The sequence below is a fragment of the Pseudomonas brassicacearum genome (assembly GCF_000585995.1).
GTDB lineage: Bacteria > Pseudomonadota > Gammaproteobacteria > Pseudomonadales > Pseudomonadaceae > Aquipseudomonas > Aquipseudomonas brassicacearum_A.
Map to the genome: position 1 here is coordinate 227,201 of NZ_CP007410.1, position 57,295 is coordinate 284,495.

The 57,295-nt window shown below is 60.8% G+C and carries 46 protein-coding genes and 5 pseudogenes (2 of these 51 cut by a window edge); 23 read left to right on the forward strand and 28 right to left on the reverse strand.

The genetic code is table 11. The annotated features are described in order from the left end of the window. The 3 genes in view from CD58_RS00960 to CD58_RS00970 are tightly spaced (at most 12 nt apart) and all read left to right on the forward strand, a layout consistent with a single transcriptional unit that may run on beyond the window. Positions 1–1,209, forward strand: the 3' portion of a protein-coding gene (locus tag CD58_RS00960; protein ID WP_025211232.1) for a TolC family protein. It extends 303 nt beyond the left edge of the window; 1,209 of the gene's 1,512 nt are visible here — the last part of the coding sequence; its start codon lies off the left edge, out of view; it ends in the stop codon at positions 1,207–1,209. Between the two features lie 12 nt (positions 1,210–1,221). Then, positions 1,222–2,007 carry an aspartyl/asparaginyl beta-hydroxylase domain-containing protein gene (locus tag CD58_RS00965; RefSeq protein ID WP_025211233.1) on the forward strand — a complete coding sequence of 262 codons (786 nt, stop codon included), beginning with the start codon at positions 1,222–1,224 and terminating at the stop codon, positions 2,005–2,007. Continuing rightward, on the forward strand, positions 1,995–2,984 hold the full coding sequence (locus CD58_RS00970) for an aspartyl beta-hydroxylase (protein ID WP_025211234.1): 990 nt from the start codon (positions 1,995–1,997) through the stop codon (positions 2,982–2,984). Before CD58_RS00965 ends, CD58_RS00970 begins: the two co-directional genes overlap by 13 nt. A gap of 118 nt (positions 2,985–3,102) precedes the next feature. On the opposite strand, the pseudogene CD58_RS29760 reads toward CD58_RS00970, so the two are convergent. Next, positions 3,103–3,216: pseudogene (locus CD58_RS29760) on the reverse strand (slipin family protein); the annotation flags it as partial. Between the two features lie 112 nt (positions 3,217–3,328). Here CD58_RS29760 and CD58_RS00975 point away from each other — a divergent pair. From CD58_RS00975 to CD58_RS01010, 8 genes and pseudogenes are all read left to right on the forward strand, one after another. Next, on the forward strand, positions 3,329–3,574 hold the full coding sequence (locus CD58_RS00975; RefSeq protein ID WP_025211235.1) for a DUF2789 domain-containing protein: 246 nt from the start codon (positions 3,329–3,331) through the stop codon (positions 3,572–3,574). A gap of 59 nt (positions 3,575–3,633) precedes the next feature. Then, complete coding sequence (locus CD58_RS00980) at positions 3,634–3,879, forward strand: type II toxin-antitoxin system Phd/YefM family antitoxin (RefSeq protein WP_025211236.1); 246 nt, start codon at positions 3,634–3,636, stop codon at positions 3,877–3,879. Next, positions 3,869–4,145 (forward strand): annotated as a pseudogene (locus CD58_RS00985) (type II toxin-antitoxin system RelE family toxin). The gene CD58_RS00980 and the pseudogene CD58_RS00985 overlap by 11 nt, the downstream one beginning before the upstream one ends. 119 nt (positions 4,146–4,264) lie before the next feature. Next, the gene (locus tag CD58_RS00990; RefSeq protein WP_025211237.1) at positions 4,265–4,846 is read left to right on the forward strand and encodes an alpha/beta hydrolase; all 582 of its coding nucleotides are present in this window, start codon (positions 4,265–4,267) and stop codon (positions 4,844–4,846) included. Between the two features lie 47 nt (positions 4,847–4,893). Further along, a pseudogene (locus CD58_RS00995) lies at positions 4,894–5,709 on the forward strand (sigma 54-interacting transcriptional regulator); the annotation flags it as partial. Positions 5,710–6,069: 360 nt separating this feature from the next. Beyond that, complete coding sequence (locus tag CD58_RS01000; RefSeq protein WP_025211238.1) at positions 6,070–7,026, forward strand: hypothetical protein; 957 nt, start codon at positions 6,070–6,072, stop codon at positions 7,024–7,026. A 25-nt stretch (positions 7,027–7,051) separates the two neighbouring features. Continuing rightward, complete coding sequence (locus CD58_RS01005; protein ID WP_025211239.1) at positions 7,052–11,788, forward strand: RHS repeat domain-containing protein; 4,737 nt, start codon at positions 7,052–7,054, stop codon at positions 11,786–11,788. 179 nt (positions 11,789–11,967) lie between these two features. After that, positions 11,968–12,750 (forward strand): MetQ/NlpA family ABC transporter substrate-binding protein, encoded by a 783-nt coding sequence (locus tag CD58_RS01010; protein WP_025211240.1) that lies wholly within the window; start codon positions 11,968–11,970, stop codon positions 12,748–12,750. 330 nt (positions 12,751–13,080) lie between these two features. On the opposite strand, the pseudogene CD58_RS31325 reads toward CD58_RS01010, so the two are convergent. Beyond that, positions 13,081–13,203, reverse strand: a pseudogene (locus CD58_RS31325) (AAA family ATPase); the annotation flags it as partial. An 80-nt stretch (positions 13,204–13,283) separates the two neighbouring features. Here CD58_RS31325 and CD58_RS01015 point away from each other — a divergent pair. The 3 genes from CD58_RS01015 to CD58_RS01025 are packed head-to-tail and all read left to right on the forward strand — an operon-like array spanning position 13,284 to position 18,492. Continuing rightward, a complete protein-coding gene (locus CD58_RS01015; protein ID WP_025211241.1) occupies positions 13,284–14,387 on the forward strand; it encodes an efflux RND transporter periplasmic adaptor subunit in 1,104 nt (367 codons plus the stop codon). Then, entirely contained in the window at positions 14,384–15,448 is a 1,065-nt protein-coding gene (locus CD58_RS01020; protein ID WP_025211242.1) for an efflux RND transporter periplasmic adaptor subunit, read from the forward strand. The genes CD58_RS01015 and CD58_RS01020 overlap by 4 nt, the downstream gene beginning before the upstream one ends. Continuing rightward, entirely contained in the window at positions 15,445–18,492 is a 3,048-nt protein-coding gene (locus CD58_RS01025) for an efflux RND transporter permease subunit (protein ID WP_025211243.1), read from the forward strand. Before CD58_RS01020 ends, CD58_RS01025 begins: the two co-directional genes overlap by 4 nt. A gap of 211 nt (positions 18,493–18,703) precedes the next feature. On the opposite strand, the gene CD58_RS01030 is transcribed toward CD58_RS01025, so the two are convergent. Next, positions 18,704–20,923, reverse strand: coding sequence for a heavy metal translocating P-type ATPase (locus CD58_RS01030; protein ID WP_025211244.1), 2,220 nt, complete (start codon positions 20,921–20,923; stop codon positions 18,704–18,706). Positions 20,924–21,009: 86 nt separating this feature from the next. On the opposite strand from CD58_RS01030, the gene cadR reads away from it, so the two are divergent. Next, complete coding sequence (gene cadR, locus CD58_RS01035) at positions 21,010–21,456, forward strand: Cd(II)/Pb(II)-responsive transcriptional regulator (protein ID WP_025211245.1); 447 nt, start codon at positions 21,010–21,012, stop codon at positions 21,454–21,456. Positions 21,457–21,602: 146 nt separating this feature from the next. Here cadR and CD58_RS01040 read toward each other — a convergent pair whose 3' ends face one another. From CD58_RS01040 to CD58_RS01050, 3 genes and pseudogenes are all read right to left on the reverse strand, one after another. Then, positions 21,603–22,574, reverse strand: a complete 972-nt coding sequence (locus CD58_RS01040; RefSeq protein ID WP_025211246.1) for a thymidylate synthase — start codon at positions 22,572–22,574, stop codon at positions 21,603–21,605. Between the two features lie 50 nt (positions 22,575–22,624). Then, complete coding sequence (gene lgt, locus CD58_RS01045; RefSeq protein WP_025211247.1) at positions 22,625–23,434, reverse strand: prolipoprotein diacylglyceryl transferase; 810 nt, start codon at positions 23,432–23,434, stop codon at positions 22,625–22,627. Positions 23,435–23,502: 68 nt separating this feature from the next. Beyond that, positions 23,503–24,284, reverse strand: a pseudogene (locus CD58_RS01050) (sulfite exporter TauE/SafE family protein). A 333-nt stretch (positions 24,285–24,617) separates the two neighbouring features. On the opposite strand from CD58_RS01050, the gene CD58_RS01055 reads away from it, so the two are divergent. Next, positions 24,618–25,364: an NRDE family protein gene (locus tag CD58_RS01055; protein ID WP_025211248.1), complete on the forward strand. Its 747-nt coding sequence runs from the start codon at positions 24,618–24,620 to the stop codon at positions 25,362–25,364. Between the two features lie 155 nt (positions 25,365–25,519). Here the strand turns inward: CD58_RS01055 and ptsP are convergent, their stop codons facing one another. Beyond that, positions 25,520–27,799 carry a phosphoenolpyruvate--protein phosphotransferase gene (gene ptsP, locus CD58_RS01060; RefSeq protein ID WP_025211249.1) on the reverse strand — a complete coding sequence of 760 codons (2,280 nt, stop codon included), beginning with the start codon at positions 27,797–27,799 and terminating at the stop codon, positions 25,520–25,522. A 22-nt stretch (positions 27,800–27,821) separates the two neighbouring features. Beyond that, entirely contained in the window at positions 27,822–28,301 is a 480-nt protein-coding gene (locus CD58_RS01065; RefSeq protein ID WP_003186867.1) for an RNA pyrophosphohydrolase, read from the reverse strand. Between the two features lie 155 nt (positions 28,302–28,456). Between CD58_RS01065 and CD58_RS01070 the strand changes: the two genes are divergently transcribed. Next, on the forward strand, positions 28,457–29,113 hold the full coding sequence (locus CD58_RS01070; protein WP_025211250.1) for an HAD family hydrolase: 657 nt from the start codon (positions 28,457–28,459) through the stop codon (positions 29,111–29,113). Positions 29,114–29,217: 104 nt separating this feature from the next. On the opposite strand, the gene CD58_RS01075 is transcribed toward CD58_RS01070, so the two are convergent. Together CD58_RS01075 and ilvA are read right to left on the reverse strand one after the other, a co-directional pair. Next, complete coding sequence (locus CD58_RS01075; protein ID WP_025211251.1) at positions 29,218–29,646, reverse strand: DUF2269 family protein; 429 nt, start codon at positions 29,644–29,646, stop codon at positions 29,218–29,220. A 52-nt stretch (positions 29,647–29,698) separates the two neighbouring features. Then, positions 29,699–31,213, reverse strand: a complete 1,515-nt coding sequence (gene ilvA, locus CD58_RS01080; RefSeq protein WP_025211252.1) for a threonine ammonia-lyase, biosynthetic — start codon at positions 31,211–31,213, stop codon at positions 29,699–29,701. 252 nt (positions 31,214–31,465) lie between these two features. Between ilvA and rpiA the strand changes: the two genes are divergently transcribed. Further along, complete coding sequence (gene rpiA / locus CD58_RS01085) at positions 31,466–32,140, forward strand: ribose-5-phosphate isomerase RpiA (RefSeq protein WP_025211253.1); 675 nt, start codon at positions 31,466–31,468, stop codon at positions 32,138–32,140. Between the two features lie 137 nt (positions 32,141–32,277). On the opposite strand, the gene CD58_RS01090 is transcribed toward rpiA, so the two are convergent. The 4 genes from CD58_RS01090 to CD58_RS01105 all read right to left on the reverse strand — a co-directional run bounded on the left by CD58_RS01090 (position 32,278) and on the right by CD58_RS01105 (position 36,572). Further along, on the reverse strand, positions 32,278–33,192 hold the full coding sequence (locus CD58_RS01090) for an SdiA-regulated domain-containing protein (protein WP_025211254.1): 915 nt from the start codon (positions 33,190–33,192) through the stop codon (positions 32,278–32,280). Between the two features lie 119 nt (positions 33,193–33,311). Then, positions 33,312–34,262, reverse strand: a complete 951-nt coding sequence (locus tag CD58_RS01095) for an SdiA-regulated domain-containing protein (protein WP_049866936.1) — start codon at positions 34,260–34,262, stop codon at positions 33,312–33,314. A 206-nt stretch (positions 34,263–34,468) separates the two neighbouring features. Further along, positions 34,469–35,134, reverse strand: coding sequence for a fumarylacetoacetate hydrolase family protein (locus tag CD58_RS01100; RefSeq protein ID WP_025211256.1), 666 nt, complete (start codon positions 35,132–35,134; stop codon positions 34,469–34,471). A gap of 43 nt (positions 35,135–35,177) precedes the next feature. Next, positions 35,178–36,572, reverse strand: a complete 1,395-nt coding sequence (locus CD58_RS01105) for an FAD-binding oxidoreductase (RefSeq protein WP_025211257.1) — start codon at positions 36,570–36,572, stop codon at positions 35,178–35,180. A gap of 206 nt (positions 36,573–36,778) precedes the next feature. Between CD58_RS01105 and serA the strand changes: the two genes are divergently transcribed. Beyond that, entirely contained in the window at positions 36,779–38,008 is a 1,230-nt protein-coding gene (gene serA / locus CD58_RS01110) for a phosphoglycerate dehydrogenase (protein ID WP_025211258.1), read from the forward strand. Between the two features lie 209 nt (positions 38,009–38,217). On the opposite strand, the gene CD58_RS01115 is transcribed toward serA, so the two are convergent. Further along, positions 38,218–38,643 carry a DUF4399 domain-containing protein gene (locus tag CD58_RS01115; RefSeq protein ID WP_025211259.1) on the reverse strand — a complete coding sequence of 142 codons (426 nt, stop codon included), beginning with the start codon at positions 38,641–38,643 and terminating at the stop codon, positions 38,218–38,220. Between the two features lie 133 nt (positions 38,644–38,776). Here CD58_RS01115 and CD58_RS01120 point away from each other — a divergent pair, with 133 nt between their 5' ends. Continuing rightward, complete coding sequence (locus CD58_RS01120) at positions 38,777–39,343, forward strand: transporter substrate-binding domain-containing protein (protein WP_025211260.1); 567 nt, start codon at positions 38,777–38,779, stop codon at positions 39,341–39,343. A gap of 174 nt (positions 39,344–39,517) precedes the next feature. Here CD58_RS01120 and CD58_RS01125 read toward each other — a convergent pair whose 3' ends face one another. From CD58_RS01125 to CD58_RS01180, 12 genes are all read right to left on the reverse strand, one after another. Next, entirely contained in the window at positions 39,518–40,144 is a 627-nt protein-coding gene (locus CD58_RS01125) for a class I SAM-dependent methyltransferase (protein ID WP_025211261.1), read from the reverse strand. A gap of 81 nt (positions 40,145–40,225) precedes the next feature. Further along, positions 40,226–40,870 (reverse strand): methionine ABC transporter permease, encoded by a 645-nt coding sequence (locus CD58_RS01130; RefSeq protein WP_025211262.1) that lies wholly within the window; start codon positions 40,868–40,870, stop codon positions 40,226–40,228. Then, the gene (locus tag CD58_RS01135; protein WP_025211263.1) at positions 40,860–41,984 is read right to left on the reverse strand and encodes a methionine ABC transporter ATP-binding protein; all 1,125 of its coding nucleotides are present in this window, start codon (positions 41,982–41,984) and stop codon (positions 40,860–40,862) included. Before CD58_RS01135 ends, CD58_RS01130 begins: the two co-directional genes overlap by 11 nt. A gap of 2 nt (positions 41,985–41,986) precedes the next feature. Next, positions 41,987–42,796: a MetQ/NlpA family ABC transporter substrate-binding protein gene (locus CD58_RS01140; RefSeq protein ID WP_025211264.1), complete on the reverse strand. Its 810-nt coding sequence runs from the start codon at positions 42,794–42,796 to the stop codon at positions 41,987–41,989. 173 nt (positions 42,797–42,969) lie between these two features. Next, on the reverse strand, positions 42,970–44,328 hold the full coding sequence (locus tag CD58_RS01145) for an LLM class flavin-dependent oxidoreductase (protein WP_025211265.1): 1,359 nt from the start codon (positions 44,326–44,328) through the stop codon (positions 42,970–42,972). Continuing rightward, positions 44,328–45,521: an SfnB family sulfur acquisition oxidoreductase gene (locus CD58_RS01150; RefSeq protein ID WP_025211266.1), complete on the reverse strand. Its 1,194-nt coding sequence runs from the start codon at positions 45,519–45,521 to the stop codon at positions 44,328–44,330. Before CD58_RS01150 ends, CD58_RS01145 begins: the two co-directional genes overlap by 1 nt. A 23-nt stretch (positions 45,522–45,544) precedes the next feature. Then, positions 45,545–46,792, reverse strand: coding sequence for an SfnB family sulfur acquisition oxidoreductase (locus tag CD58_RS01155; protein WP_025211267.1), 1,248 nt, complete (start codon positions 46,790–46,792; stop codon positions 45,545–45,547). Between the two features lie 327 nt (positions 46,793–47,119). Next, a complete protein-coding gene (locus tag CD58_RS01160; protein ID WP_025211268.1) occupies positions 47,120–47,896 on the reverse strand; it encodes a hypothetical protein in 777 nt (258 codons plus the stop codon). Positions 47,897–48,401: 505 nt separating this feature from the next. Then, positions 48,402–49,163, reverse strand: coding sequence for an L-cystine ABC transporter ATP-binding protein TcyN (tcyN, locus tag CD58_RS01165; protein ID WP_025211269.1), 762 nt, complete (start codon positions 49,161–49,163; stop codon positions 48,402–48,404). Between the two features lie 3 nt (positions 49,164–49,166). Beyond that, positions 49,167–49,832, reverse strand: a complete 666-nt coding sequence (tcyL, locus tag CD58_RS01170) for a cystine ABC transporter permease (RefSeq protein ID WP_025211270.1) — start codon at positions 49,830–49,832, stop codon at positions 49,167–49,169. Beyond that, a complete protein-coding gene (tcyJ, locus tag CD58_RS01175) occupies positions 49,832–50,632 on the reverse strand; it encodes a cystine ABC transporter substrate-binding protein (RefSeq protein WP_025211271.1) in 801 nt (266 codons plus the stop codon). Before tcyJ ends, tcyL begins: the two co-directional genes overlap by 1 nt. 308 nt (positions 50,633–50,940) lie before the next feature. Beyond that, positions 50,941–51,933 carry a D-cysteine desulfhydrase gene (locus tag CD58_RS01180; protein WP_025211272.1) on the reverse strand — a complete coding sequence of 331 codons (993 nt, stop codon included), beginning with the start codon at positions 51,931–51,933 and terminating at the stop codon, positions 50,941–50,943. A 507-nt stretch (positions 51,934–52,440) separates the two neighbouring features. Between CD58_RS01180 and betT the strand changes: the two genes are divergently transcribed. After that, complete coding sequence (betT, locus tag CD58_RS01185) at positions 52,441–54,402, forward strand: choline transporter BetT (protein WP_200868915.1); 1,962 nt, start codon at positions 52,441–52,443, stop codon at positions 54,400–54,402. Positions 54,403–54,414: 12 nt separating this feature from the next. Here betT and CD58_RS01190 read toward each other — a convergent pair whose 3' ends face one another. Further along, positions 54,415–55,155, reverse strand: a complete 741-nt coding sequence (locus CD58_RS01190) for an SDR family oxidoreductase (protein ID WP_025211274.1) — start codon at positions 55,153–55,155, stop codon at positions 54,415–54,417. Positions 55,156–55,287: 132 nt separating this feature from the next. On the opposite strand from CD58_RS01190, the gene CD58_RS01195 reads away from it, so the two are divergent. Both CD58_RS01195 and mgrA read left to right on the forward strand, forming a co-directional pair. Then, entirely contained in the window at positions 55,288–56,178 is an 891-nt protein-coding gene (locus CD58_RS01195) for a LysR family transcriptional regulator (RefSeq protein WP_025211275.1), read from the forward strand. 199 nt (positions 56,179–56,377) lie between these two features. After that, positions 56,378–57,295, forward strand: the 5' portion of a protein-coding gene (mgrA, locus tag CD58_RS01200; RefSeq protein WP_025211276.1) for an L-glyceraldehyde 3-phosphate reductase. The gene runs 120 nt beyond the window's last position; 918 of the gene's 1,038 nt are visible here — the first part of the coding sequence; the start codon lies at positions 56,378–56,380; its stop codon lies beyond the right edge, outside the window.

A 57,295-nucleotide genomic window follows, 5' to 3' on the forward strand; every position in this document is an offset into this window, starting at 1 on the left:
GTGGGCCGCAACAACGTCAACGCCTCCAGCAGCCAGAGTGTCGAAACCGGCACGCAATCCCTGGAGCCATCGACCTCCCAGGATCGCGACCGTGAAGTGGCCGACCTGACCATGGTCTGGAACGTGCTCGACTTCGGTGTCAGCTACATCAGCGCCAAGCAGGCCGGGGACCAGCGACTGATCGTGCAGGAGCGTCGGCGCAAGGTGATCAACACCATTGTCCAGGACGTGCGTTCGGCGTACTGGCGCGCCATGGCCGCCGAGCGCCTGCTCAAGCAGATCGACAACCTGATGGCCCGGGTCGAGGCGGCACGTGGCAACAGCCAGAGCATGAGCGAACAACGAATCGGTGACCCGGTGCAGGCCCTGGGTTACCAGCGCTCGTTGATCCAGGCGACCCGCCAGCTCGAAGAGCAGCGCCGGGCGTTGTCCCTGGCCAAGACCGAGTTGGCGACCCTGATCAACCTGCCCCTTGGCACCGAATTGACCCTGGCCACCCAGGATGAGTACGACATTCCCGAACTCAAGGTCGACCTGGCCCGCCTCGAACAGGAAGCCCTGACCAGCCGTCCGGAATTGCGCGAGCAGGATTACCAGACCCGCATCACCGCCGCCGAAACCCGCAAGGCCATGCTGCGTCTGTTGCCGGGCCTGGAGTTTTCCGCTGGCGGGCACTACGACAGTAACTCGTTCCTGGTGGAGCAGGGCTGGGCGGACTATGGCGTGAAAGTCACGTGGAACCTGTTCAACGTGATCTCTGCCCCGGCGGCCATCGACGTGGCCAAGGCCGGTGAAGAAGTGGCGGCCGCGCGGCGTCAGGCGATGTCGATTGCCGTGCTGGCGCAGTTGTACGTGGCCAATGCCAACTATCGCGAGGCGCTGCGTCAGTTCAAGACCAACCAGCAACTGTCGGACATCGATGGGCAAATCGTCGGTCAACTGCGCAGCCGTCACCAGGCCGCCGGCATTGGCGAGCTGGATCTGATCCAGGGCGAGTTGAACACTCTGCAGGCCGATTTGCGTCGGGACCTGTCCTATGCGGACCTGCGCAACGCCTACGGCCAGATCTTCGCCAGCGCCGGCCTCGACCCGCTGCCCGATGAAGTGCAATCGACCGCAGTGCAGTCGATCGCCACGGCATTGGCCAACCGCGAAGCCGCCTGGGCCCAAGGCGATATCGCTGTGCCAACGGCTGCGGTGACCCAATAACAGGCCGCCAGCATGAGGCGCCCGGCGTTTTCCCGGCTACCGGTGACGGTGAACCTGCCTTTGCTGTTGCAGGCACTGGCAGCTGTTGAAGACGAGCGTTGGCAGGGGCATTTCAACAGCGCCTATTACAGCGGCGACTGGAGCGGCGTGGCGCTGATTTCGGCGGTCGATGCCTTGACCGAGTTATCTCCCGGGCGCGGTCAGCCCGTGCCGCGTGCGCCTTGGTCAACGGAGGGGCGTTGGCGCGAAGCGTTGCGGGATTGGCCCCTGGACATCGTCTCGGCCCGGCTGCTTCGGCTCGGGCCTGGCGGGCGCATCCATGAGCATCGCGACTATGACCTTGATGGGGCAGACGCCGACCTGCGCCTGCACATTCCGCTGCTCAGCCCGCCGCGAGTGGATTTCTGGCTGGAGGGCGAGCGCATTCCGATGGCCGCGGGTGAGTGCTGGTTTCTCGACTTGTCGCGGCCCCATCGTGTCGATAACCGCAGTGCCGAGTCGAGAGTTCATCTGGTGCTCGATTGCCGCCCAGGGCCATGGTTGGAGCAGCAGATTGCCGATGGGCTGCTCACCACACCGGCAGTTGGCGGCGGACAAAGCGACTTCAGCCGTTTTCAGCAGTGTGTAGAAACTGATCCGAAACTCGCCCGAACGTTGCAGAGCCTGCATGACCTGGACGCTTTCATTGAACGCGTCATCGCGTTGGGCGCTGGACAAGGCCTGCACGTCACCGAGGAAGCAATACGGGCGGCGATGCGCAACGGTCGCCGGCAGTGGCGTGACCAGTGGAAGGTTTGAATCTGGACGGCTGGCTGCCGATCCGCGTCTGGCAAGAGGCCGGGCAATGGCGGGTCGATTGGTGCTGGTTCGGTGATGCACCGTTGTCGCAACCGTTCTTCAACGATGCCGTAGAAGACGCCCTGCGCTTGCCTTTCAACCAGGTGTTCCGTCGCCAGACGCCCTTGAGCGTTCTCAGCCAATGGCAACAACAGAGCCCGGGCCTGGCGCCCAGTGCGTTCATTTTCCATGCCTCCCGTTGCGGCTCGACGTTGATCAGCCAGATGCTTGCACAACTGGATGACCACATCGTCGTCTCCGAACCACCGCCGCTGGACGCTCTGCTGCGCTGTGATTTGCCCCCCGCCGAACGCAGCGTAGCGCTCAAGGGGCTAATGTCGGCCTATGGGCAACGTCGCCGAGGTGTGGAGCGGCGATTGGTGATCAAGCTCGACGCCTGGAATATCGGTGAGCTGGCGCTGCTGCGAGATTGTTTTCCCGACACGCCTTGGCTGTTCGTGTACCGCGACCCCTTGGAAATCGCCGTCTCCCACCTGCGCCGTCCCGGCATGCACATGGTCCCGGGGATGATTGGCGCGAGCGTGCTGGACGATGGGTTGCCGTTCAGCCACCCGGAGGATTTCATCCCGCGACGGTTGGGGCGGCTGTTGCAGGTGGGGTTGGTGCATTGCCAGGCACTGGCCGGGCTGGCGGTTAACTACAGCGAACTGCCCGAGGCCATGGCGGGCAGGCTGGCGGCGTTTTTCCGCTTGGATGACGGGCAATGCCGACAGGTGTTCGCGACAGTGGGGCAGCATGCCAAGCAGCCGGCGCAGGTGTTTGCTGGCGACAGCGAGGACAAGCGCCGCGAGGCTTCGCCATTGTTGCGGGAGCGGGTGATGTATTGGGCGCAGGGGCCTTACGAAGCGCTCGAACAGTTGCGCAATCACTCTTGTGGCGAGGGGATTTATCCCCGCTGGGCTGCGAAGCAGTCCTAAAATCTGGCCCCTCGGTGTGCCAGGTTGTTTGGCGTCGCCGGGTAGGGCTGCTTCGCAACCCAGCGGGGATAAATCCCCTCGCCACAAAGATAGCCTTGAGTTCATGGTTATCAACCCATCAAGACTTGTTGGGCGACAACTCCGCCATCCCCTTGAGCAGCTCGATCGGCAAAGGAAAGACGATGGTGGAGCTCTTGTCCCCGGCGATCGATCCCAGCGTCTGCATGTAGCGAGCTGCAGGGTAGTCGAGTCATGGATTGATTGAATTTTGATCAGTCTGACAGTCATCAAGGGGCTAGACTGCGGGAATGTCCCAGCCCTCTTTTTATGTCCAGGAGTCTTGCATGGAATCCCCGATCCACAGCCTTCCCGCACTGTTCAAGCAGCTAGGCCTGCCGGACGACGCTGTCAGCATCGACCAATTCATCGCCACCCATTCCCCCCTCAAGCCCGAGCTGCATCTGGCGGATGCGTTTTTCTGGAGCGTCGCCCAGCAGCAATTACTTCGCGAAGAAATTCTCGAGGACGCTGACTGGGCGGAAGTGGTCGATCAATTGAATGTGTTGCTGAGGAAGGGGCGCGGCGAGTGAGCCGAGTTGTACCGCGCGTCAAAAAGACCAGAATGCAGTACCTTTTGAGGGTCTGAATTATGCAGAGCATTCTGGCTGATATGGCTGTAAGTGTTTCCGAACTGAAGAAAAACCCTTCGGCCGTCTTGAGTGGTGCTCATGGCGGTCCGGTGGCGGTGCTTAATCACAACCGGGTGATGGGTTACATGGTACCGGCCGAAGTATTCGAAGCCATGATGGAACGTCTGGATGATCTCGAATTGGCTGAGATCGTGCGCGCCCGCCGTCATGAAACACCAATTCCGGTGAGTCTGGATGACCTATAAGCTTGAATTCCTGCCCTCGGCTCGCAGGGAATGGGACAAGTTGGGTCATACCGTACGCGGGCAATTCAAGAAGAAACTGGTGCAGCGACTTGAAGCGCCTCGCCGCTGATTCCCTGCACGGCATGCCTGACTGCTACAAAATCAAACTCAAGGCGTGCGGGTACCGATTGGTCTATGAAGTGATCGATGATCGTCTTGTTGTTTCGGTCGTTGCTGTGGGCAAGCGTGAACGCAGCGAGGTCTATCAGAAAGCCCGAAACTGCTAGTCTATGGCCCCGCTACGCCATTAGGTCTAATAGTTATTAATAGATAGCTTATTATTCCTTAAATAATATAACTCTCCTCCCTATACTCGTCCGGGAACAGACACGCAGGAGAGCAACCCATGCGCAACGAATCGATTCGCTACCTGATTGTGCCGGGCTGGCAAGGATCGCCGGAAAATCATTGGCAAACCCACTGGCAGAACAGCCTGCCCAATAGCGCGCGAGTCGAGCAGGCCGACTGGTTGACGCCTCGGCGTGAAGACTGGGTCGCGGCGCTGGCCGAAGCCATTGCCGTCGACAGCACGCCGGTCATTCTCATTGCCCATAGCCTGGGCTGCATCACGGTTGCCCATTGGGCCGCCACCGCGCCGGTGCAGTTTCTGCGCCAGGTGCGCGGGGCGTTGCTGGTGGCGCCGGCGGATGTGGAACGGCCAGCCTGCGCTCCGGCATTGCGTAATTTTGCGCCGATTCCCACTGATCTGTTGCCGTTCCCCAGCCAAGTCGTCAGTTCGGACAACGACGCAGCGGTGAGCGCTCCACGCGCCTTGGAACTGGCGCGCAACTGGGGCGCCGAGGCCGGAATTCTCGCCGGGGCGGGGCATATCAATGTGAAGTCCGGCCACCAGCGCTGGGAGCAGGGGTTCGCTTATCTCTATCGTCTGCAAAATCGCATGGAGCATCACGCCCTGCGTCGCGCCTGAATTTTAACGTCCTCCCGTCTCCCGACGGTTTGGGACGGGAGTCTGCCATGAGCTTGCATGAAACCTTCGGTCAGCCGTTGCTGACCTTTCCCGATGCGGAAAAAAGTCCCCTGAGCATTCGCGCCAAGGCGCTGGTGTTCGTCGACCCGCGTTCGCGACAGTTGCGCCAGGAGTTGGAGCTGCTGGCGCCGCGCTCGGTCTCGGTGCTGATACGCGGCGAAACCGGCACCGGCAAAGAATTACTGGCCCGCCACATCCATCGCGAGAGCAATCGCGGTGGATTGTTCGTGTCGGTCAACTGCGGCGCCATCAGTCCGACCTATGCCGACGCCGAATTGTTCGGTTATGCCGCCGGCAGCCATAGCGGTTCAGCCAGCAGCCGCGCCGGTTGGTTCGGCTCGGCCAATGGCGGGACGCTGTACCTGGATGAGATCGGGGACCTGCCGCTGCCGATCCAGATTAAATTGCTGGCGGCCCTGGAAAACCATGAAGTCACCCGCGTCGGCGCCCACCAGCCCAGCCCCGTGGACGTGCGACTGGTTGCGGCCACCAGCATTGACCTGGCGCAGGCGGTGGCCGCCGGGAAATTTCATGACCGGCTGTATCACTACCTCGGTGAGGGCCGGCTCGAGTTGCCGCCCTTGCGCGAGCGGGTGGGCGATATCCTGTCCCTGGCCGAATACTTCCTGGGCATCTACAGCCAACGCCTCGGCCTGGCCGTGCCGCTGATCAGCGAAGCGGCGCAGCGTGCGCTCGAACAGCACAGTTGGCCGGGTAATACCCGGGAGCTGGAAAACGTCATTCATTTCGCTTTGCTGGTAAGCGTAGGGGATTACATCCTGCCGGAGCATCTTAATCTGCCGCGTTTAACGGGATCTGCGATAGGGACTTGATAAAGGATTCTAAGTTTGTCGAACGGGGTAAACAGCACTTGAGCGATTGATAAAAGTGTTTTGTTGGTCTCGGTTTCGCCTATAAAAGGTTTCCGGATATTTAATCCTGATGACTTTCGGGTTGTCGGGGTTTTTATTATGTGAATGTTAAATTCATCTGCTTGGAAGTATTTTGTTTATGCAAACTTTAAGTGACTTGTACAAATAATTTGTGTGGTTTTAGCGCTTGATTGCAGGTGCCTCGAGATTGTTAATTGAATAGGCGAAAGCAACGCGGTCAGCCGAGTTGTGCTGGTCGTGAATCAATTAACTTGAGTGTCGAGGATTTAAATGAAATACGAAATTAATACGCCTGTCGCGACGCAATCGTCGGGATGGTCCAAGTTGGAAAACTTTGGGATTTTTTCCGTGACGGGGGGCAACCAGTTATACAGCAACGGTAATCAACAATTGATGGTAAGGGTATTTGTCCAGGTCCAGAGCTGGCTGGGCAGCAGCCTTCCCCTGACGCAGTCTGAAATCGATTCCATTGTCTTGATTGATGGGCATACGGGGGCGGAGCTCATCAAGGACAGGAATCGCGGTGATGTCGGTGTATGGAAGTACACCGAAGAGCAGGATTCCCGCGGTTTCCGCCAGCTTCCTTCCAATCTACCTCCCCGGGGTACAGTGCCGTCGGGGGAGTTCGTCTACACCAAGGATTTTTACATCACGTCCAGCTCCGATAAACCGATCGAACTGCAGTTGCGCATCACGCGGGCAGACGGCGAAACGTTTCTATCCAGAAAGCAGGATGAGCTTGGCACGCTTACGTTAGTTCCACTTCCGCCGGCGGTCTACCGGTCCGAGCAGTATTCGCTTAGTCGCACTCCGGTCCCCTATTACAGTCCGAGAGGCCACATTGAGAAAGTCGAGGTCTTTATGTTGGATCTGGTGGTTGATCAGCAGCTAATGAGGTTCTATAACGGTTTTTTTATGGACTATCACCTGAAAATGGGAAGTTCGGATAAGCGTTATTCGGGTTACTACCTCATCGGCTACGGGAATGGTCGAGATATCAGAGCGACTGGTCAAGTGCCTTGGGAACGGCCGGATGCACTGGGAAGGCATCAGAGCGAAAACGGACGTGTTGCATTGGTTCTGGCCTACGGAAAACTCGGGCCGGTCTGGGTGAGAAGTTCTACCAAGAGGACTTTGCTGGAACTGACCGACATGTACGGAAATCCTCATTCGTTGCGCGTGGAAATGACTGATGACCCGCTGACAATTCGCGTGACCAGAATATAAAAACAATTCGTTCAAGGAAGAACCGATGAATACCTCTTCACCCCTCCAAGGTCAGTTGACTTCGGCGGCCTTCAAGTTTGACAGTTTTGTTCGTTCGGGCGTGGATCCGCGCACAGGTAGCTGCAGTTGCAGCGTGGCGCTGGATGTGGCGCCGGATGACGCCGCCGTCGGATCTAAAGTATCAGCGACCCTGGCATACGATTCCTTCAATGATCAGGACCTGGGTTTCGGCGCCGGTTGGTCCTTGCGCACCTGTAGCTATGACCAGCGCCGACGAAAGTTGACACTGACGAACGGCGAAACCTATCAGCTCTATACCGATGGAAACCAAGTGGCTTTCCAGGATAAGAAACTCGATAACTTGCGCGTCACGATGCAAGGCAATGAACTTTTCGTCGAGTACATCGATGGAAGAATCGACGTGCTGTCGCGCCCCGGTGCGACATCCCACGAATGGCTGCTTGCGCGGGAGTACAGTCCCGAGGGCAAGGAAACGGCTTATGAGTATCGCCCCGTCGCGGGCCGCCTGCAGCTGGTGGCGGTTTACCGGCAGCATCGCCGCATCCTGCAGGTCGACTACGCCCGGGCCAGGTCGACGGCAACGACCATCACCGTGTGGCCGGACGTACCTTCAAGGAAACTCCAGTACCTGTTTATCCTGCGTAACGGAACGCTCCAACACATCAGGCTGATCACTGCCGAAAAGATTCCATTGACCTGGACCTTTGATTACGCACGTATCAATGGTTTTCTGCTGATGACTGAAGTCAGCCAGCCAAGCGGGGCCCGGCAGACACTCCGGTACCAGGCCGAGGGTCATAGGCTTCCCGCCGGGGCACCGGTGCCTTACCTGCCTGTTGTGTCTCAATCCATCATGGCCCCTGGCGGGGGCCAGCCCGCGATCATCACCCTGTATGAATATTCCGTCAGGAATTTTCTAGGGCATGGTGCGGGGGTACGCTGGTCGGCCGAGCGTGATGTGCTTTATGACGTCAGCAGCAACTACCAATACTCCTGCACTCAGATTCAAATGGTCGCTGGTAACAGCCGTCCGCGTGAGTCTTCCCGGGTCATACGCACCTACAATCGCTTCCACTCGATGATTTCGCAAAGGACGATCAGTGGCAGCAAGATGCAGTTGCGGGAAATCGAATATTACGATGTGCCCAATCGAGCTTTCAGGGATCAGCCTCCGCAGTTCCAGATGCAACGCGTCGTCCGCGAGAGCTTCTTTGATACTCGCGCGACTCGCGCAAACACCCGGGTCGAGACCACCCATACGTCCTATGACGAACATGGCAATCTGCTGGAAAAAGCCAGTCCGGGCGGGGCGCGGGAAATCTATGAGTATTTTCCGGCACAAGGGAGCACGGATTGTCCCGCCAGCCCTATAGGCGTGCCTTGTTTTCTGAAGCAGAAGTCGATTATCGCCTCGGCCGAGTTCGCCGCCGCGCCGACCACCGTGGTTCGCTACACCTACAGCGAATTGCCGTCGCTGCTCGCAGGCCGCCGCTGTGTCCGGCTCGCCAGCGAGACACTCTCCGATGAGGGCGCCGCCGAGCCTCGTGTGGCGTGTCGATTGAGGTACGTGAACAACGTCAATGACGCCTTTCATGGACGGCTGCAATGCAAGGTCGAGACCGTAGGCGGCGTGCGCCGTGAGCATCGTTATGCGTACCGGCGTGAACTCGATAACGTTCGCACCGACCAGACCTTCAGCGCCGAAGGGCTGAGCCACCTGAGGCAGGAGTGGCATGACGTGTGCGGGTGGCTGGTCAAGACCTGCGAGTCCGGGGGCAATACCGTCAGCATGGAATACGACTCACTGGGGCAACTGACCCGTGAAACCGTGATGCCTGACACGGGCCGCGCGGCATCGCGTCAGTTCATCTATCAGGTCGGTGCTGCCTCCAATGATGGCCTTGCCAGCGTCACCGTCAAGGATGCCCGTGGCGTCCTGACCGTCACCCGTAGCGATGGACTGGGTCGTACCGTGAAAGTCGAGAAGCAGGACGTCGACATGCCCGGCGCACCCATGCGCGTGATCTACGAGGCCAGTTATGATGGCCTGGGACGCCTGCAATCGGATGAACAGACCGACTGGTTCGACGGCGAGCCGAAAACGCTGGGAACCCACTACGAGTATGACGAGTGGGGGCATCAGAACCGCACCATCCGCCGCGGGCATGAGGTCGCTCATGACGAGATCGATCCTGTGGCGCGCACGCGCACCGAGTGGATGGAGGGCGGCGGCAAGACCCGGACATTCATCAACGCCCTGGAAAAGCCATCGCGGGTCGAGCGCGTGGACCGTTCCGGCGTCGTGCGAGAGGTAACCCTCTACGAATACGATGGCCTGGGACGGTGCATCCAGCAAACCGCCGCTGACGGTGCGGTGACCCGCTACACCTACGATCTGGCCGGCCGCGTGCTGAATACGACATTGCCCGACGGTACCTTGGTCGAGAAGAAATACGCCGCCCAGAGCCAGGGGGACTATCCCACACAGATCAGCGCCAACGGCTATGTAGTGGGAACCCGTACCTACGACGGACTGATGCGCGTGACCCGCAACCAGGCGGGCGGTCGTGCCGAACAGAGGGTCTACGAGGGTTCCGGCAGGAACGCTACACAAAAGAGCACCGCGTCTGGAAAAACCTTGCGGTTCACCCTTGATCCGTTGCTCGCCGATGGCGTCACCAGCCGCTCCGGCAGCCAGGCGTCCGTCGCTGCCAGCCATCGGTTCGATTCCCGCACAGGGTTGCTCCAGGAATCGGCCAACGCGCTGGTGCAACGGCGCATGGAGTACGGCCCTTCCGGCCGTCTCAGCCGGGAGTCGTGGGTGACGGCGCTCGACCGCTTCGAAAGTGGACAAACCTATTCGTTGCTGGGCAAACCGATTGGCTACACGGACGTCAGCGGCACGGTTCGCACCTGCGTTTATGATCAGACTGGACGCCTGACCGGTATCACCCAAGGTCCTTCCGCCATCCCCGCTCAGGAGCGCATTACGGCCACGTACTCGTACGACGCCCAAGAGCAGGTCAAGCGCATCACCGTCACCGATCCCCGATCGGGCCATTCGATGGTCACCGACCTGGACTACGACGAATTTGGCCGCGAAATCCTCCGGCGCTCCTCCCAGGGAAATGATGTCGTCGAGGTGAGCCAGTCGTTCGGGCCGGGCGACAGGCTCAGCCAGCGTACGCTCAAGGCCAACGGAGCCGTGCGTGTCGAGACGTTTGCCTATGACCTGCGAGGCCGGTTGACGCGTTACGCCTGCCAAGGGCCGCACGCGCCAGTGGATGCCCAGGGTAAGGCCATCGTCTCGCAGGACTTCACCTATGACGGTCTGGATAACATCCGCCAAGTCGTCACGCATTTCCCAGGCGGCGTGAACACGGCAACGTATCGGTATGATTTGGTCGATAAAACCCAACTCAGCGGCGTCAGCCACAGTCATCCCGACTATGCATCCGCCGATTCGACTTTCCGCTACGACGCCGACGGCAATTTGCTCAACGATTCCCGTGGACGTCACTTGGTCTATGACGAACTGGGGCGGCTGGAAAGTGTGGCTTCGGCTGACTCGAGGTCGATATTGGCGCGCTATCGGTACGATGCCTCTGACCGCCTTCATGCCGTTGAGCTGGCAGGGCACAAGCCCTGTCGGCGCTTCTACCGCGACGAGCGGTTGTGCAACGAAGTCGCGGGGCAGGATAGCCGCAGCCTCATGCATGAAGAGCGGCAGTTGCTGGCGTTGTCCCAGGGCCAGGAGACGGTGCTGTTCGGGACGGATGGCTGTGGCAACGTCTTGCAAGCGGTTGCTGGCGGCGACGACACCCAGCATGCCTATTCGCCTTATGGGCAACGCGCGGCGGCTGACGGATTGGGCAGTCTGTTCGGTCTCGGCGGCGAGCCGCAGGATCCGGTGACTGGCTGTTATCTGCTCGGCAACGGCTATCGGGCCTACGATCCGGTACTGATGCGATTTCACCGGCCAGACGACTGGAGTCCATTTGATGGGGGAGGTCTCAATCCCTATGCCTATTGTCTCGGCGACCCCATCAATCTGAGCGATCCCACCGGCCATATCTCTACCTGGGGCTGGATCAAGATTGGCATTACCGCTGCTTTCGCCATCGCCTCCGTTGCGTTCACCCTGGCGACCCTGGGGGCATCCGCGCCCTTGATAGGCATCTCGTTTTCGGCCGCAACCGCCTTGACGCTGGAGGTGGTGTCAGGTGCGGCATCGATCGCGTCCATCGTGCTGGAAGAGGCGGCTCCGGACGCCGTCGCCACCCAGGTGCTGAGCTACGCCAGCCTGGCCTTGGGCGTTGTGTCCGGCGGGGCTTCCCTGACAGGAAAACTGTTGGGCAGAGGGACATCGGTGGCCCTGCGCAATACGGTCGAGTCCCTCGGTGACGCCCTGACACTGGGCCGTAGCAACGCCTTGCGCGGGACACGCGTCGGTGGCTACGCCAAGGCTGCGAGCCCTCTGCTCCGAGGCGGCGGGCGGCGCAACCTCATCGCATTGCAAAACGATCTTCGAGACGTGCTGACCGCCAAGGACGTGACCAGCTATGCCCATTACCCGCTCAAGGGCGTCACCTACACCGTCGACAGGGACAAGTACATCGAAAAAGCCCGAGGGTTTCTGGGGATGACAGGGGAACGACCCAATAACACTCAGCGTGGCGAGGCACCGGACGATATCTACGGAGATATCAGGGAGCGAAGCGCGCAAATCCGATTCGCATGAAGAACACGCGCAAGGGGTTATTCATATATGAATTATCGATATATACATTTAGATAAAAGGTGTTGTTAAGGCATAAAAAATATCGGTATCTTCCGTACCACGCCAGCGATAGCACTTCGCTGGCACTCCCACATTTGGCCGTCGTCCATGACGACAGTGATTTTCCATAAGGACACTGCATGAAAAAGGTTCTGTTGTTCACCGCATTGGCGGCAGCCCTGACCTCGGGCCTCGCCCAGGCAGCGGAGAAACTGGTCGTGGCGGCCACCCCGGTGCCGCACGCCGAGATCCTCGAGCTGATCAAGCCGGCCCTGGCCAAGGAAGGCGTGGACCTGCAAATCAAGGTCTTCACCGACTACGTCCAACCCAATGTACAGGTTGATCAGAAGCGTCTGGACGCCAACTACTTCCAGACCCTGCCCTACCTCAAGAGCTTCAACGAAGGCAAAGGCACCCATCTGGTGACCGTGATCGGCGTCCATGTCGAACCGTTCGGTGGCTACTCGAAGAAAGTCAAAAGCCTGGCTGAGCTCAAAGACGGCGCAACCATTGCCATCCCTAACGAAGGCAGCAACAGCGGTCGCGCCCTGATCCTGCTGCAGAAGGCTGGGCTGATCGAGCTCAAGGACCCGAAAAACGCCCTGGCCACGCCGAAAGACATCGCCAAGAATCCGAAGAACTTCAAGTTCAAGGAACTGGAATCGGCCATGCTGCCGCGGGTGCTGGATCAGGTCGACCTGGACATGATCAACACCAACTACGCCCTGGAAGCAGGTCTTAACCCGGCCAAGGATGCATTGGTGATCGAAGGTGCGGATTCGCCTTACGTGAACTTCCTGGTGGCCCGTCCGGACAACAAGGACAGCCCGGCCATGCAGAAACTGGCCAAGGCTCTGACCAGCCCGGAAGTGAAGGCCTTCATCGAGAAGAAATACAGCGGCGCGGTACTGCCGGCGTTCTGATCGAACGGTACATGTTGAAGTGACAACGCCGACGGCTTGGCCAGCGTCGGCGTTTTTTTGTGCCGAGGCCTAAGACCCGGTGCTCACCGAACGGTGCCGCTGGCAGGCTTGTTTTTTAATGCGCGGCGCAGGGCTGCAAGCAGTTTGAGGAGGTCTTGTGGATCGAGGTACTGCGGGGCTTTCACGTCAGCCATTTTTTTCTTCCTTGTGATGGGGCCGTGGAGTCTGGCCATAAGCTGCGGTTCCGGGGAGAGGTCTATCGAAAAAAAGACCCGTCCTACAGCGCATGGAAAAATAGCCTTCTTACAAAGCCTCTGCAAATACCGTCGATCAATCCGGCCAGTTCCAGGCCGGCGTATCCAGCATTCCCTGGCCCACTATCCCGGTCTGGCCCAGATCTTTTTCCAGCACAATGCAAGTGCAGTCCCCCTCGTTCGGTTGTAAGGCGCCGATCCCTGTGCTTGGCGTTGAACCCTGTTCTAAGCTCACAGTCGTATCGTCACTGGCACGTCCGTACAACACAAGGAGTCTGCATGGCGGGTCCCCGAATCAAACTTGTCGTTGGCCTGAGCCTGTGCGCGTTGCTGGCGGGATGCGGTGATAAAAAGCCCGAGGAAAAAGCCCTGCCGCGGGTGTTCGTGCAGCAAGCCATGCCCTCCGAGTACGCGGCTTCGGTGACGCTGACCGGCGATGTCCAGGCGCGGGTGCAAGCCGATTTGTCGTTTCGCGTGGGCGGCAAGATCATCGAGCGTAAGGTGGATGTTGGTGACCAGGTCTCGGCCAGGCAAGTGCTGGCCCGGCTCGACCCTCGAGACTTGCAGACCAACGTCGACTCCGCCGAAGCCCAGGTGGCCGCCGAGCAGGCGCGGGTCAAGCAAAGTGCGGCGGCCTTCGTGCGCCAGCAGAAACTCCTGCCCAAGGGCTACACCAGCCAGAGTGAGTACGATGCGGCCCAGGCGCAGCTGCGCAGCAGCCAGAGCGCACTGACCGCTGCCCAGGCCCAGCTGGCTAACGCCCGTGAACAACTGAGCTACACCGCCCTGGTCGCCGAGGCGCCAGGCATTATCACGGCGCGCAAGGCTGAGGTTGGCCAGGTGGTGCAGGCCACGGAACCGATCTTCAACCTGGCCCGGGACGGCGAGCGCGACGCGGTGTTCAACATCTATGAGTCGCTGTTGCGTGAATCGCCATCGGATCCGGCGATTGTCATCAGCCTGTTGGACAACCCGGCCATCAAGACCACCGGTACGGTGCGCGAGATCACCCCGGCGGTGTCCGCCGAGACAGGCACCGTGCAGGTCAAGGTCACCCTCGACGATTTGCCTGAAGGGATGCACCTGGGCTCGGTGGTCAGTGCCACGGCCAAGTCCGCAGGCAAGACGGCTGTGGAGCTGCCCTGGTCGGCGCTGACCAAAAACCTCAGCGACCCGGCCGTGTGGCTGGTGGATGGCGAGGGCAAGGCGCAGTTGCATAACGTGACCGTTGGCCGCTACCTGACGGGCAAGGTCATCATCAGCGACGGGCTCAAGGGCGGCGAGAAAGTCGTTACGGCCGGCGGGCAATTGCTGCATCCCGGCGTCCGTGTCGAGATCGCCGACAACACCTCGACGAACCCTCCGGCGGGAGCTCAGCCATGAAGCGTCTGTGGATGGTGTCGGCCGGCCTGCTGGTGGCGGCCTGCTCGAAGGAAGAAGCGCCACCTGAGCCGGTGCGTCCGGTGTTGTCCATTGAAGTCCAGGCACTCGACCAACAAGCCCTCGGGCGGTTCGCCGGGAACATCCAGGCTCGTTACGAGAGCAACGTGGGTTTCCGCGTGCCAGGACGGATTTCCAGTCGCAACGTCGATGTCGGCGCCGAAGTGAAGAAGGGCGACTTGCTCGCCACCCTCGATCCTACCGATCAACAGAACCAGTTGCGCGCTGCCCAGGGCGATCTGGCGCGGATCGAGGCGCAGTACATCAATGCCCAGGCCAATGCCCGTCGCCAGCAGCAGTTGTTTGACCGTGGTGTCGGTGCCCAGGCACAACTGGACATTGCCCAGACCGACCTGAAAACCACCAGCGCGTCCCTTGAGCAGGCCCGGGCCTCGGTGCAGCAGGCTCGCGACCAGCTCAACTACGGCGAACTGCGCACTGACCATGATGCGGTCGTCACGGCCTGGAATGCCGAAGCCGGGCAGGTGGTCACCGCTGGCCAGCAAGTGGTGACCCTGGCCCGTCCCGACATCAAGGAAGCGGTGATCGACCTGCCGGCCGGCCTGGCCGAGCGTTTGCCCGCGGACGTGGTGTTCGAAGTCGCCGCGCAACTGGACCCGGCGATCCACACCACCGCCACCGTGCGCGAGATCGAACCCCAGGCCCAGAGCGCTACCCGTACGCGCCGTGCGCGTTTGACACTGACCGACACCCCACCAGGTTTTCGCCTGGGCACAGCCATCGGCGTGACCCTCAGCTCGACCATCGAGCCGCGCATCGAGCTGCCGCTCAGCGCGCTGCAAGAGGTCGACGGCAAGGTACGGATCTGGCTCATCGACTCGCAAACCCAGACCGTCTCCCCCCGCGACGTGCGGATTCTCGAGCGCTCGACCGACTCGGCGCTGGTGGTCAACGGCATCAAGGCCGGTGACCGCGTGGTCAGCGCCGGCGTGAACAGCCTCAAGCCTGGGCAGAAAGTGAAACTCGACGAGGATGCACGATGAAAGGGCCTTTCAACTTATCCGAGTGGGCCCTGCGGCATCAGTCGTTCGTTTGGTACCTGATGTTTGTCGCTCTGTTGATGGGCGTGTTTTCGTACATGAACCTGGGGCGGGAAGAAGACCCCTCATTCACCATCAAGACCATGATCATCCAGACCCGCTGGCCGGGCGCGACCCAGGAAGAAACCCTCAAGCAGGTGACCGATCGCATCGAGAAAAAGCTCGAAGAGCTCGACTCCCTCGACTACGTCAAAAGCTACACCCGTCCGGGGGAATCGACGGTGTTCGTGTACCTGCGCGATACCACCGGGGCCAAGGAAATCCCCGAGATCTGGTACCAGGTACGCAAGAAGATCGACGACATTCGCGGCGACTTCCCCCAAGGCCTGCAAGGGCCGGGGTTCAACGATGAGTTCGGCGATGTGTACGGTTCGGTGTATGCCTTCACGGGCGACGGCCTGTCAATGCGCCAGTTACGCGACTACGTCGAACAGGTGCGCGCCGAGATCCGTGAGGTACCGGGCCTGGGCAAGGTCGAGATGCTGGGCGAGCAGGATGAAGTGCTGTACCTGAACTTCTCCACCCGCAAGCTCGCCGCATTGGGTATCGACCAGCGCCAGGTGGTGCAGAGCCTGCAATCGCAGAATGCCGTGACCCCGGCCGGGGTCATCGACGCCGGGCCCGAGCGGATTTCCGTACGCACATCGGGGCAATTCCAATCGGAAAAGGACCTGGCCAACGTCAACCTTCGACTCAACGATCGGTTCTATCGGCTGGCCGACATCGCGGATATCCGCCGCGGTTACGCCGACCCTGCCACGCCGATGTTCCGCTTCAACGGTACGCCCGCCATTGGCCTTGCCATCGCGATGAAGAAGGGCGGCAACATCCAGGAGTTCGGCAAGGCGCTGCATGCGCGCATGAACGAACTGACCACCGACCTGCCGCTGGGCGTTGATGTGCACACCGTGTCGGACCAGGCCGAAGTGGTGGAAGAGGCGGTCGGTGGCTTCACCAGCGCCTTGTTCGAGGCGGTGATCATCGTGCTGGTCGTCAGCTTCATCAGCCTTGGCGTTCGGGCCGGGCTGGTGGTGGCCTGCTCGATTCCGCTGGTGCTGGCGATGGTCTTTTTGTTCATGGAGTACAGCGGCATCACCATGCAGCGGATCTCCCTCGGCGCGTTGATCATCGCCCTCGGTTTGCTGGTGGACGACGCGATGATTACCGTGGAGATGATGGTCACGCGCCTGGAAAAAGGCGAAACCAAGGAACAGGCCGCGACCTTCGCCTACACCTCGACGGCGTTCCCGATGCTCACCGGGACCCTGGTGACCGTGGCCGGTTTCGTGCCGATCGGCCTGAACGCCAGCTCTGCCGGTGAGTACACCTTTACCCTGTTTGCGGTGATCGCGGTGGCGATGCTGGTGTCGTGGATCGTCGCGGTGCTGTTCGCCCCGGTGATTGGCGTGCACATCCTCAGCACCAACGTGAAGCCTCACAGTGCCGAGCCGGGGCGTATCGGCCGTGCCTTCAATGGCGGCCTGCTGTGGGCGATGCGCAATCGCTGGTGGGCCATCGGCATCACGATATTGCTGTTTGTGCTGGCGGTGTTTTGCATGCGCTTTGTGCAGAACCAGTTTTTTCCGTCCTCGGACCGGCCGGAAATCCTGGTGGACCTCAACCTGCCGCAAAACGCTTCAATGGATGAGACGCGCAAGGCTGTCGACCGCCTGGAGGCAACCCTCAAGGGCGATCCGGACATCGAGCGCTGGAGCACCTACATCGGCGAAGGCGCGATTCGTTTTTATCTGCCGCTGGACCAGCAACTGCAGAACCCGTACTACGCGCAACTGGTGATCGTCAGCAAGGGTCTGGAGTCGCGCACGGCCCTCACCGAACGCCTGCAAAAGCGTCTGCGCGAGGATTTCGTCGGCATTGGCAGCTACGTGCAGGCCCTGGAAATGGGCCCGCCGGTGGGCCGGCCGATCCAGTACCGGGTTAGCGGCAAGGACACCGACCTGGTGCGCAAGCACGCCATCGAATTGGCCACCGAGCTGGACAAGAACTCGCACATCGGCGAAATCATTTACGACTGGAACGAGCCGGGCAAGGTCCTGCGCATTGATATTGCCCAGGACAAGGCGCGGCAATTGGGCTTGTCTTCCGATGACGTGGCCAAGCTGATGAACAGCATCGTCAGTGGCTCGCCAGTGACTCAGGTCAACGACGATATTTACCTGATAGACGTGGTCGGTCGCGCCGAAGATGCCGAGCGCGGTTCGCCGGAAACCCTGCAGAACCTGCAAATCGTCACCCCGAGCGGCACCTCGATTCCGCTGCTGGCGTTCGCCACGGTGCGCTACGAACTGGAGCAGCCGTTGGTGTGGCGTCGCGACCGCAAGCCGACCATCACCATCAAGGCCGCTGTGCGCGACGAAATCCAGCCCACGGACCTGGTCAAGCAACTGCAGCCCGAGATCGACAAGTTCGCCGCTGGTCTGCCGGTGGGCTACAAGGTCGCTACCGGCGGTACGGTGGAGGAGAGCAGCAAGGCCCAAGGGCCTATCGCCAGTGTGGTGCCGCTGATGCTGTTCTTGATGGCGACGTTCCTGATGATCCAGCTGCACAGCGTGCAGAAACTGTTCCTGGTGGCCAGCGTCGCGCCCCTCGGGCTGATCGGCGTGGTGCTGGCGCTGGTGCCGACGGGTACGCCCATGGGCTTCGTGGCGATCCTTGGGATTCTCGCGTTGATCGGCATCATCATCCGCAACTCGGTGATCCTGGTGACCCAGATCGACGAATACGAACGGGACGGCTACGAGCCTTGGGATGCAGTTGTCGAAGCGACCCAACACCGGCGCCGCCCGATCCTGCTCACCGCCGCTGCGGCGAGCCTGGGGATGATCCCGATTGCGCGGGAAGTGTTCTGGGGGCCGATGGCCTACGCGATGATTGGCGGGATCATCATCGCCACTCTGCTGACGCTGCTATTCCTGCCGGCGTTGTATGTGGCCTGGTACAAGATTCGTGAGCCCAAGCGCGATTGATCGACGGGAGCTGGCTTTGCACTGCTTCTGTGGCGAGGGAGCTTGCTCCCGCTGGGCTGCGAAGCGGCCCCATAAGGGCTGCTGCGCAGCCCTATCGCGAGCAAGCTCGCTCCCACAGGGATCCTCAGTGAGCACATACTCTGCGAGCAACGGAGAACCACTGTGGGAGCGAGCTCGCTCGCGATGAGGCCCGCCCAGTCGCCCTGGCCTTTTACTTGCGCAACAACCGCAACCCATTGAACACCACCAACAAACTCACCCCCATGTCGGCAAACACCGCCATCCACATGGTCGCGAACCCGGCAAAGGTCACCCCCAGAAAGATCACCTTGATCACCAGCGCCAAGGCGATGTTCTGTTTCAGGACGGTCGAGGTCTGCCGCGAAAGGCGGATAAATGCCGGAATCTTGCGCAGATCATCGTCCATCAAGGCGACATCGGCGGTTTCAATGGCCGTATCGGTCCCGGCCGCCGCCATGGCGAAGCCGATTTCCGAGCGAGCCAGGGCCGGGGCATCGTTGATGCCGTCGCCCACCATGCCGACGCGGTGCCCCTGGGCGTACAGCGCTTCGATGGCTTGCAGCTTGTCTTCCGGCAGCAGGTCGCCCCGGGCCTGATCCATGCCCACTTGGGCGGCAATGGCTTCGGCGGTGTGGGCGTTGTCTCCGGTCAGCATCAGGGTCTTGATCCCCAGCTCATGCAGTTGCCGGATGGCTTCGCGGCTGGAGTCTTTCACGGTATCGGCCACGGCAAACAGCGCCAGGGGACCTGTACCGTCGAGCAGCAGCACCACGGACTTGCCTTGTTTTTCCAGGGCAAAAAGTTTTGCTTCCAGCTCGGCAGAGCACAGGCCCAGGTCTTCCACCAGGCGGTGATTGCCCAAGTGATAGGTCTGGCCGTTGATATCGCCGCGTACCCCGCGTCCCGGGAGCGCTGCAAAGTTATCCACAACCTGCGCCGCCTGTTGTTTATCCACAGCGGCATTGGCGATCGCGCGGGACACCGGGTGATCAGAGCGGGCAGCGAGGCTGGCGGCCAGGCTTGGAGCGGTCGATTCCATGGTCGGATCCAGCGCCACGTAGTCGGTTTGCACTGGCTTGCCGTGGGTGATCGTCCCGGTTTTGTCCAAGGCCAGGTAGTCGAGCTTGTAGCCGCCCTCCAGGTAGACACCGCCCTTCACCAGGATGCCTTTGCGCGCCGCTGCGGCCAGGCCGCTGACGATGGTCACCGGAGTGGAGATCACCAACGCGCAAGGGCAGGCCACCACCAACAGCACCAGCGCCCGGTAGATCCAGTCGAACCACGCCGCACCCATGAACAGCGGCGGAAGGACGGCCACTGCCAGGGCCAGGACGAACACCGCCGGGGTGTAGATTTTCGAGAACTGATCGACGAAGCGCTGGGTCGGTGCACGGGCGCCCTGGGCTTGCTCCACGGCGTGGATGATCCGCGCCAGGGTGGAATGGTCGGCGGCCGCGGTCACGGTATATTCCAATTCGCCGGCCTGGTTGATGGTGCCGGCAAACACCTTGTCGCCCACGGTTTTTTCCACCGGCAGGCTCTCGCCGGTGATCGGTGCCTGATCGATAGTCGAACGGCCGGCGACCACGTCACCGTCCAGGCCAACGCGCTCGCCAGGACGCACCCGCACCCGCGCACCGAGGGCAATGGCCTTGACCGGCTGTTCCTGCCAAGTACCATCGGCCTGTTGCACGGTGGCCTGTTCCGGGGCCATTTGCATCAGGCCGCTGATGGCGTTGCGCGCCCGGTCCAGGGACTTGGCTTCGATCAACTCGGCCACAGTGAACAGGAACATCACCATCGCCGCTTCCGGCCACTGCCCGATCAGCACGGCGCCGGTCACGGCGATGCTCATCAGGGCGTTGATGTTCAGGTTGCGGTTTTTCAGGGCGATCCAGCCCTTCTTGTATGTAGCAAGGCCGCCGCTGAGGATCGACACCAGTGCCACCAGCGCGACCACCCAGTTTGGCGCGGCGTTGGTAAAGTGGATCACTTCGGCGCCCAGGGCGGTGACCCCGGACAGCGCCAACGGCCACCAGGGCTTGGCCGGGCCGGGTGCGGTGTGGGTGGGTTTGTCTTGGCCCGGCGTCAACGGCTCGGCCTGCATGCCCAGGGATTGAATCGCGTCGATGATCGGCGCATCACTGGGCAGATCATGGGTCACGCCGAGCACGCGGTTGATCAGGTTGAATTCCAACTGCTGCACGCCCTTGAGCTTGCCGAGTTTGTTCTGGATCAGCGTCTGCTCGGTGGGGCAGTCCATGGCCTCGATGCGAAAACTGCTCAATCGCCCGCCGTCCGTCGGGACTTTGCCGAGGTTGACCACCGACGGTGCAGCTTTCGAGGCGCAGCAGGAATGGCCGTGGTCATGACCATGGTCGGGTTTGTGGGTGTGAATGGAATCGCTCATCGGGTGACGTCCGTGAAAAGTGCCTGTTGCACAGTAAAGACCCTGTAGCCACTATAGGGTCAAGCACCTATTTGGGAGGCAACGCGATGAAGATCGGAGAGCTGGCAAAGATCACCGACTGCCAGGTGGAAACCATCCGCTATTACGAGCGTGAAGGCTTGCTGCCGGAACCGGCCCGCAGCGACGGCAATTACCGTGTCTACACCCAGGCCCATGCCGAACGGCTGACGTTCATCCGCAACTGCCGCACCCTGGACATGACCCTGGAGGAAATCCGCAGCCTCCTGGCCCTGCGCGACAGCCCCCAGGACCAGTGTGAGAACGTCAATGCGTTGATCGACGAACATATTCTCCACGTCAGGGCTCGTATCGACGGCCTACTGGCCCTGCAGGCGCAACTGATCGACCTGCGCCATCGTTGTGGCGAAGGGCCGGACCTGGATCAATGCGGGATCTTGCAGCGGTTGGAGGTGAGCGGGGCGGTGGCGCCGGAGGTGGAGCACTCGCATGTGGGGCGCAGTCATGGGCATTGAGTGCCCTGAGCCCTCAGGAAATCCAGTGTGGGAGCGGGCTCGCGAATGCGGTGTGTCAGATTGCATATTTGCTAGTTGACACACCGCATTCGCGAGCAAGCCCGCTCCCACACAAGCCCACTTCCACAGTAGAGAGGTGGTGTGGCTTAGACCGCCATCGGCGCGGTCATCGGCGCGTGGTGCTGGTAGCCTTCGAGGGAGAAATCGCTCGGTTCGACCAACTCCAGCCACTCCGGCTGGTAGACACCGGTCTTGGCAAACTCCGGCACGCGTTCGGAAATCACCAGCTTGGGCATTGGGAATGGCTCGCGCTTGAGCTGTTCCTTGAGCATGTCCAAGTGGTTTTCGTAGACGTGGGCATCGCCGATGAAATAGGTGAACCAGCGCGGCGTGTAACCGGTCAGGCGACCGATCAGGCTCAGCAGCGCGGCGCCTTCGGTGAGGTTGAACGGCGTGCCCAGGCCCAGGTCGTTGGAGCGGATGTAGAGGGTCAGGGAAATTTCCCGGGTCTCGACATTCGGGTGGAACTGGTAAAGCAGATGGCACGGCGGCAGGGCCATTTCATCGAGCTGGGCGCAGTTCCAGCCGTGGAACAGGATACGGCGGCTGCCCGGGTCCTTGATGATGGTGTCGACGCACTGGCGCACCTGGTCGATGGCCTTGTACAGCACCACGTAGGCCTGGCCGTTTTCTTCACCTTCGGCGATTTGCCGGTAACCCTGGGCCAGGGTCTGCTCGATGGCCACCGGGTTGCTCAGGGGAATCTGCTTGTAGGCCGGCCATTTGCGCCATTGCACGCCGTAGATCTCGCCGAGATCGTCTTCGCCCTGGCGGAACGGATTGGCCAGCCACTGGGCGTTTTCGTTGGCGTTCTGATCCCAGACCTTGCAGCCAAGGGCGCGGAATTCGGCGGCGTTGTTGACCCCACGCAGAAAGCCGCACATCTCGCCGATGGCCGATTTGAAGGCCATTTTACGGGTGGTGATGGCCGGGAAGCCGTCCTGCAAGTCATAGCGCAGCATGGCGCCGGGGAAACTGATGGTGTTCACACCGGTGCGGTTGGCTTGCTTGGTGCCGTTCTTGATGACATGAGCCACCAGATCGAGATATTGCTTCATGGGTTACCTGTGTCCTTGAACCCGAGGCCAGTACCTCGGGGTTCGAATTTTTAAACCTTGGCCGCCGCAGCCGGCGCACGGTGATAAGCCAGCCAGATCAGCGCCAGTCCACCGACGATCATCGGCAGGCACAACACCTGGCCCATGGTCAGCCAGTTCCACGCCAGATAACCGAGCTGGGCGTCCGGTACGCGGACGAATTCGACGATAAAGCGGAAGATGCCATAAAAAAGGGCAAACATGCCCGACACCGCCATGGTTGGCCGCGGCTTGCGCGAGAACAGCCAGAGAATCAGGAATAGTGCCACGCCTTCGAGGGCGAACTGATAAAGCTGCGACGGGTGGCGCGGTAATTGCGCCGGGTCGCTGAATGGCGGGAAGATCATCGCCCACGGCACGTCGGTCGGCTTGCCCCACAACTCGGCGTTGATGAAGTTGCCGATGCGCCCGGCGCCCAGGCCGATCGGCACCATTGGCGCGACGAAGTCCATCAGTTCGAAAAACGACTTGTTGTTGCGCTTGCCGAACCACAACGCCGCAAGCATCACGCCGATGAACCCGCCGTGGAATGACATGCCGCCCTTCCAGACCTCGAAGATCAGCGTCGGGTTGGCCAGGTAGGCGCTCAGGTCATAGAACAGCACATAGCCCAGGCGCCCGCCGACGATCACGCCCATGGACAACCAGAACACCAGGTCGGAGAGCTTTTCCTTGTTCCAGGTCGGGTCGAAGCGGTTGAGCCGGCGCGACGCCAGCAGCCAGGCGCCGCCGATGCCGATCAGGTACATCAGGCCGTACCAGTGGATTTTCAGCGGGCCGATGGCCAGGGCCACCGGATCGATCTGCGGGTAAGGCAGCATTGATATTCCTCGTAAACGTCAAAAATGCCCGGGCGACGCTGCCACCTCGGGATTAAGCCAGGATTGCGTCAGAACAGGAAACTCAGGCCGACGCAGAACAGCAAAGCGGCGAACAGCCGTTTGAGCAAGCGTGGCGACAGGCGATGGGCCAGCCGCGCACCGAAACGGGCAAAAACCATGCTGGTCAGGGCGATGCCCAGCAACGCCGGCAAATACACAAAACCGAGACTATGGGCCGGTAGCAGTGGATCGTGCCAGCCCAAAATCATGAAACTTAAGGCGCTGGCCAGGGCGATGGGCAAACCGCAGGCCGACGAGGTTGCCACCGCTTGCTGCATTGGCACGCTGCGCCAGGTCAGGAACGGCACGGTCAGTGAACCACCGCCGATACCGAAAATCGCCGAGGCCCAGCCGATCACGATGCCGGCCAGGGACAACCCGACCTTACCCGGTACCGTGCGGCTGGCCTTGGGCTTGAAATCCAGGGCCAGTTGCACGGAGACGATCATGGCGAACACACCGATGATCTTTTGCAGGTGCGGGCCGGAAATCGCTTCGGCGGTGAGCGCGCCAAACCCGGCACCGATCAGGATCCCGACGGTCATCCAAGCGAAGATCGGCCAACGCACCGCGCCTTTGCGCTGATGCTCGCGCACGGCATTGACCGACGTGAAGATGATCGACGCCAGGGACGTGCCGACGGCCAGGTGCGTCAACACCTGTGGGTCGAAACCCTGGAGGGTGAAGCTGAACACCAGCACCGGGACGATGATCATCCCGCCCCCACGCCGAACAGCCCGGCCAGCACGCCGGCACAGGCGCCGAGCAGCAGATAGAGCACGAATTCCACCAGCGTCTCCCGCCCATCCCCGAAATAAGAGCGGCATGGTAACGGATCCTGGGTGCCGGGCTCCACTGAAGGTGATGGATGTGGGGGCGATGTCTGGGTAGAGTGGGCTGAGAACCCTGGAGATATTGGGTGACGAACTGCTGTTGTGGCGAGGGAGCTTGCTCCCGCTGGAGGGCGAAGCCCTCCCAATAAAATCACGCTGACTTGTCTGAAAAAACGGCCTCTGGATTTTGGGGCTACTTCGTAGCCCAGCGGGAGCAAGCTCCCTCGCCACAAAGGCTATGTTTGGCTCTACTCTTTCAATGGATTGGCATTGTTAACAGGACAAACCTGATGTGCCTGATCATATTTGCCTGGCGGCCTGGGCATGCCCAGCCGCTGATCGTGGCGGCCAACCGCGACGAGTTCTACGCGCGCCCGACCTTGCCCCTGGCCCAGTGGCCTGACGCGCCGCACGTCCACGCCGGTCGCGATCTGGAAGCCGGCGGCACCTGGCTCGGCGTGGGTGCCGACGGTCGCTTTGCGGCCCTGACGAACATCCGCGACCCGGGCCAGCTCCCGGCGTTCAAGTCGCGAGGCGAGTTGGTGGCGCGTTTTCTGAGCGGTAACCTGCCCATTGCCGAATACCTGAGCGAAGTGGTCCCTCGGGCTGGCGAGTTTGGCGGGTTCAATCTGCTGCTCGGCGATGGCGCCGAGCTGTGGCATTTCAACGCCCGTGATACCCAGCCACAGCGGCTGGCCGAAGGGATCTATGGTTTGTCGAACGCCGGGCTGAACACGCCATGGCCCAAGGTGCTCAAGGCCCGGGCGGCGCTGGGCGAAGTGCTGGGCGATCCGCAGCCCCAGGCCTTGTTGGCCCTGCTGAACGACCCGCAACCCGCCCCGGTGGCAGAACTGCCGGATACCGGCGTGGGTCTGGCGACCGAGATGTTGTTATCTAGTGTGTTCATTGCCAGCCCCGCTTATGGGACGCGGGCGAGTACGGCGCTGATTGTCCATGCCGATGGGACGCGGCATATGGTCGAGCGCAGTTTCGGGCCCCATGGGGGGCATTTGGGGGAGGTGGAGCTGCGAGTTTGAGGGATTAGCGAGGACCTGTGGCGAGGGAGCTTGCTCTCGCTCGGCTGCGAAGCAGTCGCAAACCTGCTGACGCAATTCTATGCAAGATTGCAATCAGGAGTGCTTCGCACTCCAGCGGGAGCAAGCTCCCTCGCCACAAATGCTCGCTGGACGGTCTAGAGCGTCTTGTTCGAAGCCGGATTGATCATCCGCGCCAAGCCAAGGTTCTTCAGCGCCAGTTGCAAGGAGCTGTGGATCACCTGCGGGTTGTCGATAGTCATCACTTCCGCCAGCAATTCCTGGGCCTTGCTGAGGTTGATCTGGCGCAGCATCCACTTCACTTTCGGCAGGTTGGTGGCGTTCATCGACAGGCTGTCAAAGCCCATCGCCATCAGCAGTACCGCGGCCGCCGGGTCACCGGCCATTTCGCCGCAGATGCTCACCGGCTTGCCTTCGGCATGGGCGTCACGCACCACGTTCTGCAAGGCTTGCAGCACGGCCGGGTGCAGGTAGTCGTACAAATCGGCCACCCGTGGGTTGTTGCGGTCCACGGCCAACAGGTACTGAGTCAAGTCGTTGGAGCCCACTGACAGGAAGTCCACCTGCCGCGCCAGCTCCTTGGTCTGGTACACCGCTGCCGGAATCTCGATCATCACACCAACTGGCGGCATCGGCACGTCGGTGCCTTCGTCGCGTACTTCGCCCCAGGCCCGGTGGATCAGGTGCAAGGCTTCTTCCAGCTCATGGGTGCCGGAGATCATCGGCAACAGGATGCGCAGGTTGTTCAGGCCTTCGCTGGCCTTGAGCATGGCGCGGGCCTGGACCAGGAAGATTTCCGGATGGTCGAGGGTCACGCGAATCCCGCGCCAGCCGAGGAACGGGTTGTCTTCCTTGATCGGGAAGTAGGACAGGGATTTGTCGCCGCCGATGTCCAGGCTGCGCATGGTCACCGGTTGCGGGTGGAACGCGGCCAATTGTTCGCGGTAGATCGCCAGCTGTTCCTTTTCGCTGGGGAAGCGCTGGTTGATCATGAACGGCACTTCGGTGCGGTACAGGCCGACACCCTCGGCGCCACGCTTCTGCGCCCGGGCCACGTCGGCCAGCAGGCCGGTGTTGACCCACAGCGGCATGCGGTGGCCGTCGAGCGTCACGCAAGGCAAGTCCCGCAGCGCATCCAGGCCCAGGGACAGTTGCTTTTCTTCCTCCACCACGTCGGCAAACTGCTTGCGCAGCACGTCGCTGGGGTTGGTGTAGACCTCGCCGTGGTAGCCGTCGACGATCATCTGGATGCCGTCGACCTTGGAGTACGGCAGGTCCACCAGGCCCATCACCGTCGGGATACCCATGGCCCGGGCCAGGATCGCCACGTGGGAGTTGCCCGAACCCAGTACCGAGACCAGCCCCGCCAGTTTGCCTTCGGGCACTTCGCCGAGCATGGCCGGCGTCAATTCTTCACTGACCAGGATGGTGTTGTCCGGGTAGACCAGCGTCTGCTGGCGCTCCTGCTGCAAGTAAGCCAGCAAGCGCCGGCCAAGGTCCTTGACGTCGGAGGCGCGCTCGCGCAGGTAGGCGTCGTCCATCAGTTCGAAACGGTTGACGTGGTCGGTCACCACCTGGCGCAGCGCGCCCTGGGCCCATTGGCCGGTCTTGATGACCGTGGTCACTTCGCTGCCCAGGGAGGCGTCGTCGAGCATCATCAGGTAGACGTCGAACAGCGCGCGCTCTTCGGGGCGCAGCTGCGTCGCCAGTTTGGCCGACAGGGCCCGCATGTCGGCCCGCACGCCTTCGATGGCGGTCTTGAACAGCCCCAGCTCGGCGTTGATGTCGGCAATGGTCTTGTCCGGTACCACGTCGAGGTCGGCGGGTGGCAACATGACCACCGCCGTCCCCACCGCCGCGCCCGGAGAACCTGGCACGCCGACGAACTTGGCTTCCTGGATGCCCTTGCCCTGGCGGCCCAGGCCACTGATCGAACCGGTGGCCTCGGCGTGGGCGATAACGCCGGCCAGTTGCGCGCTCATCGTCACGAGGAAGGCTTCTTCACCCTCGTCGAACTGGCGGCGCTCTTTTTGCTGGATGACCAACACGCCGACGACGCGGCGGTGGTGGATGATCGGCGCCCCGAGGAACGAGGCGTAGCGTTCCTCGCCCGTTTCGGCGAAGTAGCGGTAGCGCGGGTGATCCGCAGCGTTTTCGAGGTTCAGGGGTTCTTCGCGCGTGCCGACCAGGCCAACCAGACCTTCATTGGGTGCCATGCTGACCTTGCCGATCGAGCGCTTGTTCAAGCCCTCGGTGGCCATCAGCACGAAACGGTTGCTCTCGGGGTCCAGCAGGTAGACCGAGCAGACCTGGCTGCCCATGGCCTCTTTGACGCGCAATACAATAATCCCCAACGCCGCCTTGAGATCCTTGGCGGAGTTAACTTCCTGGACGATCTTGCGCAGCGTATTGAGCATGGCTCGGGGTCGAACTCCGTCGTCAGTCGCGCGTCAGCAGGCGCGGGGCAAGCTCTTTGAGAGCGCGTCGATACACTTCGCGCTTGAATGTCACCACCTGGCCCAACGGATACCAATAACTGACCCAGCGCCAGCCATCGAACTCCGGTTTACCGGTCAAATCCATCCGCACCCGCTGCTCGTTGGAGATCAGGCGCAGGAGAAACCATTTCTGCTTCTGGCCGATGCACAGCGGTTGGCTGTGCGTGCGGACCAGGCGTTGCGGCAAACGATAGCGCAACCAGCCTCGGGTGCAGGCGAGTATTTCGACATCTTCTCGCTCAAGCCCCACTTCTTCATTCAACTCGCGGTACAAGGCCTCTTCCGGCGTCTCCTGGGGATTGATCCCGCCCTGGGGAAACTGCCAGGCGTCTTGATTGATACGGCGAGCCCATAGCACCTGCCCTGCATCATTCGTAAGAATGATCCCCACATTGGGGCGGAAACCATCGGGGTCGATCACGGCAACAACCTCGCAAACGCATGTCGCCGCATTGTTCCACAAAGGTTGTGAAAGCAGCAATGAACTAACTACACACGCCACCTACCTTATGTGCACTCTTGTGAAAAGTCCGTATTCTGGACGCCTTTCTTCAGAATTTTCAGCGAGTAACTGCAATGCGGCTGGCTTTATTCGACTTGGACAACACGTTGCTGGGTGGCGACAGTGACCACGCGTGGGGCGATTACCTGTGTGAGCGCGGTTTCCTCGACGCCGTTACGTACAAGGCGCGCAATGACGGGTTCTACCAGGATTACCTGGCCGGCAAGCTCGACAACGCCGAGTACCTGAACTTTTGCCTGGAAATCCTCGGCCGTACCGAAATGGACGTGCTGGCACAGTGGCATCTTGATTACATGCGCGACTGTATCGAGCCGATTGTGTTGCCCCAGGCCATCGACCTGCTGGAAAAACACCGTGACGCCGGTGACAAACTGGTGATCATCACCGCCACCAACCGCTTCGTCACCGGGCCGATTGCCGAGCGCCTGGGCGTCGAGACCCTGATCGCCACCGAATGCGAAATGATCGACGGTCGCTACAGCGGGCGCAGCACTGATGTCCCGTGTTTTCGCGAGGGCAAGGTGACCCGGCTGAACCGTTGGCTGGAAGAGACCGGGCATTCGTTGGAGGGCAGCTACTTTTACAGCGATTCGATGAATGATCTGGCGCTGCTGGAGGTGGTGACGCATCCGGTGGCGGTGGATCCGGATCCGAACCTCAGGGCCGAGGCCCAGAAGCGGGGTTGGCCGGTGATTTCGCTGCGCGGCTGAAATTGTCATCGCGAGCAAGCTCGCTCCCACAGGGGATGTGCGTCGATCACATAATCCCTGTGGGAGCGAGCTTGCTCGCGATGGGGCCGGCGTGGTCCAACGCCTTAAACCGGCTTGGCCCCCATCAACCCCGCAATGGCGATAAAGCAGACAACGCTGAACAGCGCCAGAGCCAAGGTGAATTTGCCACTGCCCGCCGCCGGCACTTTGCGCAGTTTGTTCAACCGCACCACCAGCCAGAACCCTGCCAACGCCGCCACGGTGTAGAGCACGCTGGAAGCCAGCAACCAGGTCTGCCCCAATGGCCAGCCGACCTGATGCACCATCCACCATCCGCTGAACGGCAGGCTCGCCAACGCAAGGCCCATCACCAGCCAGACAAACAGCCGAGGGCGTTGCAGCATGCGCGCGGCCGCCGTGGCATCGCCATTGCGGCGCGTCCGCCAGACCCAGATGGCCAGCCCCAGGGCGCCCACCAATAGCAATACAGTGGCTACAACGTGAGCGATCTTCAGCGCGGTCAACGTTTCCATCGTTCGATTTCCTTAAGTCTTGCTCAATAGCCTAGCCCCGATCCTGGTTTTATTAACCCAGGAACAGCTGGTACGCCGGGTTATCGCTTTCATCCCAGTACGGGTAGCCGATTGCTTCCAGGGCGGCCGGCACCAGGTGGCGTTCATCGTGAGGCACTTGTAGCCCTGCGACCACACGGCCATCCGCCGCGCCATGGTTGCGGTAATGGAACATCGAGATATTCCAGCGTCCGCCCAGCTTATTGAGGAAATTGAACAGCGCCCCCGGGCGTTCCGGGAATTCGAAGCGCAGCACCACTTCGTCGATGACGTGGGCCGCGTGCCCGCCCACCATGTGGCGGATGTGCAGCTTGGCCAATTCGTTATCGGTCAGGTCCAGCACCGGAAAGCCTTGCTCGGTCAGGCTGGCGATCAGCGCGCTGCGCGGGTCGTTTTCCGGGTGCGTCTGCACGCCCACGAAGATGTGCGCCTCGCTGCCGGTGTTGTAGCGATAGTTGAATTCGGTGATCTGGCGCTTGCCGACCGCTTCGCAGAACGCCTTGAAGCTGCCCGGCTTCTCGGGAATGGTCACCGCGATGATCGCTTCGCGGCCCTCGCCCAGTTCGGCGCGCTCGGCCACGTGACGCAAGCGGTCGAAGTTGACGTTGGCGCCGGAGTCGATGGCCACCAGGGTCTGGCCGCTGATGCCGCGCGATTCGACGTACTTCTTGATCCCGGCCACGCCCAAGGCGCCGGCAGGTTCGGTGATCGAGCGGGTATCGTCGTAGATGTCCTTGATGGCAGCGCAGATCTCGTCGGTACTGACGGTGATCACTTCGTCCACATGATGCTTGCAGATATCAAAGGTGTGCTGGCCGATCTGCGCGACGGCGACGCCGTCGGCAAACAGCCCCACGGTCGGCAGCACCACGCGCTCACCGGCGGCCATGGCGGCTTGCAGGCAGTTGGAGTCGTCCGGCTCGACGCCGATGATCTTGATGTCCGGCCGCAGGTATTTCACGTAGGCCGCGATACCGGCGATCAGCCCGCCGCCGCCCACCGGGACGAAAATCGCATCGAGGGGGGCCGGGTGCTGGCGCAGGATCTCCATTGCCACCGTGCCCTGCCCGGCAATGGTGTGGGGATCGTCATACGGGTGGATGTAGACGTAGCCCTTTTCGTCGACCAGTTTCAGCGAGTAGGCCAGGGCTTCGGGGAACGAATCGCCATGCAGCACCACTTTGCCGCCACGGGAGCGAACGCCTTCGACCTTGATTTCCGGCGTGGTCTTGGGCATCACGATGGTGGCTTTGACGCCCAATACCTTGGCCGCCAGCGCCAGGCCTTGGGCGTGGTTGCCTGCTGACGCCGTGACCACGCCACGGGCGCGTTCTTCGTCGCTGAGCTGGGTCAGCTTGTTGTAGGCCCCGCGAATCTTGAACGAGAACACCGGCTGCAAGTCTTCGCGCTTGAGCAAGATGGTGTTGCCCAGCCGCTCGGAAAGCTGGCGAGCGGTCTGCAGCGGGGTTTCTACGGCAACGTCGTAAACGCGCGAGGTGAGGATCTTTTTGACGTACTGTTCAAGCATCGGAAAGCATCACTGAGCGGGTTGGGCAGGGCCAAGGAGTCTAACCCGGCTTTCGGCTGGGCGACCACACGAATTAAGGGGTTTGAAGGCACCGACCCTCCTGTGGCGAGGGAGCTTGCTCCCGTTGGGTCGCGCAGCGGCCCCAGAAAAGCGATGAGCGCTTCGCACTCAAGCGGGAGCAAGCTCCCTCGCCACGGTTTCTACGCCTATAATGCCGGCCTTTCGTTCCCTCTCGGCACCTTCGGAGCCCGCATGACCCAGGATCAACTCAAACAGGCCGTGGCCCAGGCCGCTGTCGACCTCATCCTCCCGAAACTGGATGACAAGAGCGTCGTCGGGGTCGGCACCGGCTCTACGGCCAACTGCTTCATCGACGCGCTGGCACAACACAAAGGCGCGTTCGACGGCGCGGTCGCCAGTTCCGAAGCCACCGCTGCGCGGCTCAAGGGCCACGGGATCCCGGTGTATGAGCTCAACACTGTGAGCGACCTGGAGTTCTACGTCGATGGTGCCGACGAAAGCGATGCGCACCTGAACCTGATCAAAGGCGGCGGCGCAGCCCTGACGCGCGAGAAAATTGTCGCAGCCGTGGCCAAGACCTTCATCTGCATCGCCGATGCCAGCAAATTGGTGCCGGTGCTCGGCGCGTTCCCGCTGCCGGTGGAAGTCATCCCGATGGCCCGCAGCCACGTCGCCCGCCAATTGGTGAAACTGGGCGGCGACCCGGTGTACCGCGAAGGGGTGTTGACCGATAACGGCAATATCATCCTGGATGTGTACAACCTGCAGATCACTAACCCGGTGGAGCTGGAAAGCCAGATCAACGCTATCGTTGGCGTGGTCACCAATGGTCTGTTCGCGGCGCGTCCGGCGGATGTGCTGTTACTGGGGACCCTTGAAGGGGTGAAGACGCTGCGGGCTGAATAAGCTGGCGAAATAGTTCTTTTGAGTGAAGCAGTCCCTGTGGGAGCGAGCTTGCTCGCGATAGCGGTCTATCCGACATATTAATGTTGGCTGACACACCGCCATCGCGAGCAATCTCCCACATTAGGTTTTGTGGTGCATCAAGGCTGCGGCTTCTGGAACACATAAAACAGATTCGGCTCGCTCACCAAATACAGGTTGCCATCGTCATCCATGGCGAGGCCTTCGGCCTGGGGCACGGTTTTCTGCAAGCCTTGGCGACCCTTGTTCAGCGACAGCGTGCTCAACGGCCGGCCGTCGATATCCAGCTCGATAATCAACCGCGACTCATCGGACAGCGCCAGCAAATGGCCGCTGCGTTCGTCGTATTGCAGGCTCGAGAGGTCGCGCACGAACAGCCCGGCATCGCGCTTGGGGTTGTTGATCACATGAACCGCGTAGGATTTTTCTGGATTGTGATGGGGAAACCCGTGCACTTCATAAATCAACATCGGGTCGCGCTCCTTGGCCACGAACAGGCGTTTACCCACCGAATCGTAGGCCAGCCCTTCGAAGCCTTTGTTCCTGCTCATGTGCACGCCGAGGCTCATTTGCTCGGCGTCGGCGGCGTCAAGGAATTGGGTATCGTCTTCCAGATGGATCTTGATCAGCCGCTGCTGGCGCTCGTCGGAGACGACGTAGGTGTTTTCACTGATGAACTCCACCGCTTCCGGATCACCAAAACCGACCAAGGCGATACGCCGCAGGATCTTGCCATCCAGTGACAACTCGATGAGCTCGGAATTCTGGTTGGTGACGGTGAATAGGCTTTTGCGTACCGGATCGAACGTCAGCGCCGAAACGTCATCGTCCAGACCCTCGATCGCCTGCGCCTCCATCGTGACCCGGTATTGGTCCAGTGCGATGGACTGTTCGCTGAGGGGGTGCCAGAGGGTATTGAAATTGAACCAGGCGCGCTCGAACAGGCGCAGGTACTGCCCCGCTGCGATCGAGGCAATCAGCACGCTCATCAAGAGCATTAAAATCAAGGGCTTGGGGCGGGCGAGTCGGCGCATCTGGGTGGCTCGGATAAGAACAGGTGGTTGGAAATACCACGGCTGCCTGAACTGAAGCTTAATGGCCGTATGCCACGCCCTACAACGAAGGAAGAGTTTACCTTACAGAGTTAGCGCTATCAGCGTTGTTTCTCGAAACGGTAGAACAGGTTCGGTTCGCTGACCATGTAGAGGTTGCCAGCTTCATCAATGGTGACACCTTCGGCGCGGGGGATCGTGTCCTTCAGGCCGTTGAAACCGCCCAGCAATGTCATGAAGCTAACCTGTTCGCCTTTTTCGTCCAGCTCCAACAGCAGATGAGAATCGGCCGAAAGCACCAGCAAATGCCCGGTGCGCGGGTCCATCGCCAGGGCCGAGAGGTTGCGCAGGTCCAATTCGTTGCTGGTATGGATCTGCTTGTCGCCCTTGAGCAGTCGGCTGCCGTCGCTTTTCCAGGTGAACAGCGCCGGCGGACGTTCCTCTCCGAGTATCAGTTGCTGGTTGCGTGGATCCCAGACGATCGCTTCGAAGCCTTTGTTCTGGTTCTTTGAAGGGCCGAGGTCGTAGTGCGGGAAGTCGGCATTGTTCAGTTCGTGGGTATTGGCATCAACGTGGACGATCGTCAGCGTGTGATTTCGCTCATCGGTAATGGCCAGCAGGCCGTTCTCCATATAGGCCACGCCTTCGGGATTGCTCCAGCCTACCAGCGGCATCTTGCGCAGCACGTCGCCTTGCAGGGTCAACTCTGCCAGGAACGGGTTTTTGCCCATGACGGCGAACAGGGTTTTGGTCTGCGGGTTGTAGGTCACATCGGATGCTTCATCCTTCTCCATGCCTGGTAGCGGCTTGGCGTCGATCACGGCGTGGTAGGCCGGCAACCAGGTGCTTTCCTGGCGCTGGGCTGGGCTCTGGAGGTGTTCCGATAGCCAAAGCAGGCCCCGGTCATCCCAATGCATGGCAAACGCCAAGCCATAGGCGGCAGCCAGCGCCAGCAGCGACCAGACATACCAGGGCAGGGCGAAGCGAGAGCGGACGGGTTTGGCGGGGGCAGTGCTTGGGTCTTGGCCATCGGGGAATGCGTTCCAGAGAATTCGGGCAAAGGGAATGACTGGCTCAGATGCCGCATTCCCCGGGATTATCCGGATGGCATGTGAAAAAAACGGTAAATGGTAGCGACCCCATGTGGGAGCGGGCTTGCTCGCGAAGGGGCCGTCAGATTCAACAATTATGCTGACTGTTATACCGCCTTCGCGAGCAAGCCCGCTCCCACATGATCTCTTGCGGTCATAAAACCGAGTTAACGAACGCTGCTTTCGAAGCGGCTCGCCCCCGGCAATTCCAGCACCAGTTCATCACCCACATTCAGCGGCCCGACCCCCGCCGGCGTGCCGGTGAGGATCACATCGCCGGCCTGCAGCGAGAAGCAGCCGGCCATGTACTGGATCATCGGCACGATGGGGTTGAGCATCAGGCTGCTGTTGCCGTCCTGGCGCACTTCACCGTTGATGGTCAGGCGAACGGGGATGTCCGCCAGGTCGGCGAAGGTGGCGTTCGACACGAACGGTGCGATCACCGCCGCGCCATCGAAGGACTTGGCGACTTCCCAGGGCAGCCCCTTGGCCTTGAGCTCGGCTTGCTTGTCCCGCAGGGTCAGGTCCAGGGCCGGGGCGAAGCCGGAGATGGCGTCCAGCACTTCTTCGACACTGGGGCGGGTCGACAGCGGCTTGCCGATCAGCACGGCGATTTCTGCTTCGTAGTGCACCGAACCGCGGTCGACAGGAATGCTGAAACCGCCTTCCAACGGCACCACGCAACTGCCCGGCTTGATGAACAGCAGGGGTTCGGTCGGCACCGGGTTATCCAGTTCCTTGGCATGTTCGGCGTAGTTACGGCCAATACACACCACTTTTCCCACCGGGAAATGAATACGGGTACCGTCGACATACTGGTGCTGATAGCTCATTACCGACTCCTGCTTCTTGGATTCATCAGGTGTTTTTTAGACGTCAAACCGCGAATATCTTGCCCGGGTTCATGATGCCGTTCGGGTCGAATACCGCCTTCACGGCTTTCATGTAGTCGATTTCCACCGGCGAACGGCTGTAGGTCAGGTAATCGCGCTTGGTCATGCCCACGCCGTGTTCGGCAGAAATCGAGCCGTTGTACTTCTCAACGGTTTCAAACACCCATTTGTTCACGGTCGCGCACTTGGCAAAGAACTCATCCTTGCTCAGGTTTTCCGGCTTGAGGATGTTCAAGTGCAGGTTGCCGTCGCCGATGTGGCCGAACCAGACAATTTCGAAGTCCGGGTAGTGTTCGCCGACGATCGTGTCGATATCCCGCAAGAACCCTGGAACCTTTGAGACGGTCACCGAGATGTCGTTCTTGTAGGGCGTCCAGTGTGAAATGGTTTCCGAGATGTACTCGCGCAATTTCCACAGGTTTTGCAGTTGGGTTTCGCTCTGGCTCATCACGCCGTCGAGCACCCAGCCCTGTTCCACGCAATGTTCGAAGGTTTCCAGGGCGTGGTTGGCGACTTCTTCGGTGGTGGCTTCAAATTCCAGCAGGGCGTAGAACGGGCACTCGGTTTCGAACGGTGCCGGCACGTCGCCACGGCCCAGGACCTTGGCCAGGGCTTTATCGGAAAAGAACTCGAACGCGGTCAGGTCGAGCTTGCCCTGGAAAGCATGCAGCACTGGCATGATCGAATCGAAGTCAGTCGTACCGAGGACCATCGCCGTGAGGTTTTTCGGGGCGCGATCCAGGCGCATGGTGGCCTCGACCACGAAACCGAGGGTGCCTTCGGCGCCGATGAACAGCTGTCGCAGGTCGTAGCCGGTGGCGTTTTTGATCAGGTCTTTGTTCAGTTCCAGTAGGTCACCCTTGCCGGTGACGACTTTCATGCCCGCGACCCAGTTGCGAGTCATGCCGTAGCGAATGACCTTGATCCCGCCGGCATTGGTGCCGATGTTGCCGCCAATCTGGCTGGAACCGGCCGAGGCAAAATCCACCGGGTAGTACAGGCCGTGTTCTTCAGCCTTGTTCTGCAACTGCTCGGTGACCACGCCTGGCTGGCAGACGGCGGTGCGGTCGGTGAGGTTCACGTCGAGAATCTGGTTCATGTAGTCGAACGACACGACCACTTCGCCGTTGGCCGCCACGGCTGCCGCGGAAAGCCCGGTACGTCCGCCCGACGGCACCAGCGCGACCTTGTGCTCGTTGGCCCAGCGCACGATGGCCTGGACCTGCTCGGTGGTCTTGGGGAAGACGATAGCCGTAGGTGCGGGAGCGAAATGCTTGGTCCAATCCTTGCCGTAAGCGTCCAGGGAGGCGGCATCGGTCAGGACCTTGCCAGGCTCAACCAGGGTCTTCAGCTCATCTATCAGGGCAGGATTGGTCATCGACAGAACTCTCGAACAATTCATGGTCATCCTGAGAACGCTTCACGTCGCAGGAATGAGTGTTTAGCGGGGTGCGTATGCTAGCATACCGACCCCGCAGCGTAGTGCCCAATGGCTGTTCTGCGGCGACGGCTGTCACGCCGGTCGGGCCAGCCTATGCTGTCCGATTCCCTGCCATTTTTTCTCCGGGACACAGGTTTACGCAGATGAGCAAGACTTCTCTCGATAAGAGCAAGATCAAGTTCCTTCTTCTCGAAGGCGTCCACCAATCGGCTGTCGACGTCCTCAAGTCGGCGGGCTACACCAGCATCGAGTACATCACCAGTTCTCTGCCGGAAGCCCAGCTCAAGGAAAAGATCGCCGATGCTCACTTCATCGGCATTCGCTCCCGTACGCAATTGACCGAAGAGATCTTCGATCACGCCAAGAAATTGGTCGCGGTCGGTTGCTTCTGCATCGGCACCAACCAGGTCGACCTCAACGCGGCGCGCGAGCGCGGTATCGCGGTGTTCAACGCGCCGTACTCCAACACCCGTTCCGTTGCCGAGCTGGTGCTGGCCGAAGCGATCCTGCTGCTGCGCGGCATCCCTGAGAAAAACGCTTCCTGCCACCGTGGCGGCTGGATCAAGAGCGCGGCCAACTCCTTCGAAATCCGCGGCAAGAAGCTGGGTATTGTCGGCTACGGCTCGATCGGCACGCAGTTGTCGGTCCTGGCCGAAGGCCTGGGGATGCAGGTGTTCTTCTACGACACCGTGACCAAGCTGCCGCTGGGCAACGCCACCCAGGTCAATGACCTGCACGAGCTGCTGGGCATGTCCGACATCGTGACCCTGCACGTACCGGAAACCGCTGCCACCCAGTGGATGATCGGTGAGAAGGAAATCCGCGCCATCAAGAAGGGCGGGATCCTGATCAACGCCGCTCGCGGCACCGTGGTCAAGCTCGACGCCCTGGCCGAAGCGATCAAGGACAAGCACCTGATCGGCGCGGCCATCGACGTGTTCCCGGTGGAGCCACGCTCCAACGACGATATCTTCGAAAGCCCGTTGCGTGGCCTGGACAATGTGATCCTGACCCCGCACATCGGCGGCTCCACCGCTGAAGCCCAGGCCAACATCGGCCTGGAAGTGGCGGAAAAACTGGTCAAGTACAGCGACAACGGTACGTCGGTATCGTCCGTGAACTTCCCGGAAGTGGCCTTGCCGGCCCACCCTGGCAAGCATCGCCTGTTGCACATCCACGAGAACATCCCGGGTGTGATGAGCGAGATCAACAAGGTCTTCGCCGAAAACGGCATCAACATTTCCGGTCAGTTCCTGCAGACCAACGAGAAAGTCGGCTACGTCGTGATCGACGTCGACGCCGAATACTCGGATCTGGCGCAAGAGAAGCTGCAACACATCAACGGCACCATTCGTTGCCGGGTGCTGTTCTGATACTGCAGTGCTAGCTGAGGTTTGGCTTGTACAAAAAACGGGAGCCTGGTGAGGGCTCCCGTTTTTTTCTGCCTGGTCCAACACTTGACCTTGTGGGAGCGAGCTTGCTCGCGATAGCGGTGTGTCAGTAAATAAATATGCTAACTGGACCGACGCCATCGCGAGCAAGCTCGCTCCCACAGGGTTGTGTTGTGTCAGCCAGTGCTGCGTTATTTCACGGTGACGGTGATCTTCTCGGACACGATCGGCGGATCGAACGGCATATGGCCGGTGTCGCCCAGTTCCAGCTGCAAGGTATGTTTGCCCGGCGCCAGTTTGATGGTGGTCTCGGTTTGCGCCTTGCCGAAATGCATATGGTTGGCGTCATTGGGAATGGGTGCGTCTTTGGCAGGAAGCTTGTCGACATCGATCAGCAGATGATGATGCCCGGTATTTTTGGTTACATCACCTGCCGGAGCCAGGGCGATGTTCTTGACGCCGAACTTGACCTTGAATTCCTGAGCAACGGTGGCGCCGTCTGCCGGGGAAACGATGAATACCTCTGCGCCTTTGGGAGCGGGGGTTGCGGCTGTCGCCAGCAACGAAGTACTCAGCAACAGGCCGGCCAACGCGGCACGAGACATAAAGCTTTTCATTTTTTTCTCCAGTTTTTCCATGAAATACGCCTGGCCATCACAACTTCATGACCAATCGTTGTCGAAGCCTGCAACAACCATAGCAAAGCGAACCTGAAACGAGCGTCGCTTGTATAAATACAAAGGAGTGACCATGCGTTTTCTGCCTGGCCTGATCTGCCTGCTACCCCTCTTGAGCCCTCTGGCTCATGCCGAACTGATCGACGACATCAATGACCGTGGCGAACTGCGCATTGCCCTCGAGGCCAATACCGCTCCTTTCAATTTCAAGGAAGACGGCAAGCTCGCCGGCTTCGAAGTGGAACTGGGCCAAATGCTGGCCGGTGAACTCGATGTACAGGCCGATTTTGTGGTCACCGATGCTGGGGATCTGCTAAGCGGTGTCGAAAGCGGCAAGTACGATGTCGCCATCAACCACATAGCAATGACCCCGGAACTGGCGGAACGTTTCGACACCAGCGCCGTTTACAGCCAACCGGATGCACAATTGCTGGCGAGTAAGGATGAGACGCCACGTCCGCTGGTCATGGCGCAGTCTTTCCAACCGGAAGAAAAGAGCGAGCCGGCGCCGAACCTGGTGATTCCGTTCCAGAAGGGTAACCCGGCGTTCAAGGCCAGCCTGGATAACGCCCTGGCGCGGATCAAGGAGGATGGAAGACTGGAGCGGTTGTCGCAGAAGTGGTTGGGGAAGCAGGACTGACAGCGATTAAAGATCGGACTCAAGCGCTGTTTTTTGTGGCGAGGGGATTTATCCCCGCTGGGCTGCGAAGCAGCCCCAAACAGCCGTTGCCCGGTGTGTCTGAATGATTGCATCGCTTGCATGGGGGGCGCTGCGCACCCCAGCGGGGATAAATCCCCTCGCCACAGGGGGATTTCAAGGTCTACGCCAGACACTCGCCAACCAAGGCTGTTGCTCCCGCGGCAGCCCCGCCGGCCGGTAGTAATGCTCCAGCTCCACAAAACCTGCGTCGCCGAGTAGCGCTCGCCAGGCCGCGAGGTCGTGATAGGCGCCGAAGCGCTGGCCGTTCCAGCCTTCCTGGTTTTCGCCCCGAGGGTTGGAGCTGAACAGCACGCCCCCGGGCTTGAGCGTGGCGTGTAGTTGTTTCAGCACCCGGGGCAGCTCCTGGACCGGAATATGAAACAGTACGGCGTTGGCGAAGATCCCGTCGAAACGTTCGGCCGGCAGGTCGAGTTTCAAAAAGTCCTGTTGCCACACTTCGCACCCACTTTCCTGGCGCGCCATCCGGGCAAACTCCGCTGAGCCGTCGAGGCCGACCGCGATATGGCCCATGGCGGTGAACGTTCGCAGGTCTCGTCCGGGGCCGCAGCCGAAGTCCAGGATGTGCAAGGGGGCCTTGGCCTGAATATGCCGCAGTAACGCGTCGATGTTCTGGCTGACGTCGTGATCGCGGGTGCCTTCGCGAAAGCTATCGGCGACCGCGTTGTAATGGCCCAGGGTCGTGGCGGTGATGGTCTGCAGGTCGTCGGGGGTGTGTTTCATGGTTCGGGGACTTGGGTTGGGAGCGTCAGCCGACTATACCGCAAGCAGACTCACTCCCCCATTGGCATCGGCCAACGCCGCCTAACGCTTGTTCAAGCCCCGCGCCAATCGGTCCCCACCCAGTTGAATCACCGCCACCAACGCCACCAGCAACACGATCACCGTGAGCATGATCTGGCTGTCGAATCGCTGGTAGCCATACCGGTAGGCGATGTCCCCCAGGCCTCCGGCGCCGATCGCGCCGGCCATGGCCGAGGAGTTGATCATGGTCACCAGCGTGATGGTAAAACCGCCGACGATGCCCGGCAGTGCTTCGGGCAGCAGCACGTGCCAGACGATGTGCCAGCGCCGGCACCCCATGGCCTGGGCCGCTTCGATCAGGCCGTGGTCGACCTCCCGCAGGCTGACTTCGGCGATGCGGGCGAAGAACGGTGTGGCGGCGATGGTCAGGGGGACCACCGCAGCCCAAACGCCGTAGGTGGTGCCGACAATCAGCCGCGTGAACGGAATCAACGCCACCATCAGAATCAGGAAGGGGATCGAGCGAAACAGGTTCACGAATGCGCCCAGGGCGCGATTCAGGGCGGGCGCTTCATAGATCCCGCCCTTGCCGCTGGTGACCAGAATCACCGCCAGCGGAATGCCCGCCAGCAACGCGATCAACGACGACACGCCGACCATCAGGAAGGTGTCGATGAAACCCTGCAATAACCGATCAAACCACATAACCCAGCACCTCCACCCGTTGCGCCCAATTGCCCGCACGTTGGCGCAGTTCCTCGGCACCCCATGACGAGCCACTCACCGCCAGCAGCAATTGCCCTAGCCCGTGGCCCTGAATCCGTTCGATGCCACCGTGCAGCAGCCGCACCCGACCACCGAGGGCGTTGAACAAGGCTGCGAGGTCCGGCTCGTCCCGCCCGATACCGGTGAATTGCAGGCGCAGCACGGTGGCCGCATCCGCCGATGCGGGTTGCACCTGCAGGCGGCCTTGCAGTTCTTCCGGTATGGCGTGTTGCAGCGGGGCCAGCAGCGTTCGGCTGACTTCGTGTTGCGGATTGCCGAACACTTCCCAGACGGGCCCCTGCTCGACGATCCGCCCTTGCTCGAGCACCACCACCCGGTCGCACACTTCGCGGATCACTGCCATCTCGTGGGTGATCAGTACGATGGTCAGGCCCAGTCGCTGATTGATCTCACGCAGCAGACCGAGGATCGACTGGGTGGTCTCCGGGTCCAGGGCCGAGGTGGCCTCGTCGCACAACAGAATCTGCGGATCATGCACCAGCGCCCGGGCGATCCCGACGCGCTGCTTCTGCCCGCCCGAGAGCTGCGCCGGGTAGGCCTTGTGCTTGCCTTGCAAGCCCACCAGCTCCAACAGCTCGCGAACTTTCTGCTGGCGTTGTTCCTTGGGCACGCCGGCGACTTTGAGTGGCAGCTCGACGTTCTGCCACACGGTCTTGGCCGACATCAGGTTGAAGTGCTGGAAGATCATGCCGACGCGCCGACGCAGTTCCACCAGGCGGTCTTCATCGAACTCGCCGATGTTCACCTGATCGATCAGCACCCGTCCGCTGGTGGGTTGTTCCAGACGGTTGATGGTGCGGATCAGCGATGACTTGCCGGCGCCGCTGCGGCCGATGATGCCGAACACCTCGCCGCGCTGGATCGCCAGGTCAATGCCGTGCAGCGCAGCCACCGGGCCTTGGCTGCCGCTGTAAGTCTTGCCCAGGCCGATAAACCGCACATGGGCACGGTTCAGCTCCGGATGCAGTTCGGTGTGTCCGGCGCTCTGGGGCGCGGGGGCTTCATCTCTGAGTCGAGCGTTGACGGCGTTCATGATCAACCTTCCCAGCCGGCCTGATAGAGCTTGCCGTGGGCCTTGTCCAGGGCGGCGCGCACGGCAGGCGAGTGCTGGTAGATGTCGACGAACTTGATCAATCGTGGATCGTCCTGGCTCTTGGGCTGGATCACGAACTGGATCACGTATTCCTTGTGATCGAGGCCATCGAACAGCAGGGCAGACGTGGCATCGAAGGTCTTGGCCAGGCGTATGTAGGCGGGGTAGCCCTGCACCAGGTCGGCGTCTTCATAGGCGCGCACCAGTTGCACGGCTTCGACCTGCAGGATCTTGAGTTGCTTCGGGTTGGCGACGATGTCGTCTTCGGTGGCCTTGTAGCCCACGCCTGGCTTGAGGGTGATCAGCCCGGCCTTGGCCAGCAGTTGCAGGCCACGACCGCTGTTGATCGGGTCGTTGGCGATGGCGACAGTCGCGCCTTCGGGCAATTCGTCGAAGCTTTTGTATTTTTTCGAATAGAGGCCGACGTTGTTGATGATCCCCGGTGCAAAGGGCACCAGATCGAACCCGGCGGCGGCCTTGGCGTTTTCCAGGAAGGGGATGTGCTGGAAATAATTCACGTCGATATCGCCAGAAGCGAGGCTGACGTTCGGCGCGATCCAGTCGCTGAACTCCACCAGCTCGACCTTCAGGCCTTGCTTGCCGGCCTCTTCCACGGCCGCCTCCAGGGGAATGGCGAACGCGGCGGTGGTGCCGATTTTCAGCGGTGCATCGGCGGCAAACAGCGCCGAGCTGAACAGGCCGAGGGCCAGGGCCAGTGCTTTGACTGGCAGGGTTAGAAGTTGCGTGGTCATGTTGGTTATTCCAGTCATTGATTAATTGAGCCATGTGCTTGTGTGGCGAGGGAGCTTGCTCCCGCTGGGCCGCGAAGCGGCCCCAAACCAGTCCGCTCGGTCTGTCGGTTGAAACCTCGCCGGTTGGGCGCCTGCTTCGCAGTCGGGCGGGAGCAAGCTCCCTCGCCACAGGGTCAGTGTCGGTAGGTTGAGCCGGTGTGTTGTCCAGGTAGATGAGCCCCCGCGCGGAACAGCTTTTCCCGCAGGGTCCCGTTGTCGTATTCGGTCTTGTACGAACCACGTCGCTGCAGTTCGGGAATCACCAGGTCGATGAAGTCCACATAGCTTTGCGGCGTCACGATGCGGGTCAGGTTGAAGCCATCGAGGCCGGTTTCGGCGATCCACGACTCCAGCTCGTCGGCCACCTGTTCGGGCGAGCCGACCACCGTGATGTAGCGGCCACCCAAGGCGTGTTGCTCCAATAATCTGCGCCGGGTCCAATCGTTGTTCTGCAGGGTCTTGGTGGCGGACTGGATGGCGTTGCTTTTCACGTACTGGATCGGCTCGTCCAGTTCGTAGGCGGAAAAATCGATGCCCGTCGATGCGGAAAAATGTGCCACCCCGGCCTCGGCGCTGGCGTAGCCCAGGTACTCGGCATGCTTGGCCCAGGCGGCCGCTTCGGTCTCGCCGACGATCACGTTCAGGCCCATGAATACCTTGATGTCCTCCGGGTTGCGCCCGGCCTCGACGGCACTGGTGCGAACCTTGTCCACCTGGACCTTGGTCGCTGGTTTGTTCTGACCGCTGATGAACACGCACTCGGCGTGTCGCCCGGCAAACAACAAGCCGCGTTCCGAACTGCCGGCCTGGAACAACACCGGCGTGCGCTGGGGCGACGGTTCGCACAGGTGATAACCCTCGACCTGATAGAACTCGCCCTGGTGCCGGACCTTGTGCACTTTCTCTGGCTGCGCATAGATCCGCTGCTGGCGATCGTTGAGCACCGCGTCGTTTTCCCAGCTGCCTTCCCAGAGTTTGTAGAGCACTTGCAGGTACTCGTCGGCCTGGTCGTAGCGGCGGTCATGCTCCACTTGTGCGGTCAGGCCCATGGCTTTGGCGGCGCTGTCCAGGTAGCCGGTGACGATGTTCCAGCCGACCCGGCCGCGGCTCAGGTGGTCGAGGGTGCTCATGCGTCGGGCAAACAGGTACGGCGGTTCGTAGGTGAGGTTGGCGGTGAGGCCGAAGCCCAGGTTGTTCGTGACGGCGGCCATTGCCGAGACCAGCAGCAACGGGTCGTTGACCGGCAGCTGGATCGACTCTTTCAGAGTGACGTCCACCGACTGTTGGTACACGTCATAGACGCCGACGATATCGGCGATGAACAGCCCGTCGAACAGCCCGCGCTCGAGCAGCTGCGCCAGGGCGGTCCAGTATTCGAGGGTGTTGTACTGGGTCGACGTGTCCTGGGGATGGGTCCACAAGCCATGATTGATATGCCCGATGCAGTTCATGTTGAACGCGTTGAGCAGAATTTTTTTCTTGCTGTGGGCCATCAAATGGTCCCCCGCAGCGGCGGCTTTTCATCGTTGAGGTAGAAGTTACCCACCGCGTGATACTTCCAGCGCACCGGGTCATGCAGGGTGTGCACCCGGGCATTGCGCCAGTGGCGATCCAGGCCATGTTCAGCCAGGGTCGCCTGGCTGCCGGCCAACTCGAACAGGGTGCTGCCGGCGGCGAGGGCAATCTCGGTGCTGATGGCGCGGGCTTCGGCCACGGCAATCGAGGCGGCGGCGACCGTGTCGGCCTGCGGGTTGGCCTGGGCCTGGTCGAGAAACTCGCCCGCGCGTTCCAGCAGGGCTTCGGCGGCGTGCAGGCGGATGCTCAGTCGGCCGAAGCTTTTGAGGGTGTGCGGGTCTTCGGTGGCAACGTCGCTGGTGGCGTCGATCCAGGGCCGGGTTTTGCTGCGGACAAAGTGCAGGGCGTCTTCATAGGCGGCGCGGGCGATGCCGGTGTCGATGGCCGCGTGAAGAATCTGCGCCAGCGGCCCCACCGGTGTCGGGCGTTCGAAGGCGCTCTGGAACGGCACGATGTCTTCGGCAGAGACATAGACGTCCTCGAACACCACCGAACCGCTGCCCGTGGTGCGCTGGCCGAAACCGCTCCAGTCGTCGATGACCGTCAGGCCTTTGCTGTCGCGAGGGACGAAGGCCAGTTGCTGCACGCCGTTTTCATCCACCACCGACGTAGGAATGCGCTGGGCGTAGATCGCTCCCGTGGCGTAGAACTTGCGGCCGTTGATGCGATAGCCTTCGCCGTCGCGGCGCAATTGGGTCGTGCGGTCGTGGGCGGTCTTGGTGCCCAGTTCGGCCAGCGCATTGCCGAACCGCTGGCCGGCCAGCACTTCGGCGTACAGGCGTTGCTTTTGCGCTTCGCTGCCGTTCACTCGCAGCACTTCCAGGGCGTAGTAATGGTTTTGCGGTATCTGTCCCAGGGAGCCGTCGGCCTGAGCAATCAGCGCAATGACCTTGGCCAGCGTGACGTTGGAAACGCCTGCGCCGCCATAGGCCTTGGGCACGCTGATGCCCCACAGGCCGGAGCGGGAAAAAGCCTCCAGTTCCGGGTGTGGCAGGCGACGCTCACGGTCGCGCAGGGCGCTGTCGCGCTTGAAGTCGTCGGCCAGGTCGCTGGCCACGATCAGGGCTTGTTCATCGCTGGTGATCACCGCGACGTGTTGAGAAAACGTCATGTACTGCTCCAGAGGTCGGGTCGTCAGATCCAGGAATGTCGGGCCGGTAAGGTGCCGTTCAGGTGGTAGGCGCCTACCGCGTGATACTTCCAGCGCACCGGGTCGTGCAGGGTGTGGACCCGCGCGTTGCGCCAGTGGCGATCGAGATTGAATTCGGCGAGGGTGGCGCGGCTGCCGGCCAGCTCGAAGAGCTTTTCGCTGGCGTGCAGGGCGATCTCGGTGGTGAGCACCTTGGCCTCGGCCACCGCAATCGAGGCTCGGGCGGCCGATTGCGCGGTGATCGGCGCGGCGCTGACCTGGTCCAGCACTCGTCCGGCTTTGCGCAACAGTGCTTCGGCGGCGTGCAGTTCGATTTTCAGTTTGCCGATGTCGGCAATCACGTAGAGGTCGTCACTGGCGCGGTCGACCTTGGCGTCGATCCAGGGCCGGGCGCGTTCGCGAACGAAGGTGATGGCATCGTCAATGGCGCCACGGGCAATGCCCGCGTCGATGGCGGCCTGGATCAATTGCGAGATCGCACCCTGTACATTTGGCGTCTCATTGATGCGCCAGTTAGCCAACACCAGTTCAGCGTCGACCCGCACGTTGTTCAGTAACACGGTGCCGCTGGCCGTGGTGCGCTGGCCGAAGCCCGACCAGTCGTCGACGATGCGCAGCCCCGGAGTGCCGCGGCGAACGAACGCCAATACCTGGCGGCCCTGGTCATTCAGTGCCTTGACTGCCACCCAGTGGGCGAACAGCGCGCCGGTGGAGTAGAACTTCTGTCCGCTGATGACAAAACCGTCACCGTCACCGTCAGCGCTGATCCGTGCCTTGAGTTCAAGGGTATTGCGGGTGCCTCGTTCCGGCCCGGCGTTGCCGATGCGCCAGCCTTCGAGCACGCTCTGCAGAAGGATTTCTTTCTGCCGTTCGGTGCCTGTGCCGAGAATCAGCTGGAGCACACCGAATTGGTTCTGCGGAATCTGCCCAAGGGCCGGGTCGGCAGCGGAGATGATCGCGAACACGTCGGCAAGGGTGACGAACGAAACCTGCGGGCCGCCGTATTCCCGGGGGATGCTGATGCTGCCGAGCCCTGTACGGGTGAACTGCTCGATCTCTGACCAGGGCAGTTTGCGCTGTTGATCTCGCCGCGCGGCCTGCTGACGGGCGACCTGCGCCAGTTCATGGGCGGCTTTGATCGCCTCGGCATCATTGCGCAGCACCTGTGCGGGCAACAACAGCGGTGCGATGTCCAGGTCGCTCTGGAGCTTTGCTTGCGCCAAATCCGACATTACAGCCACTCCGTGGCTGCAGGCAGCGCGTTGGCATTCTGCACTGGGGTGATTGTGTTCCGTACCATACCCACCTCACATCTTTTCGGAAAACGCCGCGATGAATGCGACGAGTCAAAATCAAGGATGTCCGGTGGTCCGGTGTATATACCCTAAGCGTGTATAAATTATTTTTGAACTAACTTTTAGGAATATCAATAGAGGGCTTTTGCAGAGTGATGGTGTGGCGAGGGAGCTTGCTCCCGCTGGGTTGCGCAGCAACCCTTCTGTTTGCCGGTGGGTGCTACGCACCCAAGCGGGAGCAAGCTCCCTCGCCACAAAAGCTACTCAACAGTGCTTATTTTTGTCGGAGGCCTCGGCCGCCATGAGCAGCTCTTTCGAGGGCTTTTTCAGATACGGATTGGCGCACCCGATTTTCAACGTTCGCGGCGGTGCCCAGTGGGAGTTGTTTCCCACCCGATCAATGATGCAGTAGGTCACTTCCAGACGCAGGTCTTCGCCTGCTTCCAAAATGATCTGCGGCGGCACCCAGATATGGATCGGCTGGCCAACCTCGGTCGGTTTGACCGGCGGCAGGTCCATGCGCACATCGCCCCAGCGCAGGGTGACCGCATCGCCGGCGGCCATGTTCAGGTAGGGTTCGATCGTCACGGGTACGCCGCGCTTGACCTGGTTCGGGTTCACCCCTTGGCGACGGATGGTGCCGGGAATGCGCACCGGCGCCAGGCCCTGGTTTTCGTCGCCGCTCAGGGCTGACGGTTGGCCGCCGGGGCAGTCGAGCTTTACCTGCACCCGTTGCGTGGCTGACAGAGCCGGCCCGCGTCCGACCTGCATCACACGATAATGGATGCGCGAGGTGCCGTTGACGATGAAACTCTCCGGTACCCGCAACGTGACGCTGCCCTGTACGTCCGTTTGCGACAGCAGGCGAGAGCCCACGTAGCAGTTGTCCCAGAACAGTTCGATCAGATCGCCCGCGTCCATGCCAGGGTAGGGGGCAATGGCGACCTCCAGATGAGCAGCACTGGTGATGTTGATACCGGTAGGGTGGGCATTGGCCAGGGTGGGCGCGGACAGCTCAGCAATGTTCGACGTACATGTCATGGTGTTCTCCTTGATGCTTGAAAACGAAGTCCGTTTCGGGAAGATCAAAGGCGCTTGATCATCGCGACCTATTTATAGTCTGCGCCGTCATAGAGGCTACTAACGGCAAATCACCGTGCAGAACTAAATTAATTGCGTTGCCTGTTGGTCACTAGATAAGGGTTCAATAGTTTCAGTGTCAATAGAGGAACTTGCTAAATAGTTCATTGTGAAACGCTTCAGAAACCTCCTACGCGCTCGTGTTAAGAATACGCGACGCCGGGTGATCTTTTCTTCGGTTTATCCATTGCCAAACCGCATGCGGAAGCCGGGGCAGCTAACGTGGGTTGGAACTTGGTCTGATGGGATATGTTGCGAGAGGTATATATATATATCGCACCAGAAAGTTGGGGGTTTTAAGTTGTTTGGAAGTTGCAAGTTATTTCTTTGTAACTTGCTAGGTGATGGGGGCGGTGTTGTAAGTTGTCTCACTTCCATCCTTGGAAGTGACGACGTTACCAATAACTTACTGGGTGCCGTGTCCGGCCGAGAGGAACTTGCTGAGGAACTGTCGAGTGCGTTCTTCCTTGGGGGCTGCAAACAAAGCCTTGGCTTCGCCTTGCTCGACGATTACGCCTTTGTCGAAAAACACCACGCGATTGGCCACATCCCGGGCGAAGCCCATTTCGTGGGTCACGATGACCATGGTGCGTTTCTCTTCGGCCAGGCCGCGAATGGTCGCCAGGACTTCGCCGACCAATTCCGGATCGAGGGCCGAGGTTGGCTCGTCGAACAGGATCACCGCAGGTTCCATCGCCAGCGCCCGGGCAATCGCCACGCGCTGCTGCTGGCCGCCGGAGAGGCGCCGTGGGTAGGCGTCTTCCTTGCCAGAGAGGCCTACCTTGGCCAACAGTTTGCGGCCCAGGGCTTCGGCGTCGGCACGTGGAATCTTTTTCACCACCAACGGACCTTCGATCACGTTCTCCAGCGCGGTGCGATGGGGAAACAGATTGAAGTTCTGGAACACGAAACCGACCTGCTGACGCAGGCGGCGCACCAGGCCCTGTTGCTGATTCAGCGGGCGGCTGCCATCGATTTCGATGTCGCCGACCTTGATCCGGCCACTACTGGGTTCTTCGAGGAAGTTCAGGCAGCGCAGGAAGGTGGTCTTGCCCGAACCGCTGGGGCCGATGATCGCAACCACTTCGCCTTCTTCGATCTTCAGGTCGATGCCGTTGAGCACCACCTGACCCTTGAACTGCTTTGTCAGTTTTTCCACGACAATCATGGGTCAGGACTCCTGGTCATGCTGATTGACCCGGGCTTCCAGGACGTTCTGCAGGTGCGAGAGCACGGTGGCAAGAACCCAATAGATCAGCGCGGCGGCAAGGTACATGGTGAAGATTTCGAAGGTTCGCGCGGTGATCAACTGCGCCTGGCGGAACAGCTCCGGGACCTGGATGGTTGCCGCCAGCGCGGTGTCCTTGACCAGGGAAATGAAGCTGTTGCCCAACGGCGGCAGGGCTGTGCGCGCGGCTTGCGGCAGGATGGCCCGGCGCAGGGTCTGGGCGCGGGTCATGCCGATACTCGCCGCCGCTTCCCACTGGCCGCGCTCGATGGAGCTGATGGCGGCCCGCAGGATTTCACACGCATAGGCGGCCATGTTCAGCGAGAAACCGATCAGCGCCGCTGGCAGCGGATCCAGTTCGATGCCCAGTTGCGGCAACCCGTAATAGATCACGAACAACTGCACCAGCAACGGCGTGCCACGAAAGAACGACACGTAGATGCGGGCAATCCAGCTCACCAGTTTGAAGCGCGACAGGCGCATCAGCGCCAGGCCGAACCCCAGCAGCAAGCCGAAAAACATGCCGCCCAGGCTGAGGATGACCGTGTAGTACGCGCCCTTGAGCAGGAAGGGCGCGGAGTCCAGCGCGAGTTGAAAAGCTGCTTCCATTATTTTGTAACGTCAGCGCTGAAGTATTTTTCCGATAGCTTTTTCAGCGTGCCGTCGGCGCGAAGTTTGTCGATGGCCTTGTTCACCGCGTCCAGCAGTTCAGGCTCGCCTTTGCGCAGGGCAATACCGGCTTCCTGGCGAGAGAACGCTTCGCTGGTGACGGTGGTGTCCTTGGCTTTCTTGGCGTATTCCAGCGCGGCCAGACGGTCGATCAGGATGGTATCGATACGGCCGACACGCAGGTCCTGGAACTTGGTTGGATCGTCATCGTAGGTTTTGACTTGGGCGCCCGGTACTTCTGCCTTGACCCACTGTTCGTAGTTGGTACCCAAGCCCACGCCGACTTTTTTACCGTCCAGGTCAGCGGCCTTCTTGATGTTCAGCTCGTCGGCTTTCTTGGTCAGTACCAGCGCTTGGATCCCGGAAATGGTGTACGGCTCGGAGAAGTCGTATTTTTTCTTACGCTCCTCGGAGATCGTCACCTGGTTGACCACTGCGTCCAGACGCTTGGATTCCAACGCTGCGAGGATGCCGGCCCATGGGGTCGTCTGCAGTTTGACCTTCACACCCAGTTCCTTGGCCAGGGCTTCGGAGAACTCCACTTCGAAGCCGGTCAGTTTGCCGCTGTCGTCAACAAAGCTGAACGGTGGGTAAGTACCTTCCAAGCCGATCTTGATTTCACCGGCATCCTTGATTTTTTGCAGCTGCTCACCGGCAACCGCTTGCCCCAACAGGCCGGCGCTTAATGCCAGGCCTAGCGAACCTACCAACAGGTTGCGACGTAATGCGGAAAAATTCATGACAAGCCCCTGTGTTTTCTTATGAAGAGGTTATTTTGGATGAGAAAGGCGTAGCCGAGATCTGAAAAGATTTGCCACATCCTGCCTTAAAGCAGCCTGGGCGTCTCGCAGCAAATGCGCCTGCGGCGAGACTATAAGAGGGTCTTTATAGATTGGAAAATAATATTAAATCAACCATATATGCCCATTTGGAATGACTTCCTGTGGGAGCTAGCTTGCTCGCGAAGGCGGCGTGTCAGTCGATATATTTCCAGCTGATACACCGCCTTCGCGAGCAAGCCCGCTCCCACAAGGGTTCTTCAATAATTCTAAAACGCTGCGTTATAGGCAAACAACGCCGGCGCGCCGCCGGTGTGCAGGAAGATGATCGGACCTTCGTCGAAACGGTCGCGACCAATGCCGTCGAGCAGGCCGGCCATGGCCTTGCCGGTATAGACCGGGTCCAGCAACAGGCCTTCCTGACTGGCCAGCAGTTTGACCGCTGCCAGGGTCCCGGCGTTTGGCTCGCCGTAACGGGGGGCGAAATATTCGTCCCACAGATTCACTTTGAACGCGTCTGGAAGAGCAACTTCCAGCAGTTGGGCAGTGCGCTCGGCCAGGCCCTGGACCTTCGGAAATTGGTCTTCCTCGCTGCGCGAAACCGTTACGCCAATGACGGGGAGCGCCGGCAGCGCTTCACTCAAAGCCAGCGCCAGGCCGCTGTGGGTTCCGGCACTGCCCGAGGCCAGCACCACGGCGGCGAATTCAAGCCCGGTGTCCTTGATCTGCTCGGCCAGTTCCAGGCCCGCGCGCACATAGCCCAGCGCGCCCAAGGCGTTTGAACCGCCAATCGGCACCAAGTAGGGTTTTTTGCCATTGTTGCGCAGACGATCGGCGAGGGCCTGCAATTGTTCGTCGGCGTTGTCCAGGTTTTCGACCAGTTCGACCTTGGCGTCAAACAGCTCCAGCAGCAGGCGGTTGCCATTGCCCAGGTAATTGCCGTCCTCGGTGCCGATTGGGTTTTCCAGCAAGGCCACGCACCCCAGGCCCAGCTTCGCCGCCAGGGCGGCAGTCTGGCGCACATGGTTGGACTGGATCGCGCCGGCGGTGATGAGGGTATCGGCGCCTTGAGCCAGGGCATCGGCCGCGAGGTATTCGAGCTTGCGCAGTTTGTTGCCGCCCAGGGCCAGGGGCGTCAGGTCGTCGCGCTTGATATAGATGTCGCGACCGAGCCAGGTGGAGAGACGGTCGAGTTTTTCCAGCGGTGTCGGGTGACCAAGCAGGTCGAGACGATTAAAGCGGGCCAGCTGTTGTTTGATCATGGGGTCCGTACTGGTTGTAGGAGATGCCTGGACTATAGGCACGGTGATATTCAGGGGCAACCGGCAATCGTTTGTCGGGGTATAAACCGGCGGGGAGGGCTCCCGATTGCTGGACAACGAAGATCTTGTGGGAGCGGGCTTGCTCGCGAAGGGGGACTTCCAATTTACACTGATGTGAATGTTACGGCCCCTTCGCGAGCAAGCCCGCTCCCACAGGATGCGTGTTCGGCAGGGCATACGGTTTTCGCCACTGAACGAATGCTCTCCAAGCAACGTCATACCCCCGTAGGCCTGCGTAGGAAACGCACCGTCGAGCCCTGCGATTAGTCCTTAGCTACCTATTCATGTTTAACTTGAACGTTCATTCAAGTTAAACCGTCGGTTTGCTGCCCGCTCACAATAAGGAGGCTTGCTTTTGCCGAGTCCGTTTTCGACCTTCGCTGTTTCGCTGCCCGGGGCCTCTCGTCCATGAGTGCCTCGTCCCTGCCACCCAGCGGCCTGGTCCGCATGAATCCGCCGGTGTTTTACTTTGCGGCGACCTTCATTCTGCTGTTCGGCCTGGTGGTGATTGCCGTGCCGGAGCAGGCTGGTGCCTGGCTGCTGGCGGCGCAGAACTGGGCGGCCAATACGGTCGGCTGGTATTACATGCTGGCGATGACCCTGTATCTGGTCTTCGTGGTGGTCACCGCCTTGTCCGGCTACGGCAAGATCAAGCTCGGTGCCGACCACGACGAACCCGAATTCAGTTACCTGTCCTGGGCCGGCATGTTGTTCGCCGCCGGCATCAGCATCACGTTGTTTTTCTTCTGCGTCTCCGAGCCACTGACCCATTTGGTGCAGCCGCCCCAGGGCGAGGCCGGTACCGCTGATGCGGCGCGCCAGGCCATGCAGATTCTATTTTTGCACTGGGGGCTGCACGGTTGGGGAGTGTTCGCTTTCGTCGGCATGGCCCTGGCGTACTTTGCCTATCGACACAATTTGCCGCTGGCCCTGCGTTCGGCGCTGTACCCGCTGATCGGCAAACGCATCAACGGCCCCATCGGCTATGCGGTGGACGGCTTCGGCATCATCGCAACCGTGTTCGGCCTCGGCGCGGACATGGGCTTTGGTGTGTTGCACCTCAATTCCGGGCTCGATTATCTGTTCGGCATCGCTCACACCCAGTGGATCCAGGTCGGCCTGATCGTGCTGATGATGGGCGCGGCGATCATCGTCGCGGTGGCCGGTGTCGACAAAGGTGTGCGGGTCATGTCCGACATCAACATGCTGCTGGCCTGTGCCTTGTTGTTGTTCGTGCTGTTCGCCGGGCCCACCCAGCATTTGCTCAACACGTTGATCCAGAACATCGGCGATTACCTCGGCGCCTTGCCGATGAAGAGTTTCGACCTGTACGCCTACAACAAACCCAGCGACTGGCTGGGCGGCTGGACGGTGTTCTACTGGGCCTGGTGGATTGCGTGGTCGCCGTTCGTGGGGCTGTTCATTGCGCGGATTTCCCGTGGCCGCACCATCCGCGAATTCGTGTTTGGCGTGCTGCTGATTCCCCTGGGTTTCACCCTGGCGTGGATGTCGATCTTCGGCAACAGCGCCATCGACCAGGTGCTGAACCATGGCATGAGCGCCTTGGGCATGTCCGCCCTGGAAAACCCGTCGATGAGCCTGTACCTGCTGCTGGAAACCTATCCGTGGAGCAAAACCGTCATCGCGGTCACGGTGTTCATCAGCTTCGTGTTCTTCGTCACGTCCGCCGACTCGGGCACCGTGGTGCTTTCGACGCTGTCGGCCAAAGGCGGCAACCCCGATGAAGACGGGCCGAAATGGCTGCGGGTGTTCTGGGGCGCAATGACCGCCCTGGTGACCAGCGCTTTACTGTTCTCCGGCAGCATCGATGCCTTGAAGTCGGCGGTGGTGCTGACTTCCCTGCCGTTCTCGCTGATCCTGCTGTTGATGATGTGGGGCCTGCACAAGGCGTTCTACCTGGAATCCCAGAAGCAGATCGCGCAATTGCATTCCCTGGCGCCGGTGTCGGGTTCACGCCGGGGCACAGGCGGTTGGCGTCAGCGCTTGAGCCAGGCGGTGCATTTTCCGTCCCGTGACGAGGTGTACCGTTTCCTCGACACGACGGTGCGCCCGGCCATCGAAGAAGTGAAGGCAGTGTTCGCCGAGAAGGGCCTGACGGTCGTGACCCAGCCAGACCCGGCCAACGACAGCGTCAGCCTGGAAATCGGCCACGGCGAGCAGCACCCGTTCATCTACCAGGTGCAGATGCGCGGCTACTTCACGCCGTCCTTTGCCCGGGGCGGCATGGGCTCCAAGGAACTCAACAACCGCCGTTACTACCGTGCCGAGGTGCACTTGAGCGAAGGCAGCCAGGATTACGACCTGGTGGGCTATACCAGGGAGCAGGTCATCAACGACATCCTCGACCAATACGAGCGACACATGCAGTTCCTACACCTGGTGCGCTGATCGGTCCGAGTCTCAGACCAGCCCGCCGTTGGCCCGCAGGATCTGCCCGTTCACCCAACCGGCGTCCGGGCCCACCAGGAAGGCGATGATGCGGGCGATGTCCTGCGGCTGGCCGAGGCGCTCAAGGGGCGGCATCTTGGCGTAGTGCTGTACCTGTTCCTCGCTCTTGCCGTGCATGAACAGTTCGGTCGCGACCGGGCCGGGGGCCACGGCATTGACCGTGATCTGCCGGCCACGCAGTTCCTTGGCAAATACCTGGGTCAAGGACTCCACCGCGGCTTTGCTGGCGATGTACACCGAGTAGCCGGGCAAATTCAAGCCAACGGTGCTGCTGGAAAAATTCACGATCCGGCCGCCGTCGTTCAGACGGGTCGCGGCTTCGCGCAGAGTGTTGAAAGTGCCGCGGGTGTTGATGGCGAATGTCTGATCGAACAACTCGTCGCTGTGCTGCGCCAGGGGCATGACCTGGAGAATGCCGGCGTTGTTGATCAACACATCGACCTTGCCCAGATGCGTTTCGGTTTCATCGAACATCCGCCGGACATCGGCGGCAGAGGACACGTCTGCCTTGATCGCTATGGCTTGATGACCGGCCTGGCGCAGTTGAACCACCAGTTTCGAGGCTTCAGTGGCGCTGTTGGCGTAGTTGATGGCAACGGCAAAGCCTTCGCTGGCCAATTGCTTGGCAATCTCTGCTCCGATGCCGCGGGAGGCGCCGGTCACGATGGCAACTTTCGGATTTTGAACAGTCATGTGAAGGGTCCTTTGCTGTTGAGGTGTTGTGATTCGTTGAAGCCAGATTCACATGTTTACTCTTGGCGATAAATGCATGAGAGTTGCCTTGACTGTTCAATATTTTCTAACAATCGGCGGGGCAGGATTTAGATGGACCAGGTCAAGGCGATGAGAGTGTTTGTCCGCATATACGAGCGCAGCAGCTTCACCCTGGCCGCTGAAGACTTGAATATGCCCCGGGCCACGCTGACCCACACGCTCAATCAATTCGAAGCCTGGCTGGGTGTTCGTTTGTTGGAGCGCAGCACCCGCAAGGTGCGCCCGACCCTCGACGGCGAAGCCTACTACCCACGCTGCGTGCAATTGCTGGCGGAACTTGAAGAGGCCGAACTGGCGTTTCGCGGTGTGGCGCCCAAAGGCAAGCTGAGGGTGGACCTGCATGGCACCCAGGCGCGGTACTTCGTGATTCCGGCGTTGCCACAATTCATGGCTCGCTACCCCGAAATAGAACTGTTCATCAGCGAGGCGGATCGTTTCGTCGACCTGATTGCCGAGGGCGTCGATTGCGTGCTGCGCTCCGGTACGCTGGCGGATTCGTCATTGATCGGCCGGCGTGTCGCCAATCTTCGGCAGATCACCTGTGCCAGCCCAGGTTACCTGCGCCAGTATGGCGAGCCATCGATCCTCGATGACCTGAAAGATCACCGGGCGGTGAATTACGTCTCGCGGACCACCGCCAAACTCTATCCGTTTGAGTTCATGGTCGATGGGGAACTCAAGGAGGTTCCGATCGGGGGCTCGTTGTCCGTGTCTGGTGCCGAGATCTACGCCGCCTCGGCCATCGCCGGCCTGGGCCTGATCCAATGCCCGTATTACCGAATGGAAGAACCGATCCGGCAGGGCCTGATCCAGGAAGTCCTCACCGCCACCCCGCCGCCCTCCATGCCGGTGTCGGTGCTTTATCCGCACAACCGACACATGTCGCCACGGGTTCGTGTGTTCGTGGATTGGGTGGCGGAGGTGTTTGCGCAGGCTCGTTAAGGTGATTCCTGATACTGAAAATCCCCTGTGGGAGCGAGCTTGCTCGCGAAGGCGTCGGCACTCCCATATCACCGCAAACTGACGCACCGCTTTGGCGAGTAAGTCCGATCCAACGACGATATGCGAACTTTCAGCCTGACCAATGCGTCTGTGAAATGTTAGCGTCTGCCAATCGCCGTCCGAACAGAGAGCCTATTCGATGACCTACACCGCTGCCGAAAACCGCTACGAGTCCATTCCTTACCGCCGCGTCGGTCGCAGCGGGCTGGTGCTGCCGGCGCTGTCGCTGGGGTTGTGGCACAACTTCGGCGACAGCACGCCCATCGACACCCAGCGCGCGTTGCTGCGTACGGCGTTCGACCTGGGCATCAACCACTTCGACCTGGCGAACAACTACGGCCCGCCCTACGGCAGCGCCGAGATCAATTTTGGCCGGTTGCTGCGCGAAGACTTCAAGCAGTACCGCGATGAGTTGATCATCTCCAGCAAGGCCGGTTGGGACATGTGGCCGGGCCCTTACGGCCAGGGCGGTGGCTCGCGCAAGTATGTACTCGCCAGTCTCGATCAGAGCCTGCAACGCCTCGGCCTGGACTATGTGGATATCTTCTATTCCCACCGCTTCGACCCCGATACGCCACTGGAAGAAACCGCCAGTGCACTGGCCACTGCGGTGCAGCAGGGCAAGGCGTTGTACATCGGTATTTCTTCCTATTCTGGCGTGAAGACCCGGGAAATGGCGGCGCTGCTCAAAGAGTGGAAAGTCCCGCTGCTGATCCACCAGCCGGCCTACAACCTGCTCAACCGCTGGGTTGAAAAAGACCTGCTGGACGCCACCGACGAACTGGGCGCAGGCGTGATCGCCTTCACTCCGCTGGCCCAAGGGCTGCTGACTGACAAATACCTGAAGGGCATTCCGGCGGATGCACGGGTCAACCGTCCGGGTGGTGGCTCGTTGCAGGCTGCGCATTTATCGGAGGAGAACATCGCCCACGTGCGCGCCCTCAATGAGATCGCCCAGCGACGCGGCCAAAGCCTGGCACAAATGGCCCTGGCCTGGACCCTGCGGGACTCACGGGTCACCTCCGCCCTGATCGGCGCCAGCCGTCCAGAGCAAATC

Excerpts from the sequence above, each read along its gene's own strand:
- CD58_RS00965 (WP_025211233.1), top strand. The coding sequence starts at position 1,222 with ATGAGGCGCCCGGCGTTTTCCCGGCTACCGGTGACGGTGAACCTGCCT.
- CD58_RS00975 (WP_025211235.1), top strand. The coding sequence starts at position 3,329 with ATGGAATCCCCGATCCACAGCCTTCCCGCACTGTTCAAGCAGCTAGGC.
- CD58_RS00980 (WP_025211236.1), top strand. The coding sequence starts at position 3,634 with ATGCAGAGCATTCTGGCTGATATGGCTGTAAGTGTTTCCGAACTGAAG.
- CD58_RS00990 (WP_025211237.1), top strand. The coding sequence starts at position 4,265 with ATGCGCAACGAATCGATTCGCTACCTGATTGTGCCGGGCTGGCAAGGA.
- CD58_RS01000 (WP_025211238.1), top strand. The coding sequence starts at position 6,070 with ATGAAATACGAAATTAATACGCCTGTCGCGACGCAATCGTCGGGATGG.
- CD58_RS01005 (WP_025211239.1), top strand. The coding sequence starts at position 7,052 with ATGAATACCTCTTCACCCCTCCAAGGTCAGTTGACTTCGGCGGCCTTC.
- CD58_RS01010 (WP_025211240.1), top strand. The coding sequence starts at position 11,968 with ATGAAAAAGGTTCTGTTGTTCACCGCATTGGCGGCAGCCCTGACCTCG.
- CD58_RS01015 (WP_025211241.1), top strand. The coding sequence starts at position 13,284 with ATGGCGGGTCCCCGAATCAAACTTGTCGTTGGCCTGAGCCTGTGCGCG.
- CD58_RS01020 (WP_025211242.1), top strand. The coding sequence starts at position 14,384 with ATGAAGCGTCTGTGGATGGTGTCGGCCGGCCTGCTGGTGGCGGCCTGC.
- CD58_RS01025 (WP_025211243.1), top strand. The coding sequence starts at position 15,445 with ATGAAAGGGCCTTTCAACTTATCCGAGTGGGCCCTGCGGCATCAGTCG.
- CD58_RS01030 (WP_025211244.1), bottom strand. The coding sequence starts at position 20,923 with ATGAGCGATTCCATTCACACCCACAAACCCGACCATGGTCATGACCAC.
- cadR (WP_025211245.1), top strand. The coding sequence starts at position 21,010 with ATGAAGATCGGAGAGCTGGCAAAGATCACCGACTGCCAGGTGGAAACC.
- CD58_RS01040 (WP_025211246.1), bottom strand. The coding sequence starts at position 22,574 with ATGAAGCAATATCTCGATCTGGTGGCTCATGTCATCAAGAACGGCACC.
- lgt (WP_025211247.1), bottom strand. The coding sequence starts at position 23,434 with ATGCTGCCTTACCCGCAGATCGATCCGGTGGCCCTGGCCATCGGCCCG.
- CD58_RS01055 (WP_025211248.1), top strand. The coding sequence starts at position 24,618 with ATGTGCCTGATCATATTTGCCTGGCGGCCTGGGCATGCCCAGCCGCTG.
- ptsP (WP_025211249.1), bottom strand. The coding sequence starts at position 27,799 with ATGCTCAATACGCTGCGCAAGATCGTCCAGGAAGTTAACTCCGCCAAG.
- CD58_RS01070 (WP_025211250.1), top strand. The coding sequence starts at position 28,457 with ATGCGGCTGGCTTTATTCGACTTGGACAACACGTTGCTGGGTGGCGAC.
- CD58_RS01075 (WP_025211251.1), bottom strand. The coding sequence starts at position 29,646 with ATGGAAACGTTGACCGCGCTGAAGATCGCTCACGTTGTAGCCACTGTA.
- ilvA (WP_025211252.1), bottom strand. The coding sequence starts at position 31,213 with ATGCTTGAACAGTACGTCAAAAAGATCCTCACCTCGCGCGTTTACGAC.
- rpiA (WP_025211253.1), top strand. The coding sequence starts at position 31,466 with ATGACCCAGGATCAACTCAAACAGGCCGTGGCCCAGGCCGCTGTCGAC.
- CD58_RS01090 (WP_025211254.1), bottom strand. The coding sequence starts at position 33,192 with ATGCGCCGACTCGCCCGCCCCAAGCCCTTGATTTTAATGCTCTTGATG.
- CD58_RS01100 (WP_025211256.1), bottom strand. The coding sequence starts at position 35,134 with ATGAGCTATCAGCACCAGTATGTCGACGGTACCCGTATTCATTTCCCG.
- CD58_RS01105 (WP_025211257.1), bottom strand. The coding sequence starts at position 36,572 with ATGACCAATCCTGCCCTGATAGATGAGCTGAAGACCCTGGTTGAGCCT.
- serA (WP_025211258.1), top strand. The coding sequence starts at position 36,779 with ATGAGCAAGACTTCTCTCGATAAGAGCAAGATCAAGTTCCTTCTTCTC.
- CD58_RS01115 (WP_025211259.1), bottom strand. The coding sequence starts at position 38,643 with ATGAAAAGCTTTATGTCTCGTGCCGCGTTGGCCGGCCTGTTGCTGAGT.
- CD58_RS01120 (WP_025211260.1), top strand. The coding sequence starts at position 38,777 with ATGCGTTTTCTGCCTGGCCTGATCTGCCTGCTACCCCTCTTGAGCCCT.
- CD58_RS01125 (WP_025211261.1), bottom strand. The coding sequence starts at position 40,144 with ATGAAACACACCCCCGACGACCTGCAGACCATCACCGCCACGACCCTG.
- CD58_RS01130 (WP_025211262.1), bottom strand. The coding sequence starts at position 40,870 with ATGTGGTTTGATCGGTTATTGCAGGGTTTCATCGACACCTTCCTGATG.
- CD58_RS01135 (WP_025211263.1), bottom strand. The coding sequence starts at position 41,984 with ATGAACGCCGTCAACGCTCGACTCAGAGATGAAGCCCCCGCGCCCCAG.
- CD58_RS01140 (WP_025211264.1), bottom strand. The coding sequence starts at position 42,796 with ATGACCACGCAACTTCTAACCCTGCCAGTCAAAGCACTGGCCCTGGCC.
- CD58_RS01145 (WP_025211265.1), bottom strand. The coding sequence starts at position 44,328 with ATGGCCCACAGCAAGAAAAAAATTCTGCTCAACGCGTTCAACATGAAC.
- CD58_RS01150 (WP_025211266.1), bottom strand. The coding sequence starts at position 45,521 with ATGACGTTTTCTCAACACGTCGCGGTGATCACCAGCGATGAACAAGCC.
- CD58_RS01155 (WP_025211267.1), bottom strand. The coding sequence starts at position 46,792 with ATGTCGGATTTGGCGCAAGCAAAGCTCCAGAGCGACCTGGACATCGCA.
- CD58_RS01160 (WP_025211268.1), bottom strand. The coding sequence starts at position 47,896 with ATGACATGTACGTCGAACATTGCTGAGCTGTCCGCGCCCACCCTGGCC.
- tcyN (WP_025211269.1), bottom strand. The coding sequence starts at position 49,163 with ATGATTGTCGTGGAAAAACTGACAAAGCAGTTCAAGGGTCAGGTGGTG.
- tcyL (WP_025211270.1), bottom strand. The coding sequence starts at position 49,832 with ATGGAAGCAGCTTTTCAACTCGCGCTGGACTCCGCGCCCTTCCTGCTC.
- tcyJ (WP_025211271.1), bottom strand. The coding sequence starts at position 50,632 with ATGAATTTTTCCGCATTACGTCGCAACCTGTTGGTAGGTTCGCTAGGC.
- CD58_RS01180 (WP_025211272.1), bottom strand. The coding sequence starts at position 51,933 with ATGATCAAACAACAGCTGGCCCGCTTTAATCGTCTCGACCTGCTTGGT.
- betT (WP_200868915.1), top strand. The coding sequence starts at position 52,441 with ATGAATCCGCCGGTGTTTTACTTTGCGGCGACCTTCATTCTGCTGTTC.
- CD58_RS01190 (WP_025211274.1), bottom strand. The coding sequence starts at position 55,155 with ATGACTGTTCAAAATCCGAAAGTTGCCATCGTGACCGGCGCCTCCCGC.
- CD58_RS01195 (WP_025211275.1), top strand. The coding sequence starts at position 55,288 with ATGGACCAGGTCAAGGCGATGAGAGTGTTTGTCCGCATATACGAGCGC.